Origin of the sequence: Pelomonas cellulosilytica, from assembly GCF_021353265.1 — a bacterium.
GTDB classification, from domain to species: Bacteria; Pseudomonadota; Gammaproteobacteria; order Burkholderiales; family Burkholderiaceae_C; genus Pelomonas; species Pelomonas cellulosilytica.
Genome location: NZ_JAJTWU010000009.1, coordinates 168,582 through 225,527, shown reverse-complemented (window position 1 = coordinate 225,527; position 56,946 = coordinate 168,582). Strand labels below are relative to the sequence as shown.

Below are 56,946 nucleotides of genomic sequence, written 5' to 3'. Positions count from 1 at the left end.
GGGCAGCCTTACCTCGTTCTCGAGTATGTCGCGGGCGACCCGATCGATCGGTGGTGTGAGCAACGTCATCTTGACGTGGCATCCAGGGTGAGGCTCTTCCTCGACGTGCTGGAGGCCGTCGGACACGCGCACAACAACCTCGTGTTGCACCGCGATCTCAAACCGTCAAACATCCTCGTGACGCCTGACGGTCAGGTCAAGCTGCTCGATTTCGGTGTGGCCACGCTGCTGGAAGCCATGGAGTCGCCGGTGCCGCCGAGCGAGCTCACCCGATCCGAGGGACGCGTTTTCACGCCCGCCTTTGCCGCGCCGGAGCAGATCCTGGGTGACAGCGTGTCGACGGCAACCGATGTGTATTCGCTAGGAGTCCTGCTGTATCAATTGCTGAGCGGCCGACATCCGACTTCAGGCCAGTCTCAGACGCCGGTCGAGGTGCTGCGAAGGGTGATCGATACGGATCCCGTCCGGCTCTCCGATGCTGCGGCTGGTTCGCCTGAAGGAGCTGCTCCGCAAGCACCGCGCCCAAAGGTCGTCGAGGCGCTTCGGGGCGATCTTGACAACATTGTTGGCAAGGCCCTGAAGAAGGATGCCGCGGAGCGGTACCCCACCTCCGCAGCGTTTGCCGAAGATCTCCGTCGCTATCTCAATGATGAGCCTGTGTCCGCGCATGCAGACAGCTTCGGGTACCGAGCGAAGAAGTTTCTACGTCGCAGGCGCAGGGAGGTGGCGTTAGGTGCCGCTATGGCGGCAACACTGGTCATCGGCATTGCCTCGACGTTGTGGCTGGCGCACGAGGCCATGCATGAGCGCGAGATTGCGACGAAACAGCGCGCCCGGGCTGAGCGCGCACTGCTACGCAGCGAGGCTGATGCCGAATTCACCCGAGCCCTTTTGATTCAGATCGCGCAGTCGCCGAAGCCACTCACCTACGCTCAGATCCTCGAACGGGGTGAACGACTCGCGATGCAACAAACTCATCCGAATCCAGCGCAACAGGCTGCCACGCTGCTCATCCTGGCTGACCTGCACGGGACATTCGGGAATGACCGAAAAGCTCTCGAACTGACTGAACAGGCGCTGACATGGGCCACCAAGGCTGCAGATGCTGGACTCATGGCCATGGTTGGGTGTATTCGCGCAGAGGCTGTTGCCTCCTTGGGTGATCCGTCGCGTGGGGCGCAGCTCGCGATCGAGGCGCAAGAGATGGCCAAGGACGATCAGCAGGCGCAGGTTCGTTGTTGGCAGCAGCGGGCCTTGATCGCGATGACCGCCAAGGACGGCGCCGAAATGCTGAAGAGTGCTCAGCAGGCACTGGCCGCGCTGGATCAGGTCGCGAATCCCTCCGCCACGACGCGGGCACTGGTGATCAGCGATGTGGCCAGTGCTTATCGCCTCCTCGGCCAAGGTGACGCGGCGGACGTGGCATATGGTCAGGCGATCGATGCACTGCGCAAGGTGGACAAGGCGGACAGCCTAGAGGCAAGCACGATCTGGAACAACTGGGGTGCGAACGCCGACATGACCGGACAGGACGCTCTCGCCGTTGAAAGATACCTGCGAGGAGTGAAGGATGTCGCCCAACTGCTTGGCGACGACGCTGTGGGCGGAGCGGTGCTCAACAACCTCGCGCGGAAGCTCGCACGCCTCAACCGGCTCGACGAAGCCTGGTCCTTCAGCGACCAGGCATTGCAGCGCTTTATTGATACGGGCAGCAGTGACCGGCTAATTGCGCTGGCGGAACTGGCGAAGTCCGAAGTGAAGCTTGCGCAGGGGCACATCGAGGATGCGCAAACAAGGCTCAACGCCGCCTGGCGGCGGCTGGCCGCGCGCGGAGCAACCATCCAGTCACCCGTTCCCGCCTTGCTCCTGCAGCAAGCCCGGATCGACCGAGCAGCCGGAAAACCGAACGCCGCTCTAGAAGCCATAGAAGAGATCGAGCGTCGCCGTCGCGCCGCCAATACAACGCTACCCCCCTCTTCCGAGCACTACCGGCTTTTCGAGCGCGCTGGCGTACAACTGGAGCTCGGCCGCCTGGCGCTGGCGGAGGCCGACGCCCGTGAAGCGCTGTCCATTGCCCGCCGACTGCAGGGCACGCTGCCCGCCTCGTCCTTCACCGGGTCGACACTGTTGACGCTTTCGCGCATCAAGAAAGCGCAAGGCGATGCAAGCGCGGCACGCGACACGGCGCGGGAAGCGGAAACTCAGCTCAAGGCGACGCTTGGAACGAACCACCCCCAAACATTAGAGGCGGCTCGACTCGCGAAGGCTTGACGCCCATCCTTGACGCCCACCGTGCTGCGTGTCACCAGCAGGCGATCAGCGGCCGATCAGGTGGCGTCAGCGACAAAAGCGCGCAAATAGCTCGTTGGCTTGAGCCGATCGCCGCCACCGAGGTGGCCGACGTCGTTCGAGGAGTTGTCGCATGCTTTCGTGTCCCGGCCGCCGTGGCCACTGGGCAGGTCGCTCAGCCGAGCGCGTGCATCAAAAGCGCTCGCGCCTTTTCCCACTGACGCTGCACGGTGCGCTCGGAGACGCCCTGCATGGTCGCAATTTCGCCCAGGGTGAAGCCGCAAAAGAACTTCAAGTCGACCACGCGGGCCAACTCCGGCTCTTCCACAGCCAACTCGTCGAGGGCATCGCTGATGCCCTCGAGCACCTCTGACTGTTCGATCTGATCGGCATTCTGAGTGTTCAGCGCGGTGATCTCCACGGCCCCGCCGCGCTTCTGGCTCTGTCTGGCGCGCACCCGATCGATCACCAGGCCGCGCATCATCCTGGACGCATAAGCCAGGAAGCGTCCAGGTTCATCGAACTTGAGCGAATCGCTTCGGTTGAAGTTGAGCCAGACCTCATGCACAAGCGTGCCTGTGCCGAGGAAGTCCCTTGCACCGTTCTTCCACACCTCGCGTCGCGCCATGCGGCAGAGTTCGCTGTACAGGCTGGTGAACAGTCCGGCCTGATCCGCCATCGCAGATGTGGCTACGGCGGCGACGCACAGTGACGCCTGAGTCTGGGGGTCGAAAGTCTTCGCCATCGCCAATTGCTCCTGCCGCCTGGACGAACCGGTGCGACAGTGTCTCCGACAAGCCGGCGGCCCGGGGAAGACGATGGAAATACTACCGCTGCTCCCCCTAGGACACGAGGGGGGCTGTTGCCGATGACTTCGCTGATCCCAAGAGGGCACCGACGCTCTTGTTGCTCAAGCCCTGGTCGAGCGGTGGCGCAAGTTCTCTCATCGACTGCCCGCGCGCGCCGGGCGCCTCTCCGAGTCCCCGCTGCGCTGGCCCCCGCGGTTCGCGGGCTGCACGTCTATGTGCGGTCGGGCGCGGCAAGAGGCCAGGGAGCCTCTCAATTCAAGGTCGCGTGCGACGGCTCTGGCTGCTCCCTGTGTTGCGAGCCGTGTTGAACCGAGGCAGCAGCATGCCGACCTGGTCACGGTAGGCCAGGTAGCGCTTGCCGAACTGTTCGACCAGATCGCGCTCCTCGAACCAGATCCCGATCAGGATGTAGCCAGTGCAGGCGGCCGCGAAGAGGGCGTGGCCTGCGCTCATGTCCGGTGTCGCCCAGAACGCGAGAAGGAAGCCGAGATAGATCGGGTGGCGCACATGGCCGTAGAACAGCGGCGTGCGGAACTCCTGCACCGAGACGCTGTGGCCGCGCAGCGCCCGCCACGGTTGGCGCAGACCGAAGAGCTCAAAATGGTCGATGAGGTAGGTGCTGACCAACACGACAGCCCAGCCCGTCCAGAACACGGCTTGAAGCGCCAGCCGGGCAGCCGGGTTCTGCACCGACCACAACACCGGCTCCGTGATGGGCCGCCACTGCCAGAGCAGCAACGCCAGGGCCGCGCTGGCCGCAAGCACGAAGGTGGCGCGCTCCAAGGCCGGAGGCACGAGGCGTGTCCACATGCGCTTGAAGCTGCGCCGAGCCATCACGCTGTGCTGGATGGCGAAGACGGCAAGCAGCCCAACGTCGATGGCGATGGCTTGCCAAAGGGGCGCATTCATCCCCTCGCTATCGATGGTTTGGGGCAGGACCGCGAAGTTGCCGACAAAGCCCACCGCGTAGGCGAGCGTACCGAGGAAGAACAGATACGCCGCGAGGGCGTACGTCAAAGCGAGCAGGGGCATGGACATCTTTCGTTGACGAGGCGGACAGAGCGTGGAGCTGCGAGCGATGCGGCTGATCTCCTTGTCACTGGCCGTCCCAGGTCGCCCGCTCTTCTCTGTGATCGCTACGTTTGCCGAGGAAGGCCGAGCCCGTTGCCAGCTGCGACGGGCTCGGATCGATGCTTCACAGGCGTCGCGAGCCCAACTTGCTACGCGCCACAGCCAGGCATGCGATGCCCAGCCCGAACAACGCGGCCGATGCGGGCTCGGGCACGGGTGCCGCTGTGCCATAGCTCAGGTCGTCGATCGTGAAGGGTGCGGTGCTCGACAGGCTGATGATCTTGAAGCCGCCGATATCAGCGCCAGGCCGGCTGATGCCCACAAAATGCCCCTGCGTGACGAACGCGGATTCCAGCGTTGTCTCCTCCTGATGAGAGAACGCGAAATTGGTGTCGGCGGCAATGATCTTCACGGGCCCTAACGCCGGATTCAACCAGAAGCCGACGCTCGCGACCTTGGTGGGGAAGTACATCTCGATCTGGCCGGCACTGCCGAACTCGGTGTTGCCGTCAAAATCAACGGGACCGAGCACGTGCGTTCCAGAGTGGGCGCCACCGATGGCACCCAGATCGAAAAGCACCGGTGCGTTGACGCCCACTTCGCCTCCCACCGAGAACTGGATACCGGGGATCTGGTCAAAGACCCGGGATGCGGGGTTGGTCGGCATCCCGGTGTTGTAGGTGGGAATGGTCTGTGGTGCGACGCCAGGAACGGACTCGAAGTCCACGACCTTCAAACCGTGCTGGAACGCCGCGACGGCGCCGGGATCAAGGGTATCGATTGCGGTGGCATGGGCCAGCCCGGAAGCGAGGTTCGAGAACAGGAACAGGGCTGCGATCACTCGATAACGATGCATGGAGACTCTCCGTGTTGATGACACGTTGGTAATCGCGATCGGCCGATGAAAGCCGACATCGCTCGTTCGGCCGCTCGGCCGGCCGAGTCAACGACCGCCGACCAAGGCCCCTGAAATGCCGCTCGAGTGGACGCTTGGTCCTGCGCGGCTCCTGGGTAACGGCGGGCGAGGCGCGCTGAAAGTCACTGAGGCGTGAAACGCCATCGCCGCTCCACAGACCACAGTACCGATCAGGGTTGCGCAACAGCAGCGACGCATCCACGCCAGTCCGGACTCAACGCCGTTCTGGCGGCACGCCAGCATGGCCCAGCAGCACCCTTCTCGCCTTCACGGCCCCCGCCCGACCGCAGGTTTTCGTCCGCCACCGGCGACGGTGCACGACTTCATGAACGCATTCAGCACCGCCCCACCAAAGCCAGGATCTCCGGCAACCGGGCGCGAGCTTCGCGTCGGCCAGTCTCCACCAGCTCGGGCAGCGCCGCCGTGTCGAACAGCCCGACCCGGCGGCTTGGCTCGGGGCTGAGCACCATCAACGGCGGTCCCGATGCCCGCGCTGCACACAGCCGGGCATTGAGCAGGTTGTTGCTCATCGTCGAGACCAGCTGTGACAGCATCCGCGATGGACCGTCGATGCGCCGCGGCAGCGGCGCAGGCGCTCCGACAGCGAGGATGGCACCTGCATCGATCGCCGCGCTCACAGGCAGCGGGTCGGAGACGACGCCATCGACCAGGCGTCGGCCGGCCAGTTGCTGTGGCGCGAACATGAACGGCAGCGCGATGCTGGCCCGCAACGCGTCGACGAGACGCCCCTGGTCCAGCACGATGGTGCCGCCACTCTCGGCGCAGGTGGCGGTCACGCGCAGGGGCACCGGCAGGTCTTCGAAGCGAAGGGTGCCGAACGCAGCGTGCAGGCGCTCCAACACCGGCGCGTCGTCGCGCAATGCGAAGCTGGCATCGAAGCCGAGCAGGCGCGGCATCATCATCTGGGCCGGCGCACGCCAGCGGCGACGACGCGTGAGTTCCTGCGTCCACAGCGCGGTGGCGGTGTGCACCGCTTCGTGAACAGGCCTTCCGGTGGCCAGCAGTGCGCCAAAGAGCGCGCCGGCACTGCAGCCGACGATGCACGACGGCGCCAGCCCTTCACCGTGCAGCACTTCGGCCACGCCCAGTGCCGAGGCGGCGCGAACGCCGCCGCTGCCGATGACAAGTGCCAGGCTGCGCGAGGCCCGGCAACTCATCGGAATTTCCGTGTGGACGCAGATGGCCGCTTGATGAGATCCACAGCGCTCACATCGCCAATCCCGTCAGACGTTCGAGCCAGGTCCTGCGAGTTGCCACGCCCCCAGCCGAGCGAGCACTGCGCAAGCGACGTCCAATGCGCGTGCAGCCATCGTCGGCATGCCCGAGGTCGAAGCCGAGGCGATGCGCCAGAGATAGCATCGGAAGGTTGTCGGCCAGAACATCGCCGCGCATCCAGCGCAGGCCGCGCTCACCAGCGGATGCCAGCAGCGCAATGAGCGCGCGGCGACCGATGCCCTGACGCTGCCAGGCATCGTCGACGACGAGCGCGAATTCCGCTTCATCCGTATCGCAGCGAGCCCAGCGCGCTTCGGCCACGAGCTGGCCGGCGCCCGGCATCCCGACTTCGACGACGAGGGCGAGCTCGCGGTGAGGGTCGGGATCGACCATGCGTCCGATCCAGGCCGCCGATGCGCCGTTGATGGCGCCATGGAACCGGCGACGTCGCGTCTGCGGCGCCAGCGCGCTGATCAGTGTGCCAAGGTCGGAGGCGTCTTGCGGTCGAACGGGCCGCAAAGCGATGCGAGTTCCGTCGAGTGCGGTCCAGGTTTGCAGCCAATGCCGTGAGCCGGGCCAGCGGGCGTCATCCATTGTCATCCTCCAGTTTGGATGAGACCTGCGCAGGCCCCATTGCCGTAGAGATCGGAAATGGGCCCGGGAACCCGACACTCGGCCAGCGAGGCGTCCGCTTCCGCCCTGGAAGGCAGGGCAAGCGGCGTTACAGCGTCGCTCGCTGCGGTCCGCGACGCAAGCGCGCAGTGGGTGTTGCAAGCTGACGGCGCTGGTTGCAGCCAGCTCACAGCCAGCCGGTGGCAGAACGCCTCTCGCGTTACCGAGCCGCCATCAGCTGCTTCAAGCGGCTCCGCCCTGAACACGGACCTTCGATGACTGGACAGCTATCGACCGGGTACTGACCTTGCCTCGCTTCGGCACCAGCCTCTGGCCTGCGCATGTGAGGACATCACCTCAGTCACCCGCGTCGAGAGCGACTTGGCCCTCAAGCGCTCATCCATAGACACATCGCGGCCCGTCTTCGCATGACTGTGGACAACATGTAAGTCGCTTACTCGTTGGCCGAAGCGGATGTTCAGGCCAATCGTCGCCTGATCAGAGACCGATCGCCTGAGGCGACTCGCAACGACCGGTCGTCAGTGAGCCGAAGCAAAGCCGGGCCGCATGGACGCGCCCTGTTAAGGTCACTTGGAGCCGATGCGGCGGCGTGTCGTCAGACCGACAGCGGCGAGCCCCAGGGTGGCCATCAGCAGCGACGCTGGCTCAGGCACGGCCGATGTCATCAGGTTCAGCGACGCAGTCAGGGGCTGCGTGTCACTCCACAGGAAGCTCAATCCCTGGTTGAGATTGCTGGCGTCGGTTGCCACGCCGACGAGCGTTGAGCCAGCTTGCAGGGCATCGAAATGAAGCGTCCCCAGCAGCAGCGTGGCTTGACCATGGTTCGCCATGCCCGGGAAGCTCGATCCGCCGAACTGCCCGGCGCCTAGCCAGCCGCTGTCATCGTCCCAACCGGCTGCCACAGTGAAACCGGCGAAGGCAAGCCGGGACGCGTCGTAGCTCAGGCCAAAGCCGAAAGACAGCAGCTGCTCGTCAGGCGACAAGCCCGCAAAGGGATCACTGACGCTCACCAGCAAATCGACGCCTTGACCGACTTTCGAGGGCACGGCGGCCGTCAGCGAGACCGTGGCGGCCTGAGCGGCAAGGGACGAAGCGGCCAACGCGATGGCGACAAGCAGAGGTTTGAAGTTCATGGGACTGTTCATTGGGCGCTGAAAAGTTGGTACCAGACGCGGTAATCGGCCTGCGTGATGCATTTGTCGCCGTCCATGTCTGCAAGGGGTTCAAAGCGGGCATCACCCGCGCAGCTGCCGATGGCGCCGCGCAGCGCATCCCGATCGGCGGCAGTGACGGCGCCGTCAGCGTTCACGTCGCCGTTCTTGCGCACGCGCACCATCAATCGAGGTGCCGCCTCTGCGTAACCATCGTTCAGGAAGAGGCCAAAGAAGTAGTCGCCCTCCGGCTGACCGGCGAGCGGGAACGACTGCGATCCCGAGGGGCTCGCCACATAGTTCCACTTGAGCGACCCCGGGCCGCCTGGTGTCATGCCGACGCGGTAGAGGCCGATCCAGTGCGTGTTGCCTGCAGGCAGCCCAGACCACGCCAGCGACACGCTGCCTCCGATGCGGACACGATCGACGTCGGCCTTGAAGCTGGCCTGCGACGTGGTGGGTGGCAGCACCGGCGGCGCACTCCACTGCACCTGAGCGAGACCGTTCAGCACCGGGTCGGTGTAGTCCAAGCCCGCACCTTCCACATGACCGGCGAGCCGACGCCAGAACGCGCCATCGCCATCGACGGTGACGACCAAGTCATACCAGCCATAGCTGACACCGACCGTGCGGACGACATCGCGGCTGGATGCTGCCGGTACATCGATGATGGCCACCGCCCGGTCTCCGTAGGCGTTGTCGGCAACGCGAAATCGCATGGGCTGCGCGCTCGCGTTGCGCAGCGTCAGCGTGACACTGCCCGACGCAGGCTGCTCTTTCAGGCTGGCAGCAGCCAGGCGGCCGACGCCGTCGAAGCTCATCCTGAATTCACGCAGGAAGCCGTTGTCGCCATGCACGGCCAATTGCATGCCGGCGCTGCTCCAGTTCCAGACCTCCTGATCGATGCGCTTGCCCGGCTCGACCGTGTAGTGCCACGGGCCATCCGTGCGCAAGGAGGAGTAGACGATGAAGGCAGCCGTCGCACTGCCGTCATTGGCAAAGCTCAGCGCGAACTGGCGCGCGTTGGTGGCTGCGACGCCGTCCACTGCCGACCGGTAGGGCAGCGGCGCCGCACGGCGCGGCACATCGCCGGCGGCTCTCTCCTGGCGAGGCAGGCTTTGGTTGGTGGGCGGCAAGGCGTCCTTGGTGCCCCAGCCCTTGAAGTAGACGGCTGTGGCGGGCACGCCGACGGGGAAGTCGGCACCGCCCGACTTGAAGTCAAAGGCACTCGTCATGTCGCCACAGACAGCGCGGCGCCAAGGCGAAATGCCATTGCATTGAACGCTGGCACGCGGGTAGCCCAAGCCATTGGTCAGCCATTCCTCTGTGAAGCGAATCAGCGAGGTGTGGTCGAACAGCTGCGAGCAGACACGCCCCCCCTTGCTCCACGGCGAAATCACCATCGTCGGCACCCGCGGACCCAGGCCGATCGGCTGGCCGCCAGCCACTTCGCCCTTTGTGGCGTCGGTCAGCGTCGTGCGCCCGCGATCCGCGTTCAGCGGCGGCATCACCGAGGGCATGTGATCGAAGAAGCCGTCGTTCTCGTCGTAGGTCAAGATCAGTGCCGTCTTGGCCCAGACCTGCGGCGACTGCACCAAGGCCTGCAGCACTCGTGCGGTGAAGTTCTCACCGGCGTTCGGTGTGTCCGACGGATGCTCGCAGTACTCGGTGGGCGCGCAGATGTAGGACACGCGCGGCAGTTGGCCGCTGCGAACATCCGCAGCAAAGTCGTCAATCAGCCACTGGCCGGTGGTGCCGCCCGCGTTGGCCTGCGTCGACCCGGCAGCCAGTGCGCGGCCGCGCCGGTACAGCGGCGACGCGCTGGTCAGCCTCTGCCCATTGGCGTCGATGCGGAAGTTCTTGAAGTACTGCAGGTAGTTGTCGCCGTAGTTGTCCCACTCCTGGTAGACCTTCCAGCTCACCCCGGCCGCTTCGAGCACCTCGGCGTAGGTCTGCCATTCATTGCCCTTGGCAGCGGGGTTGTCGTTGGCGATGTCACCGTTGTAGATGCCATTCGTGACGTTGTAGAGCCTGGAGTCCGAGATGCCAGTGACGACGCCATTGCTATGCCCACTGAGGGCGTAGAAGCGGTTGGGGTCCGTGGGGCCGAAGATAGAGCAGTGATAGGCATCGCAGACGGTGAAGGCATCCGCCAGCGCGTAGTAGAACGGCAGGTCGCTGCGGTCGAAATAGCCCATCGTGCGAGGGGACTTCTTGGCGATCCAAGCGTTCCAGTCCTTCCACGCCGCCTCGGTTCCTTTCCAGCTGTGGTCCAGCCCGACCCGCAGTGCATTCGTGTTGCGGATGTCGAAGTGGTAAGGCAGCACCTGCGTACCCGTCGCGTTACCCGGCTGCATCCACACCGGTTGGCCCGACGGTAGCGCGATGGGTCGCGGGTCGCTGAAGCCGCGCACGCCGGACAGCGTGCCAAAGTAATGGTCGAACGAGCGGTTCTCCTGCATAAGGATGACCACGTGTTCGATGTCTGCGAGCGTGCCGGTAGCGTTGTTGGCAGGCGTGGCAAGCGCCCGGCGGATGGTCTGCGCGAAAGCATGGCTGCTGGCCATGCCGGCAACGGTCGCAGTGAGAAACGCGCGGCGGGACGGGGTGCTCATGACGCGATGGATGACGGAAGCTAGGGAAGCGTGCGATTGTTTTGTTCTATAAATACAGGAGCATGACGCCGGCAAGGTCTCTGCGACGCAGCACAGCCGCGCCTCCGTGGGCGTCGTGACATGGGGGCTTTATGACTCCGTGAAGGAGGCAGGTACGCAAAAAGCTCGCTGCCGGAAAGTCGAATCAGAGCGCCGCACCTGGACGATTGAGCGGGCGTCCGTTCGTCGGCTCGACTGGCGGAGTTTTGATGCAGAGTCGGCGAAGCCGGCGCAGCCTCGGACTCGTGTCAATAACTGTACGCACGGCCTCGAAAGGCTCAACGTGAATCGGTTTGCCTTTAACGCCCACGCTCGGCCCGTGGTACTGCGACTGCCTTCAGACGGTCCCGCTTCTCTGAGATGCGCCTAAGCGTTCTTGGCCATTCCTCGCTGGCGAACTTGCCTTCAATGGCCTCGACGAGCTCAGCTGAAACGGCCAGCAAAGGATCGATGCCGAATTCCCTGTAGCAGAAGGGACCAGCTTGATATTCCATCGATGACGTGGTCGATCACCTGGCGAACGTTGATCACGCGGTTGTCGATCAGCACCCGGCGCGCAAGAACCCATGCTCCCTATTGATAATTACTGGTAAAGCCCAATAATTCGATCCTGGTAAAGACTGGTAATCGCGCCCCGAGCGCACTAGTTCAGCGCGTCGTACCTGACCACGGACCGCCGCGGATCCTCGGCCTCCACGAGCGCCGCGAATCTACCTGCAGCCAGCGCGCTAACAGCCGCGTCGAGCGCAACCAAATAGTGGTCGAACGGCGCGGCCAGGTTCAGCTCGATCTCACGGCGGCCCGCATCCATGGTCGGATCGCCGATTCACCGCAGTCCTCGACCGAATCCGGATCCAAACCAACATAGAGCGCTACGGCTGCCCAGAGCTCTGCGTGGGCATGCTTGTTCCACCGATCTCGTGTGGCTCCATCCGCCGCCTGCAACGTGTCCCATGGCTCGGGCGTCTGGACATCGCCCAGTCCGGACAATCCGCGGTTCGAATCCAAGCTCATAGATCTACCTGTCGCGGTGACCGGATCACGGTGCACGCAGCTTAGTGATCACTACGGCAACGGAAACGGCAGCGGCAACGAGAATTTGAGCAGCCAGATTGTGAGCATGCGCTCACTCCCTCTAAACGCACCGAAAATGTTGGTAGTCCGTATTGGACTTGAACCAATGACCAAAGGATTATGAGTCCTCAACTTTTAGGGTTTGCCCTCGTTTCGCAGTGTTGAATGCCGCATAACAAATCCTTGTAAATCAACGACTTACAAAATCCGTCTTGCTGGCTCCGTTGATCCCGATTCGCCATAATTCCGGAAAAGTGGCTACATGGTGGCTACATGAAACGAGCCTGGGGACCAAAGGATGGTGCGTCCTTTAAAGACTGCGGCGGTGGATTTGGCCGACGCGCAAGACCTGACGGCGGGCCTGATCGACCGCCTGCAATGCCCGCCGGGCAAGGCCCAGGCCTTCCTGCGCGACCGCAAGGCGCCCACCCTGCGCGTGCGCGTCACGGCTGCCGGCGCCAAGTCCTTTGTGTTCGAAGCCAAGCTCGGACGGCAGACCATCCGCCGCACCATCGGCGATGTGCGTACGTGGACCATCGAAGCCGCACGGGCCGAAGCCAACCGGCAGCGCGTGCTGATCGACAAGGGCACCGACCCACGCGAAGTGGAGCGCCAGCGCGAAGAAGCCCGCCGCGCCGAGGCCGCCCAAGCGGCCCTGCAGGCCCGCACCGTCGGTGAGGCTTGGGGCGAGTACGTCGAGGCTCGTCGCTCGCGCTGGGGCGACTATCACTATCGCGACCACATCGCCAAGGCCAAGGCCGGCGGCGAGACGGCGCAGCGCGGCACCCGGGGCCGGGGCGAAACCATCGGCGGCCCGCTCTATCCGTTGATGTCCTATCGGCTGGCCGATCTGACGCCCGCCGTGTTGAGCGAATGGGCAGAGCGGGAGACCCTCACCCGCCCCACCGCCACGCGGTTGTCATGGCGGCTGCTGCGCGGCTTCCTGAACTGGTGTGCGGAGCATCCGGACTATGCGAGCGTCCTGCCCCCGCAGAACCCAGCCAAGGCCAAGACCGTACGGGAGGCGCTCGGCAAGGCCAAGGTCAAGCAGGATGCCTTGCTGAAGGAACAGCTTCCAGCCTGGTTTGCCGCCGTACGGCAAATGCCCAATGCGACGGCGTCGGCCTATCTGCAAACCCTGCTGCTGGTCGGCGCCCGGCCCGGTGAGTGGCTGGCCCTGCGCTGGGAAGACCTGAACCTGAAGGGGAAGGGTGTGCGCATCCGCGACAAGGTCGAGGGCGAACGCGAAATCCCGCTCACCCCGTACGTAACGTACGTACTGACCTCGCTCCCCCGTACGAACGAGTGGGTTTTCGCCAGCCCCTCGTACGTACGGGATATGCAGGCCAAGGCCATGAGCCTGCCCCACAAGCAACACGACCGCGCCTGTACGGTGGCGGGCATCGACGGGCTGACGCTGCACGGCCTGCGCCGGTCGTTCAAGTCGCTGACCGAATGGCTCGAAATCCCGGCCGGCGTTGTCGCCCAGATCATGGGCCATAAGCCCAGCGCGACAGCGGAGAAGCACTACACCGTACGGCCGCTGGACTTACTGCGCATGCACCATGAGCGCATCGAGGCTTGGATACTCGAACAGGCCGGGGTAGCGGTTGCGGCGGCACCCGCCGCCGTACCGTTGCGCGCCGTCGGTTGAGCGCGGCTGGTACGTACGGGACGGCTTGACGGGGCGCCGGGGGCGGCGGCGCGGCCCTCAACGTTTGCTCACCATGTTGGTCAAAAGGTCGTTTTTTGACTAATATTCTGAACAAATGAACACCCCTCAAGACAGCTCCATCGTGTTGGAGCGCCAACTGCTGTTCCAACTCGGCGACCGGCTCAAACGCCTTCGCAAAGCGCAAGGCCTGGGCACCGTCGAGATGGCGCAGCGCGTGGGCATCTCGCGCACCACGTTGAGCGCCGTGGAGTCTGGCGACCCCGGGCCATCCATGGGCACCTACCTGCGCGTCATGTCGGCGCTGGGTGTCGGCGCCGACCTGGCGCTGCTGGCCAGCGACGTGATGCAACCCGCCACCCCGGGCTCGGCCGCCGCCCAATCGCGCCGCGCGCGGCCCGCCGTTCAAGTGCTGGTGTCGGCCGACGCCTCGCGGCACCAGGCCCAGGACCTGCAAAGCCTGGCCCTGCATACCGAGGCCGTGCGCTTGGTCCGTGCCAATCCTGCCTTGCTCCAACAGGCCCAGGACACGCTCGAACGCTGGCTCGGTGCCGGCAATTCCCGCTCCGCTGGCCTGTGGAAGGAATGGCAGGAGATTCTTCGTGAGGGCAAGTGGCGCAAGGCGCTGGGTCGCACGCGGCGGGCGCAGGAACTGCGTCAGGCCTCGCCCCTGCCCACCGTGCTGCCCGAGCAAGTACGGCAAGACGTACTGGCGCAAGTCAGTGGGCTCAAAAAGGGTGTCGTGCTGGGCGACGACATCACGCCATGAACCGCGAAGACCTCGAACACATCATCCGCGCCTGCAGCGACATCACGGACCAGTACGAGTTCATCATCGTCGGCAGCCAATCCATCCTGGGGCCGATCCCGAACCCGCCCGAGATGTTCACCATGTCTGCCGAGGCCGACATCTACCCGCTCAACGCCCCGGAGCTGGCAGACCAGATCGATGCGGCCATTGGCGAGGGCTCGCAGTTCCATGAGACCTACGGCTATTACGCCCAGGGCGTGGGTCCGGAAACGGCGACCCTCCCGGCGGGATGGCTACAGCGCGTCTATCGCGTCCAGAGCGCAGCCACCAACGACCGTGTGGGCTACTGCCTAGCCGTCGTCGATCTCTTCATGTCGAAGGCTGCAGCCGACCGGGACAAGGATCGGGAATTCAACATGGGGCTGCTCAAGCATGGCTTTGTCAGCGCAACCGAAGCGTTGGCACTGGTACCGTCGATGCCGCTGGACGATGCCGAGAAGCGCAGGCTTGGCGCACGCATCCGCCGATGGGTGAAGACCTTGCGGGATGCAGGGCACGAGATGCCGAACCCCTGACCAAGGGGCGATCAGCCGCGACGGCTAAGTGACGCCCATGCTGTTGGCGCCGACCGAAAACTGAGCTCAAAGTTCGGTCGGCGCCAACAGTCCATGGTGTCTGAGTGACAGCCAATGGCACGACTTGAAAAGGGCAATGTGATCGTCGTTGTTGGCGATCCACTGATCCAAATCGTTTGGCACGAGTAGCACCGCGAGGTAACGGGGCACGACCACCTCATCGCCACGAAGGTCATCGTAATTCTTGACCTTCAGCGGAAACTTGATGACGTCACCGGCAATGAGGTCCTGCGACGAGCACTTGAGTTGGACCTGGATCATCGGGCTACGCCTTCTGCCCGGACCGACGTCTCCCTTCGCCTGAAACGTTATGTCGATGCTGTCGTCGTCAACGCGGAACTCGCCGCGATTCAAACCAGCGTGCGCCGCGAGAGCACATACGTAGGCGTACTGGAACTCTTCCTTTTGCTTCTGCGGGTCCATTTTTCTGATACCCCCTCTCCCGAGGAGCCGATGTTACCCACGCGCGAACAGCGCTCATTGCCTGCCGCGCCACTTCGGAAATCATCCGCAAAAGACAATTGCCCAGCTGATACGGGATACCGGACCGCGCTGCCAGAGAGCCCCCGCCCCCGGGAATGCGCACCAAGCCTCCAATGTTGTCCGGTCGAGAAAGCAACACGTCCAAACTGGCTACATGGTGGCTACATGACCACCAAATAGAGTTTAGGAAAAACGCCCCATCGCGCTACAACCCCGATGGATATTGGTAGGCCGTATTGGACTTGAACCAATGACCAAAGGATTATGAGTCCTCTGCTCTGACCAACTGAGCTAACGGCCCCCGGAGGGAAGGGGCGGATTCTAGACAGCTCAGCGCTGGCTCAGCGCCTGACCCACCATGCGCGACGTGATGTCGACTATCTGGATCATGCGGTCGTAGGCCATGCGCGTGGGGCCGATGACGCCCAGCGTGCCGACGACCTGGCCGTCGACCTCGTACGGCGCCGACACGATGGACAGCTCCTCGTACGGTACGACCTGGCTCTCGCCGCCGATGTAAATGCGCACGCCCTCGGCGCGGCTGGACGTGTCCAGCAGGCGCATCAGCTGCGTTTTCTGCTCGAAGAGGTCGAACAGCCGGCGCAGCGAACCCATGTCGTGGCTGAAGTCCTGCACAGTCAGCAGGTTGCGCTCGCCAGAGACGATGACGCGCTCGTCCTGCTGCTCCATCGCCTCGGTGCCCACGTCCACCGCAGCGCTCATCAGCTGGCCGATCTCGCCGCGCAGCGCGTCGACCTCATTGCGCAGGCGCTCGCGCACGGCCTCCAGCGTGAGGCCCGAGTAACCGGCGTTGAGGCGGTTGCTAGCCTCGGCCAGTTCACCCTGGCTGAGATCCTGCGCGGTGAAGATGACGCGGTTCTGCACGTCGCCGTCGGGCGAGACGAGGATGACCAGCACGCGGCGCTCGCCCAGCCGCAGGAACTCGATGTGGTGGAAGACGCTGGGCTTCTTGGGCGACGTGACGACGCCGACGAAGCTCGACAGGTTGGACAGCATCTGCGCCGCGCTGGCGATGACGCGCTGCGGCTGGTCGGGTTGCAGCTGCGCGGTCTCGACGGCGATGAGGCTGGGCTGTGCTGTCAGCATCGTGTCGACGAAGAGGCGGTAGCCGCGCGGCGTCGGTACGCGGCCGGCGCTGGTGTGCGGGCTGGCGATCAAGCCCAGCTCCTCCAGGTCGGCCATCACGTTGCGGATGGTGGCCGCGCTGAGCTCCAGGCCCGAAGCCTTGGACAGCGTGCGCGAGCCGACCGGCTGCCCGTCCGCGATATAGCGTTCGACCAGGGTTTTCAGCAGAGTTTTGGAGCGCTCGTCGAGCATTTCCCCATTCTAAGAACCGGGCGCAGCGTCCCAGGGCGGGCGAAACCCCTGTGGTGTAATTTGACGCATGGCCGAGCGCTTCAGACATGTCGCCATAGTGGGCAAGCATCAGGCGCCTGGCATCCGGCCGGTGCTGGAGGAAATCGCTCAATTTTTATGCAGCAGCGGGCTTGAAGTCTCGCTGGAAGCAGACACAGCACTGAACACCGGCCTGACAGGCTACGAGGCCTTGTCCAACGAGCAGCTCGGCAGGCAGTGCGACCTCGCCGTCGTCGTCGGTGGCGATGGCACGATGCTGGGTTTCGCGCGCGAGATGGCGCATTACGGCGTGCCGCTGCTGGGCATCAACCAGGGGCGCCTCGGCTTCATCACCGACATCCCGACCGAACGCTGGCGCGAGTCGCTGGCGCCCGTGCTGGCCGGCGACTACGAGATGGAGTCGCGTGCGATGCTGGAAGGGGCCGTGCTGCGTGACGGCGAGTCCATCTACTCGGCGCTGGCGCTGAACGACGTGGTCGTCAGCCGCGGCGCGACGGCGGGCATGGTGGAGCTGAAGGTGTCGGTCGGCGACCAGTTCGTCGCCAACATGCGCGCGGACGGCCTTATCGTCGCGTCGCCCACGGGCTCCACGGCCTACTCGCTGTCGGCCGGCGGCCCGTTGCTGCACCCAAGCATCGGCGGCTGGCTGATGGTGCCAATCGCGCCGCACACGCTGTCCAACCGGCCTATCGTGCTGCCGGACGTCGGCGAGGTGCGCATGGAGATCGTCGCGGGCCGCGATGCCTCCGTGAACTTCGACATGCAGAGCCTCGCCAGTTTGCTGCACGGCGACACCATCACCGTGCGCCGCAGCAAGCACCAGGTCAAGTTCGTTCACCCCCAGGGCTGGAGCTACTACGCGACGCTGCGTCGCAAGCTCCGCTGGTATTTATGAAGCCCGTCGTCCAACGCGTAAGTTGGCTGATCCCCCGAGGGGACCGTGATGCCCTCGGCATTCGGCCGCTCGCGCATCGCCTGCGGGCCGGCCGGGGAGCGGCCCGGCGCCCGACCCGCAGCATCTTTGATTTATGTCACCCTGCGCAGTAGCTGACTGAAATGCTCCGCCACCTCTCCTTGAAGGACTTCGTCATCGTTCCCGCGCTGGAGCTGGACTTCGAGCCCGGCTTCGCCGTGCTGACCGGCGAGACCGGCGCCGGCAAGTCCATCCTCATCGATGCGCTGCAGCTGGCGCTGGGCGGCCGCGGTGACGCGGGCGTCGTGCGCGAGGGTGCGGCCAAGGCCGAGATCAGCGCCGAGTTCGACACGCCGCCGCACCTGCGCGGCTGGCTGGATGACGCCGGCTTCGACAGCGAGGACGCGCTGCTGCTGCGCCGCGTCATCGATGCCGCCGGCAAGAGCCGCGCGTGGATCAACGGCGGCTCGGCCACGCTGACGCAGTTGCGCGAGCTGGCCGACCACCTGCTGGACATCCACGGCCAGCACGCATGGCAAGGCCTGACCCGGCCGGCCTCCGTCCGCGAGCTGCTGGACGGCTTCGCCGGGCTGGACACGGCCCCCGTCGCCCGCGCCCACGCCACCTGGAAGCAGGCGCTGGAAGCACTGCAGAAGGCGCAGGGGCTCCAGGCCGAGGCACAGCGCGAGCGCGAGCGGCTCGCCTGGCAAATCGGCGAGCTGGACAGCCTGTCGCCCGCCGACGGCGAATGGGACGAGCTGAATGCCGAGCACCAGCGCCTGTCGCACGGCCAGTCGCTGATCGACGCGGCTCAGTCGGCGCTGGACGCGCTGGACGAAGCCGAGCCCAGCGCGCAGTCACTCGCCGCCGGCGCGCTGGACCAACTGGAACGAGTCCTGGACCACGACGCCCGCCTGCTGCCCGCCGTGCAGGCGCTGCGCGACGTGCAGGCCCAACTGGCCGATGCCAGCCACACGCTGTCGGCCTACCTGCACAAGGCCGACCTCGACCCGGCCCGGATGGCCGAGCTGGACGAGCGCGTGTCCGCCTGGCTGACGCTGGCCCGGCGCTATCGCCGCCAGCCTCAGGAACTGCCTGCGCTGCTGGCGCAGTGGCGTGCCGAGCTGGCGCAGCTGGACGCGGCGAGCGACCCGGCCCAGCTGGAAGCCGCGCTCGCCGCCGCGCGCAAGGCTTTCGATGTCGAGGCCAAGACCGTGACGCGAGCCCGCGAGGACGCCGCGCCGCGGCTGGCCGCTGCCGTCACTGCGGCCATGCAGCAGCTGGGCATGGCCGGCGGCCAGTTCGACATCGCGCTGCAGCTCAGCGACGGGCCGCAAAGCTATGGCCTGGAGTCGGCCGAATTCCTCGTCGCGGGCCACGCCGGCAGCACGCCGCGGCCGCTGGCCAAGGTGGCCTCGGGCGGCGAGCTGTCGCGCATCGCGCTGGCGATTGCCGTGACGACCAGCCAGAACGCATCCGACAACGCGCCAGGCACGCTGATCTTCGACGAGATCGACGTGGGCATCGGCGGCGCAGTGGCCGAGACGGTGGGTAAGCTGATGAAGCAGCTCGGGCGCGAGCGTCAGGTGCTGGCCGTCACTCACCTGCCGCAGGTGGCCGCCTGCGCCGACCGTCATCTGGTCGTCGCCAAGCGCCTGCAGGACGGCACGACCGCCAGCCGAGTGAGCCCGGTGGCCGGCGAGGAGCGCGTCGCCGAGATCGCCCGCATGCTGGGCGGCGAGCGGCTGTCGTCCACGAGCCTGGCGCATGCCGAAGAGATGCTGGCGGCCTCGGCCAGGACGCGCAAGGCGAAGTCATGAGCAACATCGAGCAGGAGCTGCAGGGCGACGTGGTGCTGCTGACCGGCATGTCGGGTGGCGGCAAATCAGTAGCCATGCATGCGCTGGAGGACGCCGGCTACTTCTGCGTGGACAACCTGCCCGCCGAGCTGCTGCTGGACTTCCTGAAGCTGGAGCAGCAGCGCGGCGAGCGCCGCGTGGCGATCGCGGTGGACGTGCGCTCTGCCGGCTCGCTGCCGCTGATGCTGCCGCTGCTGAAGGAGCTGCGCGCCCGGGGCGTGCCGGTGCGGTCGATCTTCCTGGACGCCAGCAACGAGGCGCTGCTGCGCCGCTTCTCCGAGACCCGCCGACCGCACCCGCTGCGCCAGGACCGCGACACCGGCTTCGGCGGCTTCGACGGCGACAGCACCGCGGAGGAAAGTCATCGGCTGCTGCTGGACGCCATCCAGCTGGAGCGCGAGCTGCTGGGCGGGCTGAAGGCCGAATCCACCGTCATCGACACCAGCCAGCTGCGCGCGGCGCAGTTGCGCGCCTGGCTGGGCGATCTGGTGGGGCCGAACGCCAGCACCAAGCTGACGCTCGTCTTCGAGAGCTTCGCGTTCAAGCACGGCGTGCCCAGCGACGCGGACTTCGTCTTCGACGTGCGCGTGCTGCCCAACCCCTACTACGACCGCGAGCTGCGGCCCTTTACCGGCCGTGACGCACCGGTGGCGGCCTACCTGGCCGCGCAGCCGGAAGTCGGCATGATGATGGGCCAGATCGCCGGCTTCCTGTCGCGCTGGCTGCCCGCCTTCGCGGCGGACCAGCGCAGCTACCTGACCGTCGCCATCGGCTGCACCGGTGGTCAGCACCGCTCGGTCTACCTCGTCGAGATGCTGGCGCGTCAATTCAGCCACCATGGCCACGTGCTGAAGCGCCACCGCGAGCTGGACGCCCGCTGAACGCGGCGAAGCGGCTCAGCGCCGCGGCCGGCGCGCGGGCGGCGGCTTCGTCCACGAGGCCAGATTGCTCTCCACCTCGCGCGCCGTCGCGTCGCTGATGCTTGGATTGCGCAGATGCAGCGTGCGGCGCTCGCGCAGCCGGGCCCGTTCGATCGCTGCACCATGGAAGCGCCACAGGTGGGCGTCGAAGCTCCCGTCCGCCTTCATCAGCTGCAGCCCCTCTTCCACACGCCGCGCGAGCGCCTCCTGGCTGGGCGCGAAGTAGTAGTAATAAGGGTAGGGATAGACCAGCAACAGCCCGGGCTCGATGGCCAACCTCGGCATGAGACGGTGCCGTGCATCGAACTCGTCGAACACCTCGCCGACACCGCGCGGAAACAGGTCGAAGCGGCCGGCCAGCAGCATACGGAACAGGTTCTCATAGCCGGACACCGTGAAGACCTGCAGGCTGCTCGCGCGGAACACCTCCACATCCGGCCAGCCCAGCCCCTGCCCCAACGTGAACCGCCGCAGCCCCTGCAGGTCGGTCACCTGCGCCAGCTCCGGCAGGCGTCGTTCGTCGACCAGCGAGATCCGCATGCCCAGCAGCCCGCGCCGGACATCGAACAGCACGGGTCGTGCCCGCGAGCGGCGCTCCTGGGACGGCGTGGCCCAGGTGACGTGCAAAACACCGCGGTCCGCATCGAGCTCGACGAACTGACGCAACTCGGTCAGCACCTCGTCCGACGGCTGCAGGCGCACGGGCCCGTACTGCGCCTCGGTGCGACGCAGCGCGGCGTCCAGCAGACTGATCAGGTCCTGCGAGCGGGTATCCAGTGGCGACTGGCGAGCCGGGTAGCGGATGACGGGCACGTCATCCGCATGCACCGTGCCGACACCCGCCAGTCCGGCCAGGCCGAGCTTCAGGCATTGGCGGCGCGTGGCTGCAGCCAGCAGCGGCGGGTGTGGGCTCATGGAGGTTGGGCAGGCCTTCTTGCTTCGCAACGGCGCGGGCGGCCGAGTGTGTCACGCAAGACGCGTCGGCAAGTTGCACGGCAGCCGGACGGGTTGCGGGCCGGTGTGCAATTTCACGATGTCGACGCCGGCAATCGGCCCGCCCGGCCTGCGCGCAAGCCCGCTGCAAAACCCGCGGACACCGGACTCGGCAGAATCGCAGCCTCGCGCGGGCCCCGCCCGCGCCTGTGACGAACCTTGTCGGCCCCGGCAGCATGCGCGACCTGCCCGGCGCCGACCCAGAACGGAGTTGGGGCATGAGCCTTCGAAGTGCTAACAAGACCGCGCGTTGGAGGCTGTTGCTGCCGGCCGTGCTGCTCGCCGCGGCGAGCCTGAGCGCCCACGCGCGACGCAGTGACCCTGCCGAGGCAGCCGATGCGCCAGCAGCCGAGCAGCTGAAGCTGCCGGTGAACGCCAAGCACGTGGTCGTCGTCGATGACGCGACGGGCCGCGTTCTGATGTCGCGCGATGCCGATGCCGTCGTACCCATCGCATCGCTGACCAAGCTGCTAACGGCCATGGTCGTGCTGGATGCGAAGCTGGACCCGACGGAGAAACTGCGCATCACCGACGACGATGTCGACACGCTCAAACACAGCAAGTCGCGCGTGCGCGTGGGCACGCAGATGTCGCGCCAGTCGGCGCTGGAGATGGCGCTGATGGAGTCGGAGAACCGCGCCGCGTCGGCGCTGGCGCGCACATTCCCCGGCGGTGAATCGGCCTTCGTGAAGGCCGTCAAGGCCAAGCTGAAGGCGCTGGGGCTGAGCCGCACGTCCATCTCGGAGCCCACTGGCCTGTCGCCCGCCAACACGTCCACCGCCAGCGAGATGGCGGCCATCACGGCCGCGGCGGCGCGCTATCCGGAGATCGAGCGCATCACCAGCTCGAAGAAGGCCAAGGTGCCCGTGGACGGGCGCCCACGCGAGCTGCACAACACCAACCGCCTCGTCGGCGCCAAGGGCTGGAACATCCGCGTGTCGAAGACGGGCTACACCGAGGAGGCCGGCCGCTGCCTGGCCATGCGCATCCTGAACGGCAAGCGGCCCATCACCGTCGTGCTGCTGGATGCGGACGGCTCGGCGCAGCGGCTGCGCGATGCGGCGCTGATCCGCAAGTCGCTGGCACGCCAGGCCTCCTGACGCGGCGCAGCCGTCAGCGCTCGACGACGTCGGTCTCCGCCAGCAGCAAGGCCAGCAGCACGGCCGAGCCGATGGGCATGAAGACGACGACGGCGACAAGCCACGGCCAAAACGCACGTCCGGTGCTCCGCACCAGCTGCATCATGAAGACGCAGTGCATCGCGCCAGCCACCAGCAACCCCAGGGCCAGCAGGATCAGCTTGCCCGCGGGCGGTTCGGCGGCCTGCGCGCTGCTGACGAACTGCCACAGGCACAGCCCCAGCGCCAGCAGGGTGATGACCGCGTACTCGAAAGCACTCTTGATGTGGGCCTGCATGTTTCAACCTTCCTCGATCATCTTCTTCAGCGGCGCGGGCAGCGCGTAACGCGCCAGCTGCTCCCGCGCGACCCAGACGCCCGCGGGCGCTTCGGCGCCTGGCGCGTCGGCGCGCAGCGTGTGCAACACCCAGTCGAAATGCGTCAGCGCATGCTCGATGCGCGGTAGCGTTTCCAGCGCAGCACCTGGCGCCGCTGCACGGGCACCGGCTTCGTCGTCGAACATCGGCAGCGTCCACAGCCCCGCCCACACACCCGTCGCCGGACGCTGCTGCAGCAGCACCTCGCCGCCGCGCTCCACCCACAGCCACCAGTTCTCGCGTCGGCCGCGCTTGAGCTTCCTGGTCTTGACGGGGAAGCGCGCCGGGTCGCCCTGCTGCTGGCCGCGGCACATGGGCTGCACGGGGCACAACAGGCAGTTGGGCGAGCGCGCCGTGCAGATGCCGGAGCCCAGGTCCATCAGGCCCTGCGTGTAGCGGTCCACATGCTGCTGCGGCAGCAGGGCGGTGGCGTGGTCCCACACCCGCTTCTCCGCAGCGCTGCTGGCGAGGTCGCCGTCGAAAGCCAGCACGCGCGACAGCACGCGCTTGACGTTGCCGTCCAGGATGGCGACACGCTCCCCGAAGCAGAACGCCGCGATCGCCGCCGCCGTCGAGCGGCCGATGCCCGGCAGCATCTGTAGGCCGGCCGCTGTGCGCGGGAACTCGCCGCCGTGCTGCTCTGCAACCGTGCGGGCGCAGGCGTGCAGGTTGCGTGCGCGGCTGTAGTAGCCCAGGCCGGCCCATTGCGCCAGCACCTCGTCCAGCGTCGCTGCGGCCAGGTCGGTCACGCGCGGCCAGCGGGCCAGGAAACGCTCGTAATAGCCCAGTACGGTACTGACCTGGGTCTGCTGAAGCATGATTTCCGACAGCCAGACGCGGTAGGGGTCGCGCGTGTTCTGCCAAGGCAGCGTGTTCCGGCCGTGCTGGCGCTGCCAGGCGACGACGGTCTGGCCGAAGTCCTCGAGACCGGCGGTCAACGCTTCTGGCATGACGGGCAGAAGAATGTGGATCGCTGGCCCTGCACGATGCGCCGGATGGGCGTGCCGCAACGCCGGCAGGGCTCGCCCTCGCGGCCATAGACCTGGGCCTGCATCTGGAAGCTGCCAGCCACGCCGTGGGCGTCGCGGAAGTCGCGCAGCGTCGTGCCGCCGGCCTGCAGCGCCTGGCCCAGCACCGTGCGCACGGCCGTTGCCAGCTTGTCGGCGCGCGGCCGGCTCAGCTTGCCGGCTGGCAGGCGCGGGTCGATGCCGGCCATGAACAGCGCCTCGCAGGCGTAGATGTTTCCGGCGCCGACGACGATGTCACCGGCCAGCAGCGCCTGCTTGATCGCCACGCGCCGGCCGCTGAGCGCCGCATGCAGATGCAGGCCATCAAAGCGTTCGTCGAAAGGCTCCAGCCCCAGGCCGCCCAGCAGCGTCGCCACCGGCTCGGCCTCCAGCGCGGCGGCCCACACGACGGCGCCGAAGCGGCGCGGGTCGGTCAGCCGCAGCAGACCACGGTCGGTGTGCAGGTCGAAGTGGTCATGAGCGCCGGCAGCGGGCGTGGCGTCGAGAAAGGCCAGCGACCCCGACATGCCCAGGTGCATCAGCAGTCCACCGGCCCCTTCCAGCGGAAGCCACAAATATTTACCCCGCCTTTGCACGCTGCCGACGCGCGTGCCGAGCAGCGTTTCGGGGTCCACGCCGAGCGGCCAGCGCAGCGGTTTACCCAGACGCAGGCCGGTCACCCGGGCCCCCTGGATGGCGCCGGCAAAGCTGCGGCGCGTGACTTCGACTTCGGGTAACTCGGGCATGGGCGGAAATCATAATCAGCGCCTGCTGTTGGAGTCCCGATGCCCCTTCCCCACCGTCATGCGCTGGGTCGCGCGGTTGCCGCCGCCGTCCTGCTGACCGCCCTGCATGCCCATGCCGAAGACGCTGCGCCGGCCGCCCCTGCCGAGCCGCCGACGCGCTCGGCGATGGACGCTCCTCTGTTCTATCAACTGCTGATTGGCGAGCTAGAGCTGAGCAACGGCCAGGCCGGCGTCGCCTTCCAGGTGCTGCTGGACGCCGCCCAGCGCACCGGAGACGAGGCTCTGTTCAAGCGCGTCGTCAACATCGCGCTGCAGGCCCGCGCCGGCGACCAGGCGCTGCAGGCCGCGCGGGCCTGGGGCGACACGGTGCCTGCCTCGGCCGAGGCGCACCAGACGGTCGTGCAACTGCTGGCCCTGCTGAACAAACCGGCCGAGGTGCCCAAGCCGCTGACGACACTGCTGCGCGTGTCGCCAGCCGCGCAGCGCCCCGGCCTGATCGCCGCGCTGCCGCGGCTGTTCCAGCGGGCGTCCGACCCGAAGGCGGTGCTGGCGGCCCTCGGGCCGGTCCTGAAGGCGCAGACCGGAGACACCAAGGCCGCCGCCCTCTTTGCCGAAGCCCGGCTGGCCATGGCCGCCGGCGACAACAACCGGGCGCTGACCGCCATCCGCCAGCTGGACGCCGCGCTGCCCGACGGCGACGACGCGATGCAGATCGCGCTGGACCTGATGCCCACGGAGCCCCGCGCCGAGGCTCTCGTCACCGAGCGGCTGCAGCGCAAGCCGGACCAGCATGCGCTGCGCCAGGCCTATGCCCGCGCGCTCGTGAAGGCGCAGCGCCCGGGCGACGCGATGCGCGAGTTCCGCGCGCTGACCGAGGCGACGCCGGACAACCCGGCCGTCTGGCTCGCGCTCGGCGCACTGGAGCTGGAGCTCAAGCAGCTGCCCGCTGCCGAGGCCGCATTGCGCGAGGGCCTGAAACGCCTGGACGTGCCCGCCGCGGGTACCGACGCCGAGATCAAGGCCCGCGCCGACGGCCGCCAGAGCGCCTGGCTGCTGCTGTCGCAGGCTGCCGAGCAACGCGGCGACCTGAAGGCCGCCGAGGCGGCGCTACAGAACGTCGATGGCGCAGGGCTGGACGTGCGCTACCGCCGCGCCAGCCTGCTGGCCCGCCAGGGCAAGCTCGCGGAGGGCCGCAAGCTTCTGCAGCCGGCCGCCGACGCCAGTGACGCCGATGCGCGCGCCTCGCTGCTGGCCGGCGCACAGCTGCTGCGCGAGCAGCAGGACTACGTGGGCGCCTTCGAAGCGCTGAAGGCCGCGGCCGAGCGCTTCCCGGACGACCCGGACCTCGTCTACGAGCAGGCCATGATGAGCGAGAAGCTGGGCCGCTTCGACGAGATGGAAGCGCTGCTGCGCCGCGTCATCCAGGCGAAGCCCGACCACCATCACGCCTACAACGCGCTGGGCTATTCGCTGGCCGAACGCAACGTGCGGTTGGCCGAAGCCAAGCAGCTCATTGAGTTCGCGCTGAAGCTGGCGCCCGGCGAGCCCTTCATCGTCGACAGCCTGGGCTGGGTGGAGTTCCGCCTAGGCAACCTACCGGAGGCCACGCGGCTGCTGAAGCAGGCGCACGCGGGGCGCCCCGACGCTGAGATCGCTGCGCACCTCGGCGAGGTGCTGTGGGCCAGCGGCGAGCAGGACGAGGCGCGGCGCGTGTTCGCCGAAGCCGCGCGCCGAGACCCGGGCAATGAAGCCCTGCGCGAGGCACTGGAACGACTGAAGGTGAAGCTGTGAGGCTGGCGGCCATCCTTCTCGCGCTGGCACTGGCCGGCTGCGCACAACTGCCCAAGGCGACTGTTGACGCCGGTGAGGCCCGCCTTAGTGGCCGGCTCAGCGTGACCGTGGCCGGCGACGTGCACCGCCGTGGAACCGGAGGCGCGGCCAGCTTCGAGCTGTTCGGCAACGCCGACGCCGGCCGCCTTGAGCTGACCTCGCCGCTGGGCGCGCTGGTGGCCCGGGCCCACTGGCAGGCCGGCGAGGCCACGCTGGAGACTCCCGGCGAGCAGCGCCGCTTCGACAACCTCGATGCGCTGACCCGCGAGATGCTGGGCGAGACCGTGCCGGTCGCGGCGCTGTTCGACTGGCTGCGGGCGCGGCCCTGGCCCGCGGCCCCGCACCACAAGACGGAAACCGGCTTCGAGCAGCTCGGCTGGCGCATCGAACCGCGGCTGCCCAGCCTCGTCGCCACGCGCGTGACCGAGCCTACCGTGACGCTGCGCGCCAAGCTGGACGAAGGCTCGTGAAGGCGCTGTACGACCTGGCCGCACCGGCCAAGCTCAATCTGTTCCTGCACGTCGTCGGCAAGCGGCCGGACGGCTACCACCTGCTGCAGTCGCTCTTCGTACTGATCGACTGGGCCGACACGCTTCACGTCGAGATGCGCAGTGACGGCCAACTGCACCGGCACGACGTGCACGGCGGCCACGACCTGCCAGCGGACGACCTCTGCCTGCGCGCCGCGCGGCTGCTGCAGCAGGAGACCGGCTGCACGCTCGGCGTCGACATCCACCTCGACAAGCGCCTGCCGGCGGGCGCCGGCATGGGCGGCGGCTCGTCCGACGCGGCGACCACGCTGCTCGGGCTGAACCGCCTGTGGGACCTGCGCCTGCCGCTGCAGCGGTTGCTGGACCTGGGGCTCAAACTGGGCGCCGATGTGCCGTTCTTCCTCGGCGGCGGCCCGGCCTTCGTCGAGGGCATCGGCGAGATCCTGCACCCGCTGCGCCTGCCCGCGCAGCGCTTCGCGGTCATCAAGGGCCCGGCCGGTCTGGCGACCAAGGAGATCTTTTCGAGCAATCTCTTGGCAAGGTCCGAAAACTTGGCTATAGTCGCGGGCTTTCCCGCCCTAGCAGGAACTGCAGAAAAACTTGTCGCAGGCTTTGGTCGCAATGACCTCCAGCCGGCAGCCGAGGAGATCAGCGGTGAAGTGCGAGACGCGGTTGCGCTGTTGTCGAGTCAATTCGGCAACGCCCGGATGACGGGCTCGGGCGCGGCGGTGTTCTCGGTACTCGGCGAGGACGGGAGAGATGGCAAGGACGACCAGTCCCTGGCGACATTGCTTCAGGCGCAACCTGAAGGGTGGACCGGTCGAATTTGCCGCAGTTTGGCGCAACACCCGCTCGCGGGCTGGGCCGACTGACAAGGTTTCAAGGGTTCGGCCGCCAGGCCGGGTCCTGTGTAGGGGAGTCGCCAAGTTGGTTAAGGCATCGGATTTTGATTCCGACATGCGAGGGTTCGAGTCCTTCCTCCCCTGCCAAATTCTTTTGATACTTCGCTGAACCGGCCTTTGCTTCAGCGGGCCACTGACACCACACCAGAGGCCCCCAGTGCTGCTCAACACGGTTCTCTTCACCGGCAACGCGAACCCGGTCCTCTCCCAGGAAATTGCCACCCATCTCGGTCTCGAGCTGGGCAAGGCCGTCGTCGGCCGTTTCTCCGACGGCGAGGTGACCGTCGAGATCCAGCAGAACGTCCGCGCCCGTGATGTCTTCGTCGTGCAGCCCACCTGTGCGCCGACGAATGAGAACCTGATGGAGCTGCTGATCATGGCCGACGCGCTCAAGCGCGCCAGCGCCCGCCGTATCACGGCCGTCATTCCCTATTACGGCTACGCCCGCCAGGACCGCCGTCCGCGCTCCACCCGCGTGCCCATCTCCGCCAAGGTCGTCGCGAACTGCCTGGAGACCGTGGGTGTCGAGCGGGTGCTGACGATGGACCTGCACGCCGACCAGATCCAGGGCTTCTTCGACATCCCGGTCGACAACATCTACGCGTCGCCCGTGCTGCTGTCAGACCTGAAGAGCCGCAACTACAGCGACCTGGTGGTCGTTTCACCCGACGTCGGCGGCGTGGTGCGCGCCCGCGCGTTGGCCAAGCAACTGGGCTGCGACCTGGCCATCATCGACAAGCGCCGCCCTGCCGCCAACGTCTCCGAGGTGATGCATGTCATCGGTGACATCGACGGCCGTAACTGCGTCATCATGGACGACATGATCGACACGGCCGGCACGCTGGTGAAGGCGGCCGAGGTGCTGAAGGCCCGCGGCGCCAAGAGCGTGTTCGCCTATTGCACCCACCCCATCCTGTCGGGTCCGGCCATCGAGCGCATCTCGGGCTCGCAGCTGGACGAAGTCGTCATCACCAACACCATCCCGCTGACGGACGCCGCCAAGGCCTGCCGCAAGATCCGCCAGCTGTCGGTGGCCTTCCTGTTTGCGGAGACCATCCGCCGCATCTCTGACGGCGAGTCGGTCACCAGCCTCTTCTCGGAACAGAACAACAACTTCTGATCCGGGTTTCGTCGCGGCCCTGAAACAGGCCGCTTTTCAACACGGCGCCTGGTCGCGGGTGCCGTTTCTCTTTTTGGAGAAGACCATGAAGTTTGTCGCCTTTGAGCGCAAGTTGCAGGGGACCGGAGCGAGCCGCCGCCTGCGTGTGGCCGGCAAGGTGCCCGGTATCGTCTATGGCGCCGGCGAGCCGCAGCTGATCGAGCTCGATCACAACGCGCTGTACCACGCCCTGAAAAAGGAAGCCTTCCACAGCTCGCTGCTGGACATGGAGCTGAACGGCGCCACCACGCAAGTGCTGCTGCGCGACTTCCAGATGCACCCGTACAAGCCGCAAGTGCTGCACTGCGACTTCCAGCGCGTGGACGCCACCACCAAGATCACGAAGAAGGTGCCGCTGCACTTCGTCGGTGAAGAGAACTCCGTGGCCGTCAAGACCGACAAGAACACGGTCAACCACGTCATCACCGAGCTGGAAATCACCTGCCTGGCCCAACAGCTGCCCGAGTTCATCGAGGTGGACCTGTCCGGCCTGACCGCCGGCCACTCGCTGCACGTCAACGACGTGAAGCTGCCCGCCGGCATCAAGGTCGTCACGCACGGCAAGCCGAACCCCGTCGTCGCGACGCCGATCGCACCGGTGGCTGAAGAGATCGTCGTGGCCGCCGCTCCGGCCGCCGACGAAAAGAAGGGCAAGAAGGGCAAGAAGTAATTTTTGCCTGGCTTCCCGCAAGGACGAAGGGCTCCCGACGGGAGCCCTTTTTTCATGCGTGATGCCGTTCCATGCCCGGCACGCAAAGCGGGTTCAGACGACGTTTACGCCGAGTGCAGAGACGAGTGCGGCGGCCTGCTCGGCGGAGATCGTGGCACCCTTGAAGTGCTGCAGCAGGTCGCCGACCTGCAGCGCCCCCAACCTGGCGCGACGAAGGTCTGCGCCGGCGAACTTCGCGTGCTTCAGGCTGGCGTTCGAGAGGTCGCAATCGACCAGGACCGCCTCGGTGAAGTCGCACCCCGACAGATCCGCTGCCGTCAAGTTCAGCCCCTCCAGCGTCTGCTTGCGGAATGACAGCCCTCGCAAATCCGCGCTAACCAGCAGCGACGCCTGCAGGCGCAAGCCCAGCGTACGGGCCTCGGTGAAGCGCGCGCCGGTGAGCTTGACCTCGGTGAACCCCACGCCTGCAAGCTTGGCGCGGCACCAGCTGGTGTTGTTCAGGTCGCCGTGGTCGAACCGGGCATCACTGAGGTCGGCGAAGTCGAAGCTCGCACCACCGCAGCGGCAGCGTCGCCAGAGCGAACCGTCCAGTGCCGCACGATCCAGCTGCGCACCGATGAAGCTACAACCGACGAACTCGACGCCCTGCAGCGCCAGCCGGCCCAGGTCCTCGCCATCGAACACGCAGCGCTCGAAGCGACGGCGTGACGCGTGCTCGGACAGCAGCGCCTCAAGCGCATCGCGGTCGAGCGATTGATCGGACGTGACCTGCACGTCGTCGGGAGCAAGGAGAGGCATCGGCACCGGTGGAAACAAGGGCCCGCGACTCTAGACCCGCGACGCTGTCCGCAGTGCCATGTCCGAGCGGAAGTGCCAGGGCTTTGACGCCCGCATTGACGGACCGCCCACGGATGTGAACAAAGAGCCGGATGCCAGCGGGGCCTTCTGCCGCGGCGCTGGTTCTACCGCCGGCATCCATTCCGGAAGCCGCGCGGATCGCCCGCGTGTTCGCTAACCGCGACTACTGCGGCGGCAACCGGCCGCCGAGGTTCTTCAGCAGAAGCGTGGCCGCGACGAGCTGGCGGCTGCGGGCGCTGAGCAGATTGGACTCGGACGACAGCAGCGAGGTTTGCGCCGCGCCGACGTTCAGGTAGCTGACGGTACCGGCGCGGTACTGAGCCAGCACGATGTCGAGGTTGCGGCGGGCGGCGTCCAGCGCGTCGTTCTGCAGCGCCAGTGAAGCGCCGGACTCGGCGAACGCGACGAGGTTGTCCTCGACCTCCTGGAACGCCGTCAGCACCGCCTGGCGGTAGTTGGCCGTCGCAACATCGGCCGACGCGCGAGCCTGCGCCGACGCGAGCTTGCGCTGGCCGCCATCGAAGAGGGGCTGCGCGACGGCGGCGCCCAGGCTCCACAGCAGGTTGGGCGCGGACACGAGGTGGGACCACGACGCACCCTTGTAGCCGGCGCTGGCAGACAGTTCCACCGAAGGGAAGAAAGCCGCGTCGGCGATGCCAATCTGCGCATAGGCCGCGACCTGGCGGGCGCGGGCGGCGACGATGTCCGGACGCTGCGCCAGCAGCGTGGACGGCACGAGCGCCGGCACCGGCGGCAAATCCGGCAAGCTGGCGCCGGCCGGCAGCTGAAACTGGCCGGGCAGCCTGCCCAGCTGAACGGCAATGGCGTGCTCCAGCTGCGCGCGCGTGGATCGCGAGTCGGCCAGCTGGGATTGCACGCTGCGCAACTGCGTGCGGGCCTGCAGCACGTCGCTCTGCGCGACGACGCCGCTGGCGAAGCGCGCCTGCGTCACGTCCAGAACCTTCTGGTTGGCGGCCTCGGTGCGCTGCAGCAGCGCCTGCTGCGCCTCGGCCGTGCGCAGCGCCAGGTAGTTTTGCGTCAGCGTGGACTGGGCCGACAGCTGCAGCGCGGCCAGGTCGGCCTGGCTCGCCTGGTAGCTCGCGCCGGCGGCCTTGATGCCTTCGGACAGCCGCCCCCACAGGTCAACCTCCCAGGCCGCGTTGGCAGTCAGCGAGTTGCTGGTGGACAGCGTGCGCTGGCCGGCGCCGTTCTCGGCCGTGGCCGAGCGCGTCGTACCGGCGCCGAGGGACAGCGTCGGGAAGATCGCCGTGCCGCTGGCCTGCAGCACGGCCCGCGCGGACTGCACCTGGGCCAGCGATGCGGCGAGGTTCTGGTTGCCGACGATGAGGTCGGCCTGCAGGCCATCCAGCACCGGGTCGTGGAACACCGTCCACCAGGCCTCGGGCACGGCCATCTCGGCGGGTGCGCGCTGCCAGTCGGCCGAGCCCCTGAAGGCAGCGGGCGGGGCGGGCTCGGCGGGGGGCTTCTGCGCGGTCACGGCGCAGCCGGCGAGCACGAAGGCCGACAGCAGGGCCAGCGTCAACGGAGCGAATGCGGTCTTGGGCATGGTGTCAGGAGGCGGGCTGCAGGGCGGGCTCGGGGTGGGCCGGCGCACGGCGCTTGCGGCTGAGCCGGTCCATGCAGCAGAACACGACGGGCGTGGTGTAGAGCGTCAGCAGCTGGCTCAGCAGCAGGCCGCCGACGATGGATATGCCCAGTGGCACACGCAACTCGGCGCCTTCGCCGCGGCCCAGCGCCAGCGGTACCGCGCCGAATACGGCGGCCACCGTCGTCATCAGTATGGGCCGCAGCCGCAGCAGCGCCGCACGGTAGATGGCCGCCGCGGGCGCCAATCGCCGGCCGCGCTCGGCGGCCTCGCGCTGGGCAGAGATGGCGAAGTCCAGCATCATGATGGCGTTCTTCTTGACGATGCCGATCAACAGGATCACGCCAATCAGCGCAATGATGCTGAAGTCGGTGTTGAAGGCCATCAGCGCCAGCAGCGCGCCGACGCCGGCTGACGGCAACGTCGACAGGATCGTGATCGGGTGGATGAGGCTCTCGTAGAGCATGCCCAGCACGAGATAGATCGTCACGACGGCCGCGAGGATCAGCAGCGGCTGCGACTGCAGCGAAGACTGGAAGGCCTGCGCCGTGCCCTGGAAGCTGCCGCGCACCGACGTCGGCGCGCCGGTGCGGGCCACCGCGTCATTCACAACGTCCACCGCCTGCGACAGCGACACGCCCTCGGCCAAATTGAAGCTGATCGTGCTGGCCGGCGTGCCGCTCTGGTGGTTGACGGCCAGCGGCGTGCTTGTGGTCTCCACGCGCGCCACCGACGACAGCGGCACCTGCTGGCCCGAGCTGCTGGTGAGCATCAGCCGGTCCAGCGTCTGCGGGCTCTGCAGCCACTGAGGCGCCAACTCCAGCACGACGCGGTACTGGTTCAGCGGGTTGTAGATGACGCCCACCTGACGCTGGCCGAAGGCGTCGTTCAACGCGCTGTCCACGGCACTCATCGTCAGCCCCAGCCGGGCGAGCGCATCGCGGTCGACGACGAGCGAGGTCTGCACGCCCTTGTCCTGTTGGTCGGTGTTCACGTCGGTCAGCTCGGGTACGTCTGACAGCGCGCGGCGGATGCGCGGCTCCCAGGTACGCAGGTCGGCCAGGTCATCGGCCTGCAGCGTGAACTGCCAGGACGCATTGGACTGGCGTCCGCCGATGCGAATGTCCTGCACCGGCGCCAGGAAGAGATTGGCGCCCGGCACTTTGGACAGCTTGCCGCGCAGCCGGCCGATGACGGCGTCCACGCTCTCGCGGCGCTCCTTCTGCGGCTTCAGGCTGATGAACATGTTGGCGCTGTTGCGCTGACCGCCGCCGGTGAAGCCGGTGACGTTGGCCACGGCCGGGTCAGCGCGGACGATGTCGTGGAAGTTGCGCAGCTTCTGCTGCATCGCCTGGAAGGAGCTCGCCTGGTCGGCCTGCACGCCGCCGATCATCAGACCCGTGTCCTGCTGCGGGAAGAAGCCCTTCGGGATGGTCATGTAGAGATGCACGTTCAGCGCAACGACGCCCGCCAGCGCCAGCAGCGCCAGCGGCTGGTGGCGCAGCGTCCAGCGCAGCGTGCGGCGATAGCCGCGCATCAGCGCGCGATGCAGCGCCGCCAGCGCGCGGCCCATGCGACCAGGCGCCCTCGCCTCCTCATGCGGCCGCAGCAACGTGGCGGCCATCATGGGCGTCGTCGTCAGAGACACGACCATGGACACGAGGATGGCCACCGACAGCACAACGGCGAACTCGCGGAACAGACGTCCGACGATGCCCCCCATCGCAAGGATGGGGATGAACACGGCGATCAGACTCAGCGAGATCGAGACGACCGTGAAGCCGATCTCCCGCGCGCCCTGCAGCGCGGCCTCACGCGGCGACAGTCCGCGCTCGATGTGGCGGGTGATGTTCTCCAGCACGACGATGGCGTCGTCGACGACGAAGCCGGTCGCCACCGTCATCGCCATCAGCGACAGGTTGTCGATGCTGTAGCCCAGCAGGTACATGGCGCCAAAGGTGCCGGCCAGAGACACCGGCACCGCCACCGCCGGCAGCAGCGCCGCGCGCACCCGGCGCAAAAAGACGAAGACGACGACGACGACCAGCCCGAACGAGATCGCGAGCGAACGCTGCACCTCGGCGATGCTGCCGCGGATGGTGGACGTGCGGTCCATGACGACGTCCACGTCGATGGCCGGCGAGATGGACGCGCGCAGCTGCGGCAGCAGCGCGCGCACCGTATCGACCGTCTTGATGATGTTGGCGCCGGGCGCCTTGTTCAGGATCAGCAGCACGGCCGACTTGCCGTTGGCTAGGCCGTCGTTGCGCAGGTCCTGCACGCTGTCCTGCACGTCGGCCACGTCGCGCAGGTGCACCGCGGCGCCGTTCTTGTAGGCCAGCACCACCGGCGCATAGTCCGCCGCACGCTTGGCCTGGTCGTTGGCGCCGATCTGCCAGCTGCGCGCGCCGTCGTCCAGCAGGCCCTTGGGGCGGTTAGCGTTCGTCGCGACGACCGCCGCCCTGACCTGCTCCAGAGACAGGCCTTGGGCTGACAGCTTGTTCGGGTCCAGCTCGATGCGCACGGCCGGCAGCGCGCCGCCGCCTACGCTCACCTGGCCGACACCCTCGACCTGCGACAGCCGCTGCGCCAGCACGGTGGACGCGGCGTCGTACATCTGGCCGCGCGTCAGCGTGTCCGACGTCAGCGACACGATCATGATCGGTGCGTCCGCCGGGTTCACCTTGCGGTAGCTCGGGTTGCTGGGCATGCCGGTGGGCAGCAGCGCCCGCGACGCATTGATGCCGGCCTGCACGTCGCGCGCGGCGCTGTCGATGTCGCGGCTCAGATCGAACTGCAGCGTGATGCGCGTGCTGCCAAGCGAGGATGACGACGTGATCTCCGTGACACCGGCGATGCTGCCCAGCGTGCGCTCCAGCGGCGTCGCCACGGTCGCGGCCATCGTGTCGGGGCTGGCGCCGGGCAGCGACGCGCTGACGGAGATGGTCGGGAACTCCACCTGCGGCAGCGGTGCAATGGGCAGCAGCAGATAGGCGATCGCACCGGCCAGCGCGATGCCGCAGGTGATCAGCGCCGTGCCGATCGGCCGCTCGATGAAAATGCGCGACAGGTTCATGCCGGCGCCCGCTCCTGCCGGCCACGGCGCAGGCGGGCGGCCAGTGCCGCGAAGCCCAGGTAGATGACCGGGGTCGTGAACAGCGTCAGCAACTGGCTGACGATGAGGCCGCCGACCATCACCACGCCCAGCGGATGGCGCAGCTCGCTGCCCACGCCGGTGCCCAGCATCAACGGCAACGCGCCCAGCAGCGCGGCCATCGTCGTCATCAGGATGGGCCTGAAGCGCATCAGCGCCGCCTGGTGGATGGCCTCGCGCGGCGGCAGCTTCGCGTCGCGCTCGGCCTCCAGCGCGAAGTCGATCATCATGATCGCGTTCTTCTTGACGATGCCGATCAGCAGCACGATGCCGATGATGGCGATGATGTCCAGGTCCAGCCGGAAGGCCAGCAGCGCCAGCAGCGCCCCCAGGCCGGCGGACGGCAGCGTCGACAGGATCGTCAGCGGATGGATGGTGCTCTCGTACAGCACGCCGAGAACGATGTACATCGTCACGATGGCCGCGACGATCAGCAGCAGCGTGCTGGTGAGCGAGGCCTGGAAGGCCAGCGCCGCGCCCTCGAAGCGCGTCTCCACGCTCAGCGGCAGCTGAAGCGCATCCACTTCCGTCCGGATGGCCTTGACCGCCTCGCCCAGCGACGCGCCCGGCGCGAGGTTGAACGATACAGTGGCCGACGGGAACTGCGCGACATGGTTGACGGCCAGCGGCGCCAGCCGCTCGCTGAAGCGCGCCACCGACGACAGCGGCACCTGCGTACCGCCCGTGCCCGGCACGTAGAGCCGCTGCAGCCCGTCCAGTCCGCGGCGGAAGTCAGGCGCGACTTCCAGCACCACGCGGTACTGGTTGCTCTGCGTGAAGATCGTCGAGATCAGTCGCTGGCCGAAGGCGCTGTACAGCGCGCTGTCGATGGCCGCCACGCTGACGCCGAGCCGCCCGGCCGCGTCGCGATCGATGTCGACGAAAGCCTGCAGCCCCTGCTCCTGCTGGTCGCTGGCGACGTCGGTGATGGCCTTCACGTCACGCAGCCGTGCCAGCACGGCAGTGGTCGAGCGGCTGAGCTCGGCGGCGTCGGGAGAGCTCAGCGTGAACTGGTACTGCGTCTTGGCGATGCGGTCCTCGATCGTCAGGTCCTGCACCGGCTGTAGGTAGAGTGCGATGCCGGGTTCGACGCTGGCCGCATCGGCGATGCGCCGGGCCACCTCGGCGGCGCTGGCGCCGCGCGACTCCTTGGGCTTGAGGGCGATCTGCAGCCGGCCCTGGTTCAGCGTCGTGTTGCCGCCGTCCACGCCAATGAAGGACGACACGCTCTCCACCGCCGGGTCCTGCAGCACGCGCTCGGCCAGGCGCTGCTGGTGCTGGGCCATCGCTTCGAATGACGTGGCCTGCGCCGCCTCGGTGATGCCTTGCAGCTGCCCCGTGTCCTGCATCGGGAAGAAGCCCTTGGGCACCAGCAGGTAGAGCACGCCGGTCAGCAGCAGCGTGGCCAGGAAGACGATCAACGTCGCGGCCGAGCGGTCCAGCACCCAATCCAGCATGCGGCCATAGCCCGCGATGGTACGGTCGAAGGCATGGCCGACGGCGCGCCAGAGCCGGCCGTGGTCTTCGTCATGCTCGTGCTTGAGCAGCCGCGCGCACATCATCGGCGTAAGCGTCAGCGACACGAAGGCTGAGATCAGGATGGACACGGCCAGCGTGATCGCAAACTCGTGGAACAGCCGGCCCACCACGTCGCCCATGAACAGCAGCGGAATCAGCACGGCGATCAGCGAGACGGTCAGCGAGATGATCGTGAAGCCGATCTGCTGGGAGCCCGTCAACGCAGCCTGGAACGCACTGACCCCCTCGCCGCCCTCCTCCATGTGCCGGGCGATGTTCTCAATCATGACGATCGCGTCGTCAACCACGAACCCGGTCGAGATCACCAAAGCCATCAGCGTCAGGTTGTTGATCGAGAACCCCGCCATGTACATGACGCCGAAGGTGCCCACCAGCGACACCGGCACGGCCACCGCCGGGATGATGGTGGCCGGCACGCTGCGCAGAAAGACGAAGATGACGCCGATGACCAACACGATGGCGAACAGCAGCTCGTGCTGCACGTCGCGCACCGAAGCGCGGATCGTCGTCGTGCGGTCGCTGAGCACCTGCACGTCCAGCGACGCGGGCAGCGCCGCCTGCAGCTGCGGCAGCACCGCGCGCACGCGGTCCACCGTGTCGATGACGTTGGCGCCGGGCTGGCGCTGCACGTTGAGGATGACCGCCGTCGTCGAGCCCTTGCCCGTCTGACCCGCCCACGCGGCCAGACGCAGGTTCTCGGCATCGTCCACCAGCCGGGCCACGTCCTTGAGCCGCACCGGGCTGCCGTTTTTATAGGCGATGACAAGGTTGGCGTACTCGGCCGCGCTTTTGAGCTGGTCGTTGGCATCCAGCGTCGAGGCCCGCAGCGGGCCGTCGAAGCTGCCTTTGGACTGGTTGACGTTGGCGCTACCCACGGCGGTGCGCAGGTCGTCGACGGACAGGCCCAGCGACGCCAGCGCGCCCGGGTCGGCCTGGATGCGCACGGCCGGCCGCCGGCCGCCGGCGATGCCGACGAAACCCACACCCGGCACCTGCGAGATCTTCTGCGCCAGCCGGCTCTCCACGAGGTCGTGCACGCGCGTGACCGGCAGCGTCGTCGAGCTGATCGCGATCGTCACGACCGGCGCGTCCGCCGGGTTCACCTTGCTGTAGACCGGCGGCATCGGCAGGTCCGTGGGCAGCAGGTTGCTGCCGGCATTGATGGCCGCCTGCACCTCCTGCTCGGCCACGTCCAGCGACAGGCTCAGCTCGAAGCGCAGCGTGATGACCGACGCACCACCCGAGCTGCTGGACGACATCTGCGCCAGGCCCGGCATTTGGCCGAACTGCCGCTCCAGCGGCGCCGTGACGGAGGACGTCATCACGTCGGGGCTGGCGCCGGGATAGAGCGTCGTGACCTGAATGGTGGGGTAGTCCACCTCCGGCAGCGCCGAGACGGGCAGCAGCCGGTAGGCCAGTGCGCCGGCCAGCACGATGGCCAGCATCAGCAGCGACGTCGCGACCGGCCGCGCGATGAAGAGACGGGACGGGTTCATCGGCTCACTGCGCGGGAGCCGAGCCGCGCTGCTGCTGGAACCATGCGCGGCGCTCGTCAGGGCTCATGGCCTTGATCTTGTCGACCATCTCGGGCGGCACCCTGTCCATCCACCGCGGACGTTCGCCACCATCGCCGCTGCCACTCCCGCTGGCTGCAGCGGCCGGGCTGCCGACGCCGGCGGGGCCGCTCGCGCCACTCGCCGCACCGTCCGCGCCACGGTTGCGGCCGCGCCAGCCGCCCACCGCCGGCGCGCCGCCGGCCGGCGCCTGGATGACCTCGGCCTTGCCGCCATCACGCAACCGGTCGGCGCCGTCGGTGACAACCTGATCGCCCGGCTTGAGCTCGCCCTGCACGGCCGTCGACTCGCCATCCGTCGCCAGGACCCGCACCTTGCGCAGCACGACGGTGCCATCGGCGACAACGTAGACAAAGGTGCCGGGTGTGCCACGCTGCACGGCGGCGGTCGACACGACGAGCGCGTTCTTCAGCGTGTCCAGCTGCAGCCGCACGTTGACGAACTGGTTGGGGAAGAGGCCGCCGTCCTTGTTGTCGAACAGCGCCTTGACCTTGATCGTGCTGGTGGCCGCGTCGATCGCGTTGTCGGTGCTGGCCACGCGGCCATCGGCCAGCTGCTGCCGCTGCTCTCGGTCCCAGGCCTTCACGGGCAGCGGCTGGCGGTCGGCCAGCTGCTGGCGGATGCGCGCGAGATGCTGGTCCGGCACAGCGAAGACCACCGCCGCCGGCTGTGTCTGCGCGATGCTCAGCAGGCCGTTGGCATCGCTCGGGCCCACGTTGTTGCCGAGGTCGGCCTGTTTGAGGCCCACCTGGCCCGAGATGGGTGCGGTGACGCGGGTGTAGGACAGCTGCAGCCGGGCGTTGTCGAGCGCGGCCTGGTCGGCCAGCACCGTGGCTTCCAGTTGGTGAACGAGCGCCTGCTGCGTGTCCAGTTGCTGACGCGGCGCGGCCTCCTGCGCGACGAGGTCCTTGTAGCGGGTCAGGTCGGCACGGGCGTTTTCCAGCTGCGCCTTGTCGCGGGCCAATGCCGCTGCGGCCTGGTCGCGCGCGATCTCGAAGGGCCGTGGGTCGATGAGGGCCAGCACCTGGCCCGCCTTCACCGGCTGGCCTTCCTTGAAGTACAGGGCCTTCAGCTCGCCGCTGACCTTGGCGCGCACGACGGCCGTGTTGGCCGACGCGATGCTGCCGATAGCGTTGACGACGACCGGCATGTCGCGCCGCTGAACCGCCGAGGCTGACACCGGCTGCGGTCCGTTGCGCCCGAAGCGGGCGCCAGAGCCTGGCCGCCCGCCCGGGCCACCGGCTGGGGCCGAGGCCGAGGCTGACGGCCCGCCGGCGCCCTCCCCTGCGCGCCCCTTCCACCACCAGGCGGCCAACCCGGCCGCCAACACGACCACCGCGACGACGATCCAGGTCTTGCGGCGGCGGGATTCCTTGTTCTGCATTCGGTCCACTCCTGATTGGGGGCGAGTGTCTCGGCCGAATGTAGCTGTAGCGTTGCTGAACCCGAAAGCTACGATCACGCCATGATCAAGCTGATGGTGGGCCTGGGAAATCCCGGCGCCGAGTACGAGGACACGCGGCACAACGCCGGCTTCTGGTGGATCGACGGCCTGGCGCGCGGCCTGAAGGTGAGCCTGCAACCCGACAAGGCCTATCACGGGCTGGTGGCCCGGGTGAACGGCGCGCCGGGTGCCAGCGGCCCGGTCTGGCTGCTGCAGCCCATGACCTACATGAACCTGTCCGGCAAGTCGGTGGCGGCGCTGGCGCGCTTCTTCAAGATCGCGCCGGAGGAAATCCTGGCCATCCATGACGAGCTGGACCTGCCGCCCGGCGAGATGAAGTTCAAGAAGGGCGGTGGCGACGGCGGCCACAACGGTCTGCGCGACATGCGCGCCCAGCTCGGCAGCGGCGACTTCTGGCGGCTGCGCCTGGGCATCGGCCATCCGGGCCACAAGGCCGAGGTGGCCGGCTACGTGCTGCGCAAGCCGCCTCTGGCCGAGCGCCAGGCAGTGGAGGATTGCATCGAGAAGAGCTACGCCGCCGTCGAGCTGATGCTGCGCGGCGAAATGGACAAGGCACTCGCCAAAATTCACGCAAAACCGCCGCGGCCCAAGCCCCCCAAACCCCAGCCGCCGGTAGACACTCCGACGTCATGAAGCCGCTGCTGCTCGTCCTGGTTCTCGCCAACGCCCTACCCGCCGTGGCGCAGACCCAGGTCCGGCAGGCCCATGTCTACCGCTGCGGCCCCGAGGGCCGCGACCTGCGCGACTCGCCCTGCCCGGGCGACAACTCCGGCAGCAGCTCCATCGCCGTCGACGAACCCGGCGCCGCCGACACCCGCGCCGCGCGCGACCGCCACCTGTCCGAAGCCAAACAGGCGGCGGCCGTCGCCGCAGCGCGCCGCGCCAGCGACGCCGAGGCACGCCACCAGCGCAGCCAGCACGTGGGCCTTCAGACGCTGCCGCCGCCCACGCCGGAGAGCGGCCCGCAGGTCACCTACCTCAAGCCGCCCAAGGTCGCCAAGCCGAAGAAGCCGTCGGCCGCGGCCAGCCACAGCGACCGATAGAATCCACACCGTTGGTGCTCGCGCCCGGTGTCATGCTGGGTGCAGTTCAACGGGAATCAGGAGGGCGCGCCGCTTCGCGGTCAACCTAACCTGAGCTGTCCCCGCAACGGTAAGTGGACGGAGCCTCGGCTCCTGATCTCGACCGACAAGCCACTGGCGCGTCAGCGCTGGGAAGGTGTCGGGATCACGCGAAAGTCCATCAGCCCGGATACCGGCCAACGACGGGGTCGCCACGCGCAAGCACAGGGCGGCCGTTTTCCAGCCTCGCTGCGGGGGTCAGCAGGGCTGGTGATTGCTCGTGTTCTCTCTTTCATGTCCCAAGCCTTTCTCGCGGCCCGCCGGCCGCTGCTCGCCCTTTCCGCGCTGGCGCTGGCCACGCACGTCCACGCCCAGAACAAGCTCGACACGGTCGTCACCACCGCTGCGCGCATGCCGCAGAAGCTGTCCGAGGTATTGGCCGACCTGACCGTCATCACCCGCGCCGACATCGAGCGCCAGGCCGCCGCCAGCGTGGCCGACCTGCTGCGCAACAACGGCTGCGCCGAAATGGTCCGCAACGGCGGCCCGGCATCGACGACCTCGCTGTACCTGCGCGGCGCCGACACCCGCCACACGCTAGTGCTGGTGGACGGCGTGCGCATGGACTCGCAGTCCACCGGCGGCGCCAGCTGGCAGGCCATCCCGCTGGCGCAGATCGAACGCGTGGAGGTGCTCAAGGGCCCGGCCAGCGCGATCTACGGCTCCGACGCCGTCGGCGGCGTCGTGCAGATTTTTACCCGCAAGGGCGGCGCGCAGGCCAGCGCGGACCTCGGTGTCAGCGCCGGTAATCTCGGCACGCGCAAGGCCGAAGGCGGCGTGTTCGGCCGGGTGGGCGTCGTCGACTACGCGGTATCGCTGGCCGGCGAGCGCAGCGACGGCTTCGATGCAACCCTGCCCTTCTCGTCCAACCATATCGCCGACCGCGACGGCTGGCGCAAGCACCAGGGCTCGCTGCGGCTGGGCGCTGATGTGGCCACAGGCCAGCGCGTCGAGGCGCTTGTGCTTCGCAGCCATGCCGACGGCCAGTACGACGCCTCCAAGTCCAAGCCGCTGGCGGACGACCACGCGCTGCAGGACACCGACGCCGCGCGGCTGGCCTGGACGTCGCAGTGGAGCCCGGCGCTGCAGACGCAGCTGAGCTACGGCGAGTCGCGCGACCGCTATGAGACCCGGCCCTCGCCCTACCTGACCATCACCCATGTCCGAAACCTTGCGCTGACCGGCTCCTACCAGCTGGGCGCGGGCCGGCAGATCAGCTTCCAGGGCGAGCGCATCGAGGACAAGCTGCAGAACGACAGCCTGCGTAGCGCCGACCACCACGACAAGCGTCACCGCAACGCCGTGGGCGTGGGCTACATGCACAGCGACGGCGCCTTCCAGCTGCAGGCCCATGCCCGGCATGATGACGACAGCGAGTTCGGCGGCGTCGACACCGGCACGCTGATGGCCGGTTATGAGGTGGCCAGCGGCCTGCGCGTCGTGGGCTCGGTCGGCAATGCCTTCCGCGCGCCGACGCTCTACCAGCGAGGGTCCCTATACGGCCCCGACCTCAGTAAGCCCGGCGTACAGCCGCTGCGCGCCGAGCATGGCCACAACCTGGAGTTGGGCCTGAAGTACGGCCGCGGCGACACCGAGCTGTCCGTGACGGCCTACCGCAACCGCATCACCGACCTGATCAACTTCGAGGGCAGCAACACAAATTGCAACAGTGGCTTTGGCTGCTATGCCAACGTGCCCAACGCCCTGCTGCAAGGCCTGAGCCTTGCAGGCAACACGCGGCTAGGCGCGGTGCATCTGTCGGCCACGCTGGACCTGCAGGCGCCCAAGGATGTCACGCCCGCCATCGTCGGCCGCGTGGACAACTACGGCAAGCTGCTGGCCCGGCGCGCCAAACGTTTCGGCACTGTCAACGCCGACACCGTGCTGGGCGACTGGACACTGGGCGCCGGCTTGCAGGCGTCGGGCCCGCGCTTCGACAACGCCGCCAACGACCCGGCGCGACGCATGGGCGGCTACGCGCTCATGAACCTGAGCCTGCAGTACCGCATCAGCCGCGAGCTGAAGCTGCAGTTCAATGTCGACAATGCCTTCGACCGCGAGACCTCGACGGCCTACAGCTACGCGTCGGCACCGCGCACCGCGTTGCTGAGCCTGCGCTGGAGCCCGGCGCTCTGAGCCCCTGGCCCGTCCGGTCGCAGCCCACTGGAGGTCCCTGAAGTGACGCAAGCTCACGAACTCATCGTCGGCGGCCAACGCAGCGGCAAGTCGGGCCGGGCCGAACGGCTGGCACTGCGCTGGCCGGGCCGCGTCGTCGTCATCGCCACGGCGCTGGCGGCCGACGAGGAGATGCGCGCACGCATCGCCCACCACCGGGCCACGCGGCCGGCGCATTTCGAGACCGTCGAGGCGCCGCTGGCCCTTGGCGCCGCGCTGCGCCAGGTGGACCGCGACGGTACGCTGGTCGTCGTGGACTGCCTGACGCTGTGGCTGTGCAACTGGCTGATGCCGCTTCACGGCGCGCCGGACGCCGACGGCTGGCACGCCGAGCGCGAGGCGCTGCTGGCGCTGCTGCCGCGGCTGGCGTCGCCGGTCCTGTTCATCTCCAACGAGGTCGGCTGGGGCGTGAGCCCGCTGGGCCGCGACGTGCGGCATTACGTGGACGAGCTGGGCCGGCTCAACCAGGACGTGGCCCGGCGCTGCGCCCGGCTGACGCTGATGGTGGCCGGCCAGGCCTGGACCCGTGCGATCGAGGACGACATCGATGTTTAAACCCCTGCTGTGGCTGCTGGCCGTGGCGCTGCCCGCGGCCGCCGCCGTCGAGATCAAGGACGACGGCGGCGCCACCACGCGGCTGGAGGCTCCGCCGCAGCGCATCGTCAGTCTGCTGCCGTCGCTGACCGAGACTGTCTGCGAGCTGGGCGCCTGTGCGCGGCTCGTCGGCGTTGACCGCTACTCCAACTTCCCCGCCAGCGTGAACGCGCTGCCGAAGCTGGGCGGCATGGACGACACCAACGTCGAGCTGATCGCTGCGCTGAAGCCCGACGTCGTGCTGTTGGCGGTGTCATCGCGCGTGTCAGAGCGGCTGCGTGCGCTGGGGCTCAAGGTCGTCGCGCTGGAGCCGCGCAGCTACAAGGACGTGCAGCGCGTGCTGGGCCTCGTGGGCCAGGTGCTGAACGTGCCCGACGCGCAGCGCGTCTGGCGCCACATCGAGGCCGGCGTCGCCGCGGCGGCCAGCAGCGTGCCACCGGCTGCGCACGGCATGCGCGTGTTCTACGAGGTGTCCAGCGGCCTGTGGGGCGCCGGTGAGTCGTCCTTCATGGGCGAGACGCTCACGCGGCTGGGCGCCGTCAACATCATCCCCGCGGCGCTGGGGCCCTTCCCCAAGCTCAACCCCGAATACGTCGTCAAGGCCAACCCGGCGCTGATCATGATTGGCGCCCGTGGCGCGCAAGGCCTGGCCGAGCGCCCGGGATGGGACCGCATCGACGCGATCCGCCGCGGCCGCGTCTGCGTCTTCAGCGCCGACGAGGGTGACGTCCTGTCCCGCCCCGGCCCGCGCATGGCCGAGGCCGCGCAGATCATGGCGCGCTGCCTGCGCGAGAAGGCGCGGTGATGGCCCATCTGCTGCCGGGGCTCGCATGAATCTCCGTCCCGTCTGGCTGCTCGTCGCGCTGCTGTGCCTGGGCATCGTCGGCGTGCTCGCTGGCGTGCTCGTCGGCAGCACCGGCTGGGCGGACCTGCGCGACGACGGCATGAGCGTCATCCTCTGGGAGATCCGCCTGCCGCGGTCGCTCGGCGCCTGGTGCGCCGGGGCGCTGCTGGGCATGGCCGGCGCGATGTCGCAGGGGCTGTTCCGCAATCCGCTGGCCGACCCCTACCTGCTCGGCAGCGCATCGGGCGCGCAGTTGGCCGTCGCACTGGCGCTCGCGTTCACCGGCCTGTCGCCGCAAGCCTCTTCGCTGGCCGCGCATGTCGGGCTCACGGGCCTGGCCTTCATCGGCACGATGGTGGGCGTGGGGCTGACGTTGATGCTGGCTCGCGGCGCCGAGCAGACGCTGCGCCTGCTGCTGGCCGGCGTCATCGTCGGCGTCGTGCTGAACGCGCTCACCGGGCTGACCGCGCTGTGGGTGCCCGACATCCTGCGCACGATGCAGGCATTCCTGCTCGGCAATACCGGGCTGCTGGGCTGGAGCAGCGTCGCGGTGATGGCCGGATGCGGCCTGGCCGCGCTTGTCGTGGGCCTGCTGGCAGGTCCAGCGCTGGACGCGCTGACGCTGGGCGAAGCCACGGCCTCGTCGCTGGGCATCCGGCTGCCGCTGATGCGGCTGCTGCTGATCGGTGCCTTCGCGCTGGCGACCGGTGCCGCCGTAGCGCAGACCGGCATCGTCGCCTTCGTCGGGCTGGTGTCGCCCCACCTCGTGCGACTGCTGTGCCCGTTGCTGCACGGCTGGCTCATCCTGCTGTCGGCCGCGACCGGCGGCGCGCTGCTACTGGCCGCCGACGTGCTGGCCCGCGCGCTGATCCGGCCGCAGGAGCTGCCGGTAGGCATCGTCACAGCACTGCTGGGAGGCCTCTACCTGCTGGTGCTGATGCACCGACGCAAACAATGAAACCCCTCGTCCAGCGCCGCCTCGAGCCTCGAGCCCATCGCCCGGGCGGGCCAGCCTGGGAGCGGCCCGGCGCCCGGCCCACCGTCTGCCGTCCCTTGGAGGGATGGCAGCCATGAGCATCCTTCACGCCCGCATCGTCCGCCTGGCGATCGCCGGCTGCGAGCTGCTGCACGACATTGAGCTGACGCTGCCGCTGCAGCGCTGGACCGCGATCGTCGGACCCAACGGCGCCGGCAAGTCGACGCTGCTGCGCGCCATCGCCGGCCTGCAGCCCTGCGAGGGCGAGGTGCAGCTGGCCGGGCGCCGCCTGCAGGACTGGCCGGCTCGCGAACGCGCCCGCCAGCTGGCCTGGATGGGCCAGCAGGAAACCGGCTCCGACGACCTGACCGCGCTGGACGTCGTGCTGCTGGGCCGGCTGCCACATCGCCCGTGGCTCGCACCGCTGACGGCCGCCGACCACGCCGCCGCCGAACGGGCCATGCGCGCCACGCAGAGCTGGGACTGGCGCGAGCGCCGGCTGGGTTCGCTGTCCGGCGGCGAACGACAACGCGTGCTGCTGGCGCGCACGCTGGCCGTCGACGCGCCGCTGACGCTGATGGACGAGCCGCTGGCACACCTGGACCCGCCGCACCAGGCCGACTGGATGGCCCTCGTGCGCGAGAGCGTCACCGCCGGGCACAGCGTCGTCAGCGTGCTGCACGAGTTGCACCTGGCGCTGCAGGCCGACCACCTCGTGCTGATGGCCGCCGGCCGCGTCGAGCACACCGGCGCGCCGGCCGACCCGGCCACGCACGACGCGCTGCGCCGTGTCTTCGGCCCGCGCCTTCACATCACGCAGATCGACGGGCGCTGGATCGCCCTGCCCCTATGACCACCTGCCCAGCCCTCTTCATCAGCGCGCCGTCCTCCGGCTCCGGCAAGACCAGCATCACCGCCGCCATCGCCCGCAGCCATGCGCGCCGCGGCGAGCGCGTGCGCGTCTTCAAGACCGGCCCCGACTTCCTCGACCCCATGCTGCTGGAGCGCGCCAGCGGCCATCCGGTCTACCAGCTGGACTTGTTCATGGGCGGCTTCACGCATTGCCAGGGCCTGCTGGCCGCGGCGGCGCGCGAGGCCGACCTCATCCTCGTCGAAGGCGTCATGGGCCTGTTCGACGGCGCGCCCAGCAGCGCCGACCTCGCCGCCGCCTTCGGCCTGCCGGTGGCCTGCGTCATCGACGCGTCGGCGATGGCACAGACTTTCGCCGCGCTGGCGACGGGCCTGGCGCGCTTCCGGCCCGAGGTGCGGCACTGCGGCGTCATCGCCAACCGCGTGGCCAGCGCCGCGCACGGCCGCATGCTGGGCGAGGGCCTGCCCGGCGACCTGCCGCTGGTGGCGGCCGTGTCGCGCAACGCCGCGCTGAGCCTGCCCGAGCGTCACCTGGGCCTCGTGCAGGCCGAGGAGCTGCCGCGACTGCACGAGCTGCTGGACGGCTGGGCCGACGCCTGGGACGCCGCGCTGATGCCGGGGCTGCGCATCGCAGCGGTGGCCTTCGACCACCAGCCCGAACCGGCGCCGCAGCGGCGGCTCGCCGGCCGGCGCATCGCCATCGCACGCGACGCCGCCTTCGGCTTCATCTATCCCGCCAACGTCGACCTGCTGCGCGCGCTGGGCGCCGAACTGCAGTTCTTCTCGCCGCTGCAGCACCAGCCGCTGCCCGACTGCGACGCGCTGTGGCTACCCGGCGGCTACCCCGAGCTGCATGCCGCCACGCTGGCCGCACACCCGACGCTGTGGGCCTCGCTGCGCGCGCATGCGGACGCCACCAAGCCGCTGCTGGCCGAGTGCGGCGGCATGCTGGCGCTGCTGGACACGCTGACCGACGCCAACGGCCGGCCCCACCGCATGGCCGGCCTGCTGCCCGGCCAGGCCCGCGTGCACCACCGCTTCGCCGCTTTGGGCCTGCAGGCGCTCGACTGGCCCGAGGGTCCGCTGCGCGGCCACAGCTACCACTACTCGACGCTGGATACGCCGCTGGCGCCCATCGCCACGGCCACCAACCCCAACGGCGGCACGACCGCCGAGGCGCTGTACCAGCACGGCCCGCTGCGCGCGAGCTATGTGCACCACTACTTCCCGTCCAACCCCGACGCCGTCGCAGACTTCTTCCTCGGCACCACCCGCCATGCTTGAGACCACCTTCGCCCATGTCGCCCAGGCCTTACTGTGGCCGGTGCTGCTGCTCGTCGCGGCGGGCTTCGTCTACGCGCTGTGGGCAGCCGGTGCGACGCTGATGGAGGCAGTGCAGCGCCGCTCGCCCGACTACCGAGTGCTGCGCGTGACAGAAGGCAGCAGCGTCGAAGGCCTGGAGCTGCAGATCGTGCGCCGGCTCGAGCCCGCGCGGCTGCTGGGCCGAATCGCCCCGCTGCTGGGCCTGATCGCAACGATGGTGCCGCTGGGCCCCGCCCTGCAGAGCGTGGCGGCCGGCCAGGGCCAGCAGGCGCTGGCCGTGTTCAGCTCGGCGTTCTCAGGCGTCGTGCTGGCGCTGGCCGCTGCGGCGATCGCATTGGCGGTGTACTCGGTGCGCCGCCGCTGGCTGCTGGCCGAACTGCTGGCCATCAAGGCCGAGCAGGGCTGGGCATGAGCCAGCGGCTGCACATCCTTGCCGAGGAGGACGACGACCCGCTGCTGTCGGCGGTGAACCTCGTCGACGTGTTCCTCGTACTGGTCGTCGCGCTGCTGACGGCGGTGGCGATGCAGCAGCAGTCGCAGGCCAACGAGACCATCATCCGCAACCCCGGCCAGCCGGGCATGGAGATCATCGTGCGCCGCGACGGCCAGGAGGTGCGCTACCGCGGCAACGGCGGCAGCAGCGAAGGCCAGGGCGAGCGCGCTGGCGTGGCCTACCGCATGAAGGACGGCAGCATCATCTACGTGCCCGAGGGCGGCAACGCCGCTTCCGCGCCGCGATGACGCGGCGACTGCGCACGCTGGGCCTGCTGATGATGCTGGCCCTGGCCGGCGGGCGCGCCTGGGCTGCGGCCGCACCGCGGCTGCTGTTCATCAGCGTGGACGTCACGCCCGCGGCCAAGCATGCGCTGATCGACCGCGAGGGCCGCGCCGCCGGCTTCAGCGTGCAGCAGCTGGAATACCCGCTGCGCGGTGCCGCGCTGGCCCCCACCCAGGAGCAGGCACTGCAAAAGGCCCTAGGCCGGGCGGACTGGGTGTGGGTGGACGTGCCCCATGCCAGCGCCGAGGCGCGGCTGCGGCCGCTGCTGGACGCACCGCTGCGCCAGGCCGCGCGGCCGGGCGCCCGCGTGCTGTGGATTCCGCCCGGCGAGCCCGCAGCCGGTGACGCTGGCCTGCGCGCCTACCTGCAGGCCGGCGGCCCGGCCAACACGCGGGCGGCGTTCGCGCTGGCCCGCTCGCAATGGGCCGGGCAGCCACCGCCGGCACTGGCGCCGCCACAGCCCATCCCGCAGCGCGGCATCTACCACCCGGGCGCACCGGGGCTGTTCGCCAACGCTGCCGAATTCCGCGCCTGGGCCGCGCAACAAGGCCTGCGCGGCGAGCCGGTCGCGCTGCTGCTGCACCGCTACCACTTCGTGCAGGGCGACACCGCCTGGCTGGACCGCTGGCTAGCGCTGTTCCGGCAGCGGGGCGTGCTGGCCTACGCCGCCTTCAGCAGCCAGTGGAGCGCCGCGCCGCTGGCTCAGCTACTGGAGCAGGACGGCCGGCTGCAGGCGCGCGTCGTTGTCAACCACGCCCTGCTGACGCAGGGCGCCAACCTGCAGCCCACCTTCGAGCGGTGGGGCGTGCCGGTGCTGCAGACCCAGCCCTACCGGCAGGACGCGGCTGCCGTCTGGGAGGCCAGCGAGACCGGTCTGGCGCAGGCCGACATCCCCTTCTACTTCGCCCAGCCCGAGGCGGCCGGGCTCATCGACCCGGTGGTCGTCGTGGCACACCCGAAGCAGGGCGAGGCCCAGCTCATCGAGCGACAGGCGGCCAGCGTCGCGGCCAAGGCGGCGCATTGGATCGCGCTGCAGGCCAAGCCCAATGCGGACAAGCGGCTGGTGGCCTTCGTCTACAACTACCCGCCGGGCGGCAGCAATTTCGGTGCGTCGTTCCTGAACGTGCCGCGCAGCCTGGCGCGCGTCAGCGAGGGTCTGCAAGCCGCGGGCTATGCGGTCACACCGCGGGCCGAGACGGACTGGATCAACGACCTGAAGCCGCTGCTGTCGGCCTACTACCCGGGCGCCGACCTGCGTGCGCTGCTGGACGCGGGCCAGGCCGAGGCGCTGCCGTTGACGCGCTACCAGGCCTGGTTCGACGCGCTGCCGGCCGCCGTACGCGAACCCATCGTCGCGCGCTGGGGTGCGCCGGCCAGCAGCCGCTACGTGCTGCGCTGGCGCGGCGAGCCGGTGTTCGTCATCCCGCGACTGCAGCTCGGCGCGCTGGCCGTGTTGCCGCAACCGCCCCGCGAGGAGACGCTGCGCCTGGGGCAGGACCCGTTCATGCATCGCAGCAAGACGCCGCTGTCGCACCATTACCTGGCCACCTATCTGTGGGCGCGGCAGGCCGACGCCGTCATCCACTTCGGCACGCATGGCACGCAGGAATGGGCTCCGGGCAAGCTGCGCGGGCCCGATGTGCTGGACCCGGTCTGGCTGCCGCTGGGCGACGTGCCGGTCATCTACCCCTACATCGTCGACAACCTCGGCGAGGCGCTGACCGCCAAGCGGCGCGGCCGCGCGCTGATGGTCAGCCACCGCACGCCCAGCTTCGCGCCGGCCGGCTTCAACGCGCGCATGGCCCACATGCACGAGCTGATGCACGAGTGGGAGACCGTGGACCCCGGCCCCACACGCCAGCGGCTGGAGCGGGACATGACGCAGCAGTTCGTCGAGCACAACCTGCACCACGACCTGGGCTGGACGACCGAGCAGATCGCGGCCAACTTCGCCGGTTTCCTGGAACTGCTGCACCCCTGGCTGGACCGGCTCGCGCAAAGCTCCCAGCCGCAGGGCCTGGCGGTGTTCGGCAGCGTGCCCGACGAGGCGCAGCGGCGCGGCTCCATCCTGCAGTGGCTGCGCGTGCCGCTGATCGAAGCGCTGGGCGAGGACATCGACGAGGCCTTCCTCATCAACCACGAGGGCGTGGCTCAGGCCCGCCCGGCGCGCTGGCTGGCGCTGGCGCTGCAGGATGCCGAGGCCGCCAGCCTGCTGGACCTGCGCCCGTCGGCCTGCATGGCGGCCAGCAGCGCATCAACCCCCGCGGCGAGCGGCGCCTGCGGCGACGGCTTCGTGCCCAACCGCGCGGCGCGCAAGCCCATCGACTCGGCGGCGCTGCGCGAGCTGGCGCTGCGGGCGCAGCAGATGTGGGTACGACTGGGCATCGAAGGCGAGATGCCCGGCCTGCTGCGCGCGCTGGACGGCCGCTTCCTGCCGGCCGCCTATGGCGGCGACTTGCTCCGCAACCCCGAGAGCCTGCCCACCGGCCGCAACCTTACCGGGCTGGACCCGAATCGCCTGCCCACGCGCCAGGCCTACGAGGCCGCACAGGCGCTCTTCAAGCGCTGGTACGCCGAGCAGGCCCGCAGCGGCCGCGCGCCGCAGCGGCTGGCGCTGTCGCTGTGGGCCGGCGAGACGCTGCGCCACCAGGGCGTCATGGAAGCGCAGGCGCTCGTCGCGCTGGGCGCGCGGCCCATCTGGGACACCACCGGCCGCCCCACCAGCATCGAGCTGTTGCCACCGGCCGAGTTGGGCCGGCCGCGTGTGGACGTGCTGCTGTCCGTCACCGGCTCCTACCGAGACCAGTTCCCTGCGCTGATGAAGCTTCTGGACCAGGCCGTCGCCACCGTGGCCCGGGCCGAGCCCGGCAACGCCATCGCGCAGAACAACGCGGCCGTGGAGCGCGAGCTGCGCCGGGCCGGCGTGAAGCCGGCGCAGGCCAGGGCGCTGGCGCTGGCCCGCGTGTTCGGCAACCCCGCGGGCGACTACGGCACCGGCATCGCCGACGCTGTGCAGTCCGACGGACTGCAGACCCGCAACGGCCAGGCCGACCCGCGCCTGGGCCAGCTCTTCCTGAACACGATGAGCCAGCCCTACGTAGACGGCGAGCCACTGGCCGTGCCCGCCGCGCAGGCCCGGCAGGCGCTCGGCGCCCACCTGCGCCACACCGACGCGGCGCTGATGTCGCGCAGCAGCCACCTCTATGCGATGGTCAGCAGTGACGATCCCTTCCAGTACCTCGGTGGCCTGACCGCCGCCGCGAAGGTGGCGGGCAAGGCGGAAGACATCACGCTGCACGTCAGCCAGCTGCAGGACGCGGCCGAGCAGCACACCGAGACGGCCGCCCAGGCCCTGGCGCTGGAGATGCAGACACGCTACCTTCACCCCGGCTGGCTGAAGGCGCAGCAGGCCGAGGGCTGGGCCGGCGCGCTGCAGGTGCTCAAGGCTGTGCAGTACAGCTTCGGCTGGCAGCACATCGCGCCGGGCACCGTGCGGGCCGACCATTGGCAGAGCTTCTACGACGTGCTGGTGCAGGACAAGCACCGGCTGGGCGTGCCGCAATGGCTGCGGCAGAACCCGCAGGCCTATGCGCAGACGCTGGAGCGGCTGATCCAGGCCGAGCGCCTGGGCTACTGGCAGCCGGACGCCGCCACGCGCCAACAGCTCGCACAGCAGTACCGGGATCTGACGCGCCAGGCGCCGCTGGCCAACGAGCTGGCCGGCGTGCGCCGCTGGGCCGAGGGCCAGCAGCCGCAGACGGTCGTCACGCCGACTGCTGCGCAAGCCCAAACCCACGGGGCACGCGCAACGCCTGGGCCTGCGCCTTCGCCTACGCCCGCCGTACGCGGCCTGCAGCTGCAGGCGCAGCCCGCCGCCGAGACGCCGTCCAAGACCGCCACTGCGGCCAGCCTGCTGTCGCAGGCGCTGGCCGGCACCGGCATGCTGCTGCTCGTAGCCGGCGGCGCCGCCTGGCAGGGCCGGCGCCGGCCTCAACCGGAGTTGCACCATGTCTGACACCGGCTTCAGCACCGCCGAGCGCGACGCGATCTACCGCGTCATCGCGCAGCGCCGCGATGTGCGCCACTTCCAGCCGTCGCCGCCGCTGCCCGAAGAGCAGCTGCAACGCCTGCTGCAGGCCGCCCACCAGGGGCCGTCGGTCGGGCTGATGCAGCCCTGGCGCTTCATGCGGCTGAGCACGCCCGCCTGGCGCGATCGGCTCGCACCGCTGGTGGAGGCCGAGCGACAGGCCACCGCGCAGGCGCTGGGTAAGCGCGCGGGCGAGTTCCTGCAGCTGAAGGTGGAAGGCCTGCGCGACTGCGCCGAGCTGCTGGCCGTCATCGTCGCGCCGGACGACGGCACCGTTTTCGGCCGCCGCACACTGCCACGCGAGATGGCCTGGTGCTCGGCCGCCTGCGCGGTGCAGAACCTGTGGTTGGCCGCACGCGCCGAGAACCTGGGGCTTGGCTGGGTGTCGATGTTCGACCCCGCCGCGCTGGCCCGGCTGCTGCAACTACCGCCCGGCGCCGAGCCGCTGGGCCTGCTGTGCCTGGGGCCGGTGCCGGCCTTCTACGCGCGGCCGATGCTGGAAGAATGCGGCTGGCGTCAGCGTCGGCCGCTGCATGAACTGTTGATGGAGTGTCCCGACGATGGAAATTGAACACCCCCCGCTCAACCACGAGCGCATCGTGCCCAAGGCGGAACGGCGCGGCCTGGTGCTTGTGCACACCGGCGACGGCAAGGGCAAGAGCACGGCCGCCTTCGGCCTGGCGCTGCGCGCGCACGGCCGTGGCAAAGCGGTCAGGATCTACCAGTTCATGAAGGTGCCCAGCGCCCGCTTCGGCGAGCACCGCGTCTTCGAGCAACTGGGCGTGCCGGTCATTGGGCTGGGCGACGGCTTCTCGTGGAAGAGCAAGGACCTGGAGCATTCCGCCCAGCTCGCCCGCGACGGCTGGGCCCAGGCCGAGGCCACGATCCGCGCCGGCGAGCATTTCATGGTGGTGCTGGACGAGATCATGTACCCCTTGCGCTACGGCTGGCTGCCGCTGGAGTCAGTGCTGGCCTGCCTTCGCGAGCGGCCCTCCCATGTCAACGTCGTGCTGACCGGCCGCGGCGCGCCGGCCGAACTGGTCGAGCTGGCCGACACGGTCACCGAGATGACGCTGGTCAAGCACCACTACCAGGCCGGAGTGCCGGCGCAGCGGGGGATCGAGGATTGAGCACGATCACCATTTGCACGACCTGTGCCGACGGCCAGGGGCAGGCGCTGCTGGAAGCCGTCGAGAACGAGGCGCTCGCGCGCGACTGCACGCTGCCCATCCGCGGCCAGGCCTGCATGGCCGCCTGTAAGCAGAGCTGCACGGCCGCGCTGCAAGGCGCCGGCAAGCACAGCTATGTGTTCGGCCAATTGACGCCGGACGACGCCTGCGTCGACGCGCTGCTGGACGTGGCTGCACAGCACGCCGAGCCTGGCGACGGCTTGCTAGCCTGGGCGCGCCGGCCCGAGCGGCTCAAGAGCGCCGTGCTGGCGCGGCTGCCGCCCCTCGCATGAACGCCTGACCGCATGCTGCTGCCGCTGTCCCTCGTCGTCGCACTGTCGGTGGACCGCCTGTGGGGCGAGCCGCCGGCGTGGGCGCATCCGGTCGTCGCGATGGGCCGCTACCTCGGCTGGTTCAAGCTGACGCGCCTGCCGCCTGCACTGGCGTTCACGGCCGGCGCGCTCGCATGGCTGGTGGGCGCGGCCGGCGTGGCCTTCGTCGCACTGTGGCTGGCAGGCTGGGTGCTGATCGGCCTGCAACCGGCGACCTCGTGGCCACGCCTGCTGGGCGCGGCGCTGCTGACGGGGCTGCTGCTGAAGCCGCTGCTGGCCTGGCGCATGCTGTCCGACGAGGCGCTGGCCGTCGAGGTCGCACTGCAGCAGTCACTGGACGCCGGCCGCGCGCGGCTGTCGCGTCTGGTCAGCCGCGACACGTCGGCGCTGACCGAGACCGAGGTGCGCGAGGCCGCCATCGAGACGCTGGCCGAGAACCTCAACGACTCGGTCATCGCGCCGCTGTTCTGGTTCGCCGTCTTCGGCCTGCCGGGCGCGGCCGTCTACCGTTTTGCGAACACGGCCGATGCGATGTGGGGCTACCGCGACGAGCGCGAATGGAGCGGCAAGTGGGCCGCGCGCGCGGACGACCTGCTGTCGTGGCTGCCGGCGCGCGTCACCGCGCTGCTGCTGTGGCCGCCGTCGCTGCGGGCGCTGCCGCGCGAGGCCCGCCGCACGCCGTCGCCCAACAGCGGCTGGCCGATGGCGGCGATGGCGCTGCGGCTGGGCCGCCGGCTGTCCAAGCCCGGCGTCTACACGCTGCATGCCGAGGGCACAGCGGCCCGGCCCGGCGACCTGCAGGCGGCCTGCGGCGTCGCGCAGCAAGCCGTCGTCGCGGGTACCGTGCTGATGGCCGGCCTGGCCTGGGCCTTGAGGAGCGCTTCATGACACCTTTGCAAGCCGAGCACGGCGGGCCCGACGACGGCCCGCCGGCGCTGCACGATTTCTCCACCAACGCCAGCCCGCTGGGTCCGCCGCCGGCGCTGCTGCGGGCCGTGCAGGCGGCCGACCGCACCCGCTACCCCGACCCCGGCTACCGCGTGCTGCGCCGGCGCCTGGCCGGCGATGGCGAGGCCAACCTCATCCTGCCGACGGCCGGCGGCGCCGAGGGCATCCGCCGGCTGACGCTGGCCGCGATGCTGGCCGGGCGGCGCGAAGTGTGGGTGCCGCAGCCCGGCTTCGGCGACTATGCGCTCGCCGCCCGCGCGCTGGGGCTTACCGTGAAGCCCTATGCCACGCCCGCCGACATCCGCCCCGCCGCGCCTGCCCTCGTGTGGATCTGCGAGCCCGCCAACCCGACGGGCGAGAGCCACGCCGACTGGCCAGCGCTGGACGCGCTGGTCGTCGTCGACCGCGCCTACGAGCCGCTGCGGCTGTCCGGCGATGCGCCCGCGCTGCCGCCGGGCGCCTGGCAGCTCATCTGCCCGAACAAGGCGCTGGGGCTGACCGGCATTCGTGCCGGCTACATCGTCGCGTCGGCGGCCGACGAGGCGTGGTGCCACGCGCTGTCGCTCGCGCCGAGCTGGGTCCTGTCGGCCGAAGGCGTCGCAATGCTGATGCACTGGCCCGAGGCCGACACGCAGGCCTGGCTGGCCGACGCCCGTGCCGAGCTGCGCCGATGGACGACGTCCCAGCGCGCGATGCTGGCCGACGTGGACTGGCTGCAACGCCCGAGCTCCACGAACTTCTGGCTGGCCCGCCCGCCGCGGCCCGACATCGGCCTGCGGCTGCGCGAGCACGGCATCCGCGTGCGGGACGCCGCCTCGTTCGGCCTGGACGGCTGGGTGCGCGTGTCGGCCCAGCCACCGGTGGCCCAGCAGGCGCTGCAGGAGGCGCTGCTGGAAATCGAAGGCGAGGACTCATGAGCCCGCAAGGCAAGGCCGTCATGGTGCTGGGCACAACCAGCGGCGCCGGCAAAAGCTGGCTGGCCACGGCGCTGTGCCGCTGGTATGCACGCCAGGGCCTGACAGTCGCGCCGTTCAAGGCGCAGAACATGAGCAACAACGCGCGCGTCGTGCCAGGCCCGGACGGACGGCTTGGCGAGATCGGCAGCGCGCAGTACTTCCAAGCACTGGCCGCCCGCCGCGTGCCCGAGGTGCGCATGAACCCGGTGCTGCTCAAGCCCGAGGCCGACACGCAGAGCCAGGTCGTCGTGCTGGGCGAAGTGGACGCGCAGCTCTCCCGCATGCCGTGGCGCAAGCGCAGCGCGCTGCTGGCGCCGCGGGCCAGTGCGGCGCTGCGCGCGCTGCAGGCCGAGAACGATGTCGTCGTCATCGAGGGCGCCGGCTCGCCGGCCGAGATCAACCTCGCGACCAGCGACTACGTCAACCTCGGCACGGCTCGCGACGCGCAGGCCGCCTGCCTGCTCGTCACCGACATCGACCGCGGCGGCGCCTTCGCCCACCTCTACGGCACCCACCAGCTGATGCCGGCTGACGTGCGCGAGCAGGTGAGGGGCTTCGTGCTGAACCGCTTCCGCGGCGACGCCTCGCTGCTGTCGCCCGGCCCCGAGGAACTGCAGCGCCTGACCGGCGTGCCCACCGTCGCGACGCTGCCGATGTGGCGCGGCCACGGCCTGCCCGAAGAGGACGGCGTCTTCGACGATGCGGCCGCCGGCAGCGGCCTGCACATCGCCATCGTCGCCTACCCCCGGCTGTCCAACCTTGACGAGTTCCAGCCGCTGCGCCAGCTGCCGGGCGTGCGCCTGAGCTGGGCCCGCGAGCCGCGCGACTTGGCCGGCGCGGA

General features: G+C 68.8%; 49 protein-coding genes, 2 tRNA genes and 1 riboswitch (2 of these 52 running past the window's edge). Of the genes, 31 read left to right on the top strand and 20 right to left on the bottom strand.

Translation table 11 applies throughout. The features are described 5' to 3' along the window. On the top strand, positions 1-2,271 hold the 3' portion of the coding sequence (locus LXT13_RS21990; protein ID WP_233374457.1) for a serine/threonine-protein kinase. 471 nt of this gene lie to the left of the window's left edge; 2,271 of the gene's 2,742 nt are visible here — the last part of the coding sequence; its start codon lies off the left edge, out of view; its stop codon occupies positions 2,269-2,271. Positions 2,272-2,464: 193 nt separating this feature from the next. Here LXT13_RS21990 and LXT13_RS21985 read toward each other — a convergent pair whose 3' ends face one another. The 8 genes from LXT13_RS21985 to LXT13_RS21950 form a co-directional block, all read right to left on the bottom strand. Then, entirely contained in the window at positions 2,465-3,034 is a 570-nt protein-coding gene (locus tag LXT13_RS21985) for an ECF-type sigma factor (protein ID WP_233374456.1), read from the bottom strand. A gap of 319 nt (positions 3,035-3,353) precedes the next feature. Continuing rightward, complete coding sequence (mddA, locus tag LXT13_RS21980; RefSeq protein WP_233374455.1) at positions 3,354-4,130, bottom strand: methanethiol S-methyltransferase; 777 nt, start codon at positions 4,128-4,130, stop codon at positions 3,354-3,356. A gap of 163 nt (positions 4,131-4,293) precedes the next feature. After that, positions 4,294-5,025: a PEP-CTERM sorting domain-containing protein gene (locus LXT13_RS21975; RefSeq protein ID WP_233374454.1), complete on the bottom strand. Its 732-nt coding sequence runs from the start codon at positions 5,023-5,025 to the stop codon at positions 4,294-4,296. 395 nt (positions 5,026-5,420) lie between these two features. Beyond that, positions 5,421-6,263, bottom strand: coding sequence for a patatin-like phospholipase family protein (locus tag LXT13_RS21970; RefSeq protein ID WP_233374453.1), 843 nt, complete (start codon positions 6,261-6,263; stop codon positions 5,421-5,423). Positions 6,264-6,312: 49 nt separating this feature from the next. Then, positions 6,313-6,915: a GNAT family N-acetyltransferase gene (locus LXT13_RS21965; RefSeq protein ID WP_233374452.1), complete on the bottom strand. Its 603-nt coding sequence runs from the start codon at positions 6,913-6,915 to the stop codon at positions 6,313-6,315. A 605-nt stretch (positions 6,916-7,520) separates the two neighbouring features. After that, complete coding sequence (locus LXT13_RS21960; protein ID WP_233374451.1) at positions 7,521-8,150, bottom strand: PEP-CTERM sorting domain-containing protein; 630 nt, start codon at positions 8,148-8,150, stop codon at positions 7,521-7,523. Continuing rightward, entirely contained in the window at positions 8,096-10,720 is a 2,625-nt protein-coding gene (locus LXT13_RS21955; protein WP_233374450.1) for a phosphocholine-specific phospholipase C, read from the bottom strand. The genes LXT13_RS21960 and LXT13_RS21955 overlap by 55 nt, the downstream gene beginning before the upstream one ends. Before the next feature lie 682 nt (positions 10,721-11,402). Further along, on the bottom strand, positions 11,403-11,570 hold the full coding sequence (locus LXT13_RS21950; RefSeq protein ID WP_233374449.1) for a hypothetical protein: 168 nt from the start codon (positions 11,568-11,570) through the stop codon (positions 11,403-11,405). Between the two features lie 588 nt (positions 11,571-12,158). On the opposite strand from LXT13_RS21950, the gene LXT13_RS21945 reads away from it, so the two are divergent. The 3 genes from LXT13_RS21945 (at position 12,159) to LXT13_RS21935 (ending at position 14,831) form a co-directional block, all read left to right on the top strand. Next, complete coding sequence (locus LXT13_RS21945; RefSeq protein ID WP_419964701.1) at positions 12,159-13,487, top strand: tyrosine-type recombinase/integrase; 1,329 nt, start codon at positions 12,159-12,161, stop codon at positions 13,485-13,487. Positions 13,488-13,602: 115 nt separating this feature from the next. Beyond that, the gene (locus tag LXT13_RS21940) at positions 13,603-14,274 is read left to right on the top strand and encodes a helix-turn-helix transcriptional regulator (RefSeq protein WP_233374447.1); all 672 of its coding nucleotides are present in this window, start codon (positions 13,603-13,605) and stop codon (positions 14,272-14,274) included. Then, positions 14,271-14,831 carry a DUF6036 family nucleotidyltransferase gene (locus LXT13_RS21935; protein ID WP_233374446.1) on the top strand — a complete coding sequence of 187 codons (561 nt, stop codon included), beginning with the start codon at positions 14,271-14,273 and terminating at the stop codon, positions 14,829-14,831. The genes LXT13_RS21940 and LXT13_RS21935 overlap by 4 nt, the downstream gene beginning before the upstream one ends. Before the next feature lie 66 nt (positions 14,832-14,897). Here LXT13_RS21935 and LXT13_RS21930 read toward each other — a convergent pair whose 3' ends face one another. From LXT13_RS21930 to hrcA, 3 genes are all read right to left on the bottom strand, one after another. Continuing rightward, positions 14,898-15,314 (bottom strand): DUF4365 domain-containing protein, encoded by a 417-nt coding sequence (locus LXT13_RS21930; protein WP_233374445.1) that lies wholly within the window; start codon positions 15,312-15,314, stop codon positions 14,898-14,900. 284 nt (positions 15,315-15,598) lie between these two features. Continuing rightward, positions 15,599-15,675: transfer RNA gene (locus LXT13_RS21925), tRNA-Ile, on the bottom strand. A gap of 29 nt (positions 15,676-15,704) precedes the next feature. Beyond that, entirely contained in the window at positions 15,705-16,712 is a 1,008-nt protein-coding gene (hrcA, locus tag LXT13_RS21920) for a heat-inducible transcriptional repressor HrcA (RefSeq protein WP_233374444.1), read from the bottom strand. 67 nt (positions 16,713-16,779) lie between these two features. On the opposite strand from hrcA, the gene LXT13_RS21915 reads away from it, so the two are divergent. From LXT13_RS21915 to rapZ, 3 genes are all read left to right on the top strand, one after another. Next, a complete protein-coding gene (locus LXT13_RS21915) occupies positions 16,780-17,646 on the top strand; it encodes an NAD kinase (protein ID WP_233374443.1) in 867 nt (288 codons plus the stop codon). Positions 17,647-17,807: 161 nt separating this feature from the next. Then, positions 17,808-19,484 carry a DNA repair protein RecN gene (gene recN, locus LXT13_RS21910; protein ID WP_233374442.1) on the top strand — a complete coding sequence of 559 codons (1,677 nt, stop codon included), beginning with the start codon at positions 17,808-17,810 and terminating at the stop codon, positions 19,482-19,484. Then, positions 19,481-20,404, top strand: coding sequence for an RNase adapter RapZ (gene rapZ / locus LXT13_RS21905; RefSeq protein WP_419964700.1), 924 nt, complete (start codon positions 19,481-19,483; stop codon positions 20,402-20,404). The genes recN and rapZ overlap by 4 nt, the downstream gene beginning before the upstream one ends. Positions 20,405-20,419: 15 nt before the next feature. On the opposite strand, the gene LXT13_RS21900 is transcribed toward rapZ, so the two are convergent. Continuing rightward, on the bottom strand, positions 20,420-21,358 hold the full coding sequence (locus tag LXT13_RS21900; RefSeq protein ID WP_233374441.1) for a hypothetical protein: 939 nt from the start codon (positions 21,356-21,358) through the stop codon (positions 20,420-20,422). 296 nt (positions 21,359-21,654) lie between these two features. On the opposite strand from LXT13_RS21900, the gene LXT13_RS21895 reads away from it, so the two are divergent. Then, a complete protein-coding gene (locus LXT13_RS21895; RefSeq protein ID WP_233374440.1) occupies positions 21,655-22,536 on the top strand; it encodes a serine hydrolase in 882 nt (293 codons plus the stop codon). 13 nt (positions 22,537-22,549) lie between these two features. On the opposite strand, the gene LXT13_RS21890 is transcribed toward LXT13_RS21895, so the two are convergent. Genes LXT13_RS21890 through mutM form a run of 3 tightly spaced genes read right to left on the bottom strand, consistent with a single transcriptional unit; the run spans position 22,550 to position 24,684 of the window. Continuing rightward, positions 22,550-22,852 (bottom strand): hypothetical protein, encoded by a 303-nt coding sequence (locus LXT13_RS21890; RefSeq protein ID WP_233374439.1) that lies wholly within the window; start codon positions 22,850-22,852, stop codon positions 22,550-22,552. 3 nt (positions 22,853-22,855) lie between these two features. Further along, a complete protein-coding gene (gene mutY / locus LXT13_RS21885; RefSeq protein ID WP_233374438.1) occupies positions 22,856-23,881 on the bottom strand; it encodes an A/G-specific adenine glycosylase in 1,026 nt (341 codons plus the stop codon). Next, entirely contained in the window at positions 23,866-24,684 is an 819-nt protein-coding gene (gene mutM, locus LXT13_RS21880; protein ID WP_233374437.1) for a bifunctional DNA-formamidopyrimidine glycosylase/DNA-(apurinic or apyrimidinic site) lyase, read from the bottom strand. The genes mutY and mutM overlap by 16 nt, the downstream gene beginning before the upstream one ends. A gap of 39 nt (positions 24,685-24,723) precedes the next feature. Here mutM and LXT13_RS21875 point away from each other — a divergent pair, with 39 nt between their 5' ends. From LXT13_RS21875 to LXT13_RS21850, 6 genes are all read left to right on the top strand, one after another. Further along, a complete protein-coding gene (locus LXT13_RS21875; RefSeq protein WP_233374436.1) occupies positions 24,724-26,475 on the top strand; it encodes a tetratricopeptide repeat protein in 1,752 nt (583 codons plus the stop codon). Continuing rightward, positions 26,472-26,984, top strand: a complete 513-nt coding sequence (locus LXT13_RS21870) for an outer membrane lipoprotein LolB (RefSeq protein ID WP_233374435.1) — start codon at positions 26,472-26,474, stop codon at positions 26,982-26,984. Before LXT13_RS21875 ends, LXT13_RS21870 begins: the two co-directional genes overlap by 4 nt. Beyond that, a complete protein-coding gene (gene ispE / locus LXT13_RS21865) occupies positions 26,981-27,877 on the top strand; it encodes a 4-(cytidine 5'-diphospho)-2-C-methyl-D-erythritol kinase (protein ID WP_233374434.1) in 897 nt (298 codons plus the stop codon). Before LXT13_RS21870 ends, ispE begins: the two co-directional genes overlap by 4 nt. Positions 27,878-27,917: 40 nt before the next feature. Then, positions 27,918-27,994: transfer RNA gene (locus LXT13_RS21860), tRNA-Gln, on the top strand. A 70-nt stretch (positions 27,995-28,064) separates the two neighbouring features. Then, the gene (locus tag LXT13_RS21855; RefSeq protein WP_349254855.1) at positions 28,065-29,027 is read left to right on the top strand and encodes a ribose-phosphate pyrophosphokinase; all 963 of its coding nucleotides are present in this window, start codon (positions 28,065-28,067) and stop codon (positions 29,025-29,027) included. A gap of 85 nt (positions 29,028-29,112) precedes the next feature. Next, a complete protein-coding gene (locus LXT13_RS21850) occupies positions 29,113-29,736 on the top strand; it encodes a 50S ribosomal protein L25/general stress protein Ctc (protein ID WP_233374433.1) in 624 nt (207 codons plus the stop codon). Positions 29,737-29,829: 93 nt separating this feature from the next. Here the strand turns inward: LXT13_RS21850 and LXT13_RS21845 are convergent, their stop codons facing one another. The 5 genes from LXT13_RS21845 to LXT13_RS21825 all read right to left on the bottom strand — a co-directional run bounded on the left by LXT13_RS21845 (position 29,830) and on the right by LXT13_RS21825 (position 39,851). Continuing rightward, on the bottom strand, positions 29,830-30,534 hold the full coding sequence (locus LXT13_RS21845) for a pentapeptide repeat-containing protein (protein ID WP_233374432.1): 705 nt from the start codon (positions 30,532-30,534) through the stop codon (positions 29,830-29,832). A gap of 223 nt (positions 30,535-30,757) precedes the next feature. Further along, complete coding sequence (locus tag LXT13_RS21840) at positions 30,758-32,161, bottom strand: efflux transporter outer membrane subunit (protein ID WP_233374431.1); 1,404 nt, start codon at positions 32,159-32,161, stop codon at positions 30,758-30,760. A gap of 4 nt (positions 32,162-32,165) precedes the next feature. After that, positions 32,166-35,276: a multidrug efflux RND transporter permease subunit gene (locus LXT13_RS21835; protein ID WP_233374430.1), complete on the bottom strand. Its 3,111-nt coding sequence runs from the start codon at positions 35,274-35,276 to the stop codon at positions 32,166-32,168. Then, complete coding sequence (locus LXT13_RS21830; protein WP_233374429.1) at positions 35,273-38,389, bottom strand: multidrug efflux RND transporter permease subunit; 3,117 nt, start codon at positions 38,387-38,389, stop codon at positions 35,273-35,275. The genes LXT13_RS21835 and LXT13_RS21830 overlap by 4 nt, the downstream gene beginning before the upstream one ends. A gap of 4 nt (positions 38,390-38,393) precedes the next feature. Next, a complete protein-coding gene (locus LXT13_RS21825) occupies positions 38,394-39,851 on the bottom strand; it encodes an MdtA/MuxA family multidrug efflux RND transporter periplasmic adaptor subunit (protein ID WP_233374428.1) in 1,458 nt (485 codons plus the stop codon). A gap of 81 nt (positions 39,852-39,932) precedes the next feature. Between LXT13_RS21825 and pth the strand changes: the two genes are divergently transcribed. The 17 genes from pth to LXT13_RS21740 form a co-directional block, all read left to right on the top strand. Then, positions 39,933-40,565, top strand: coding sequence for an aminoacyl-tRNA hydrolase (pth, locus tag LXT13_RS21820; RefSeq protein ID WP_233374427.1), 633 nt, complete (start codon positions 39,933-39,935; stop codon positions 40,563-40,565). Continuing rightward, positions 40,562-40,975, top strand: coding sequence for a hypothetical protein (locus LXT13_RS21815; RefSeq protein WP_233374426.1), 414 nt, complete (start codon positions 40,562-40,564; stop codon positions 40,973-40,975). Before pth ends, LXT13_RS21815 begins: the two co-directional genes overlap by 4 nt. Further along, positions 40,971-41,209: riboswitch (cobalamin riboswitch) on the top strand. It overlaps the preceding gene by 5 nt. Positions 41,210-41,287: 78 nt before the next feature. Continuing rightward, on the top strand, positions 41,288-43,189 hold the full coding sequence (locus LXT13_RS21810; RefSeq protein ID WP_233374425.1) for a TonB-dependent receptor plug domain-containing protein: 1,902 nt from the start codon (positions 41,288-41,290) through the stop codon (positions 43,187-43,189). A 42-nt stretch (positions 43,190-43,231) separates the two neighbouring features. Beyond that, positions 43,232-43,783 (top strand): bifunctional adenosylcobinamide kinase/adenosylcobinamide-phosphate guanylyltransferase, encoded by a 552-nt coding sequence (gene cobU, locus LXT13_RS21805; RefSeq protein ID WP_233374424.1) that lies wholly within the window; start codon positions 43,232-43,234, stop codon positions 43,781-43,783. Beyond that, complete coding sequence (locus LXT13_RS21800; protein WP_233374423.1) at positions 43,776-44,627, top strand: ABC transporter substrate-binding protein; 852 nt, start codon at positions 43,776-43,778, stop codon at positions 44,625-44,627. Before cobU ends, LXT13_RS21800 begins: the two co-directional genes overlap by 8 nt. Positions 44,628-44,652: 25 nt before the next feature. Continuing rightward, positions 44,653-45,624, top strand: coding sequence for a FecCD family ABC transporter permease (locus LXT13_RS21795; RefSeq protein ID WP_233374422.1), 972 nt, complete (start codon positions 44,653-44,655; stop codon positions 45,622-45,624). Between the two features lie 112 nt (positions 45,625-45,736). Continuing rightward, the gene (locus tag LXT13_RS21790; RefSeq protein WP_419964699.1) at positions 45,737-46,495 is read left to right on the top strand and encodes an ABC transporter ATP-binding protein; all 759 of its coding nucleotides are present in this window, start codon (positions 45,737-45,739) and stop codon (positions 46,493-46,495) included. Next, a complete protein-coding gene (locus LXT13_RS21785; RefSeq protein ID WP_233374420.1) occupies positions 46,492-47,796 on the top strand; it encodes a cobyrinic acid a,c-diamide synthase CobB in 1,305 nt (434 codons plus the stop codon). Before LXT13_RS21790 ends, LXT13_RS21785 begins: the two co-directional genes overlap by 4 nt. Then, the gene (locus tag LXT13_RS21780) at positions 47,789-48,247 is read left to right on the top strand and encodes a hypothetical protein (protein WP_233374419.1); all 459 of its coding nucleotides are present in this window, start codon (positions 47,789-47,791) and stop codon (positions 48,245-48,247) included. The genes LXT13_RS21785 and LXT13_RS21780 overlap by 8 nt, the downstream gene beginning before the upstream one ends. Beyond that, a complete protein-coding gene (locus tag LXT13_RS21775) occupies positions 48,244-48,576 on the top strand; it encodes a DUF2149 domain-containing protein (protein WP_233374418.1) in 333 nt (110 codons plus the stop codon). Before LXT13_RS21780 ends, LXT13_RS21775 begins: the two co-directional genes overlap by 4 nt. After that, positions 48,573-52,628, top strand: a complete 4,056-nt coding sequence (gene cobN / locus LXT13_RS21770; protein WP_233374417.1) for a cobaltochelatase subunit CobN — start codon at positions 48,573-48,575, stop codon at positions 52,626-52,628. Before LXT13_RS21775 ends, cobN begins: the two co-directional genes overlap by 4 nt. Next, on the top strand, positions 52,621-53,271 hold the full coding sequence (gene bluB / locus LXT13_RS21765) for a 5,6-dimethylbenzimidazole synthase (RefSeq protein ID WP_233374416.1): 651 nt from the start codon (positions 52,621-52,623) through the stop codon (positions 53,269-53,271). Before cobN ends, bluB begins: the two co-directional genes overlap by 8 nt. Further along, on the top strand, positions 53,261-53,830 hold the full coding sequence (cobO, locus tag LXT13_RS21760; protein WP_233374415.1) for a cob(I)yrinic acid a,c-diamide adenosyltransferase: 570 nt from the start codon (positions 53,261-53,263) through the stop codon (positions 53,828-53,830). Before bluB ends, cobO begins: the two co-directional genes overlap by 11 nt. Beyond that, complete coding sequence (locus tag LXT13_RS21755) at positions 53,827-54,162, top strand: DUF1636 family protein (protein WP_233374414.1); 336 nt, start codon at positions 53,827-53,829, stop codon at positions 54,160-54,162. Before cobO ends, LXT13_RS21755 begins: the two co-directional genes overlap by 4 nt. A 12-nt stretch (positions 54,163-54,174) precedes the next feature. Beyond that, positions 54,175-55,089, top strand: a complete 915-nt coding sequence (gene cbiB / locus LXT13_RS21750) for an adenosylcobinamide-phosphate synthase CbiB (RefSeq protein ID WP_233374413.1) — start codon at positions 54,175-54,177, stop codon at positions 55,087-55,089. Beyond that, positions 55,086-56,066 carry an aminotransferase class I/II-fold pyridoxal phosphate-dependent enzyme gene (locus tag LXT13_RS21745; RefSeq protein ID WP_233374412.1) on the top strand — a complete coding sequence of 327 codons (981 nt, stop codon included), beginning with the start codon at positions 55,086-55,088 and terminating at the stop codon, positions 56,064-56,066. Before cbiB ends, LXT13_RS21745 begins: the two co-directional genes overlap by 4 nt. After that, positions 56,063-56,946 carry the 5' portion of a cobyric acid synthase gene (locus LXT13_RS21740; RefSeq protein ID WP_233374411.1) on the top strand. 562 nt of this gene lie beyond the right edge of the window, so the window shows 884 of its 1,446 coding nt (coding positions 1-884); its start codon is at positions 56,063-56,065; its stop codon lies beyond the right edge, outside the window. Before LXT13_RS21745 ends, LXT13_RS21740 begins: the two co-directional genes overlap by 4 nt.

Coding starts and splice junctions, on each gene's coding strand:
- LXT13_RS21985 (WP_233374456.1), bottom strand. CDS start 3,034: ATGGCGAAGACTTTCGACCCCCAGACTCAGGCGTCACTGTGCGTCGCC.
- mddA (WP_233374455.1), bottom strand. CDS start 4,130: ATGCCCCTGCTCGCTTTGACGTACGCCCTCGCGGCGTATCTGTTCTTC.
- LXT13_RS21975 (WP_233374454.1), bottom strand. CDS start 5,025: ATGCATCGTTATCGAGTGATCGCAGCCCTGTTCCTGTTCTCGAACCTC.
- LXT13_RS21970 (WP_233374453.1), bottom strand. CDS start 6,263: ATGAGTTGCCGGGCCTCGCGCAGCCTGGCACTTGTCATCGGCAGCGGC.
- LXT13_RS21965 (WP_233374452.1), bottom strand. CDS start 6,915: ATGGATGACGCCCGCTGGCCCGGCTCACGGCATTGGCTGCAAACCTGG.
- LXT13_RS21960 (WP_233374451.1), bottom strand. CDS start 8,150: ATGCATCACGCAGGCCGATTACCGCGTCTGGTACCAACTTTTCAGCGC.
- LXT13_RS21955 (WP_233374450.1), bottom strand. CDS start 10,720: ATGAGCACCCCGTCCCGCCGCGCGTTTCTCACTGCGACCGTTGCCGGC.
- LXT13_RS21950 (WP_233374449.1), bottom strand. CDS start 11,570: ATGGATGCGGGCCGCCGTGAGATCGAGCTGAACCTGGCCGCGCCGTTC.
- LXT13_RS21940 (WP_233374447.1), top strand. CDS start 13,603: ATGAACACCCCTCAAGACAGCTCCATCGTGTTGGAGCGCCAACTGCTG.
- LXT13_RS21935 (WP_233374446.1), top strand. CDS start 14,271: ATGAACCGCGAAGACCTCGAACACATCATCCGCGCCTGCAGCGACATC.
- LXT13_RS21930 (WP_233374445.1), bottom strand. CDS start 15,314: ATGGACCCGCAGAAGCAAAAGGAAGAGTTCCAGTACGCCTACGTATGT.
- hrcA (WP_233374444.1), bottom strand. CDS start 16,712: ATGCTCGACGAGCGCTCCAAAACTCTGCTGAAAACCCTGGTCGAACGC.
- LXT13_RS21915 (WP_233374443.1), top strand. CDS start 16,780: ATGGCCGAGCGCTTCAGACATGTCGCCATAGTGGGCAAGCATCAGGCG.
- recN (WP_233374442.1), top strand. CDS start 17,808: ATGCTCCGCCACCTCTCCTTGAAGGACTTCGTCATCGTTCCCGCGCTG.
- rapZ (WP_419964700.1), top strand. CDS start 19,481: ATGAGCAACATCGAGCAGGAGCTGCAGGGCGACGTGGTGCTGCTGACC.
- LXT13_RS21900 (WP_233374441.1), bottom strand. CDS start 21,358: ATGAGCCCACACCCGCCGCTGCTGGCTGCAGCCACGCGCCGCCAATGC.
- LXT13_RS21895 (WP_233374440.1), top strand. CDS start 21,655: ATGAGCCTTCGAAGTGCTAACAAGACCGCGCGTTGGAGGCTGTTGCTG.
- LXT13_RS21890 (WP_233374439.1), bottom strand. CDS start 22,852: ATGCAGGCCCACATCAAGAGTGCTTTCGAGTACGCGGTCATCACCCTG.
- mutY (WP_233374438.1), bottom strand. CDS start 23,881: ATGCCAGAAGCGTTGACCGCCGGTCTCGAGGACTTCGGCCAGACCGTC.
- mutM (WP_233374437.1), bottom strand. CDS start 24,684: ATGCCCGAGTTACCCGAAGTCGAAGTCACGCGCCGCAGCTTTGCCGGC.
- LXT13_RS21875 (WP_233374436.1), top strand. CDS start 24,724: ATGCCCCTTCCCCACCGTCATGCGCTGGGTCGCGCGGTTGCCGCCGCC.
- LXT13_RS21850 (WP_233374433.1), top strand. CDS start 29,113: ATGAAGTTTGTCGCCTTTGAGCGCAAGTTGCAGGGGACCGGAGCGAGC.
- LXT13_RS21845 (WP_233374432.1), bottom strand. CDS start 30,534: ATGCCTCTCCTTGCTCCCGACGACGTGCAGGTCACGTCCGATCAATCG.
- LXT13_RS21840 (WP_233374431.1), bottom strand. CDS start 32,161: ATGCCCAAGACCGCATTCGCTCCGTTGACGCTGGCCCTGCTGTCGGCC.
- LXT13_RS21835 (WP_233374430.1), bottom strand. CDS start 35,276: ATGAACCTGTCGCGCATTTTCATCGAGCGGCCGATCGGCACGGCGCTG.
- LXT13_RS21830 (WP_233374429.1), bottom strand. CDS start 38,389: ATGAACCCGTCCCGTCTCTTCATCGCGCGGCCGGTCGCGACGTCGCTG.
- LXT13_RS21825 (WP_233374428.1), bottom strand. CDS start 39,851: ATGCAGAACAAGGAATCCCGCCGCCGCAAGACCTGGATCGTCGTCGCG.
- pth (WP_233374427.1), top strand. CDS start 39,933: ATGATCAAGCTGATGGTGGGCCTGGGAAATCCCGGCGCCGAGTACGAG.
- LXT13_RS21815 (WP_233374426.1), top strand. CDS start 40,562: ATGAAGCCGCTGCTGCTCGTCCTGGTTCTCGCCAACGCCCTACCCGCC.
- LXT13_RS21810 (WP_233374425.1), top strand. CDS start 41,288: ATGTCCCAAGCCTTTCTCGCGGCCCGCCGGCCGCTGCTCGCCCTTTCC.
- LXT13_RS21800 (WP_233374423.1), top strand. CDS start 43,776: ATGTTTAAACCCCTGCTGTGGCTGCTGGCCGTGGCGCTGCCCGCGGCC.
- LXT13_RS21795 (WP_233374422.1), top strand. CDS start 44,653: ATGAATCTCCGTCCCGTCTGGCTGCTCGTCGCGCTGCTGTGCCTGGGC.
- LXT13_RS21790 (WP_419964699.1), top strand. CDS start 45,737: ATGAGCATCCTTCACGCCCGCATCGTCCGCCTGGCGATCGCCGGCTGC.
- LXT13_RS21785 (WP_233374420.1), top strand. CDS start 46,492: ATGACCACCTGCCCAGCCCTCTTCATCAGCGCGCCGTCCTCCGGCTCC.
- LXT13_RS21780 (WP_233374419.1), top strand. CDS start 47,789: ATGCTTGAGACCACCTTCGCCCATGTCGCCCAGGCCTTACTGTGGCCG.
- LXT13_RS21775 (WP_233374418.1), top strand. CDS start 48,244: ATGAGCCAGCGGCTGCACATCCTTGCCGAGGAGGACGACGACCCGCTG.
- cobN (WP_233374417.1), top strand. CDS start 48,573: ATGACGCGGCGACTGCGCACGCTGGGCCTGCTGATGATGCTGGCCCTG.
- bluB (WP_233374416.1), top strand. CDS start 52,621: ATGTCTGACACCGGCTTCAGCACCGCCGAGCGCGACGCGATCTACCGC.
- cobO (WP_233374415.1), top strand. CDS start 53,261: ATGGAAATTGAACACCCCCCGCTCAACCACGAGCGCATCGTGCCCAAG.
- cbiB (WP_233374413.1), top strand. CDS start 54,175: ATGCTGCTGCCGCTGTCCCTCGTCGTCGCACTGTCGGTGGACCGCCTG.
- LXT13_RS21745 (WP_233374412.1), top strand. CDS start 55,086: ATGACACCTTTGCAAGCCGAGCACGGCGGGCCCGACGACGGCCCGCCG.